This is a genomic window from Pseudomonas brassicacearum (assembly GCF_918698105.1).
In the GTDB taxonomy this organism is placed as follows: domain Bacteria; phylum Pseudomonadota; class Gammaproteobacteria; order Pseudomonadales; family Pseudomonadaceae; genus Aquipseudomonas; species Aquipseudomonas brassicacearum_F.
Genome location: NZ_CAKKMI010000041.1, coordinates 1 through 56,998 on the forward strand (window position 1 = coordinate 1; position 56,998 = coordinate 56,998).

Here is a 56,998-nt window from a genome sequence, read left to right on the forward strand (position 1 = left end):
ACCTGAAGCTGTTGGGGCCTGCGCAGCAGGCCCCAACAGCTTCAGGTAGACCGAGTTGTCCGGTTTGGCGACTGCTGCGCAGCCGAGCGGGAGCAAGCTCCCTCGCCACAGGGGGTAGTTTGAACTTGGCGGCATGGCGCTCAGGCAGAAGACGTTGCCTTGCCCTCTTTTGGTGCCTGCCCGAAATGGCTAGACTGCGCGCCTTCTCGTAAGGACCGCCATCATGTTGCTGATGCTCTATCTGATCGCCATCACCGCTGAAGCCATGACTGGCGCCTTGTCTGCCGGGCGTCGGGGCATGGACTGGTTCGGCGTGGTGCTGATCGCCTGTGTCACGGCGCTGGGTGGCGGTTCGGTGCGCGACGTGCTGCTCGGGCATTACCCGCTTACGTGGGTCAAGCACCCCGAATACCTGGTGCTGACCACCGCAGCGGCGATGCTGACGGTGTTCCTGGCGCGCTGGATGCGGCATTTGCGCTCGTTGTTCCTGGTGCTCGATGCCGCGGGGCTGGTGGCGTTCACCCTGATCGGCTGCATGACGGCCCTGGAAATGGGCCATGGCATGTTGGTGGCGTCGGTCAGCGGGGTGATCACTGGGGTGTTCGGCGGTATTCTGCGGGACATTTTCTGCAACGATATTCCGCTGATCTTCCGTCGCGAGCTCTACGCCAGCGTTTCGTTTGCCGCGGCGTGGTGTTACCTGCTGTGCGTCTTCCTGCAACTGCCGAGCGAACAGGCGATCCTTATCACGTTGTTCGGCGGTTTTCTGTTGCGGCTCCTGGCGATTCGTTTTCACTGGGAAATGCCGAAGTTCGTCTACAACGACGAGGTTTGACGCTCGGCATGTTGCCGCAACGCCCATTCCACGTGCTCGCGCACCAGCTCCGACGGGTAGTCGCGCCGCGCCTGCAGCGCTTGCAGCACGGGAATCGTTGACGGCGCATTACCCAGGCCCACCGCCAGGTTGCGCAGCCAGCGCTCGTAACCGGCACGGCGCAGGGGCGAGCCTTCGGTGCTGCTGAGAAATTTGTCCTCGTCCCACATGAACAGCTCAGCCAGCCCGGCATTGTCCAGGTTGTGCCGTGGCTTGAAGTCGCTTTCCCCGGACGGCCGGGCGAAGCGGTTCCATGGGCAGACGATCTGGCAGTCGTCGCAGCCGAACACCCGGTTGCCGATCAATGGCCGCAGCTCTTCGGGGATGGCGCTTTTCAGCTCGATGGTCAGGTAGGAAATGCAGCGGCGGGCATCGAGCACGTAGGGCCCGACGAAGGCATTTGTAGGACAGATGTCCAGGCACGCGGTGCATTTTCCGCAATGTTCGCTGGCATGGGGCGGGTCCACCGGCAGCGGCAGGTCGACAAACAGCTCGCTCAAGAAGAAATAGCTGCCGGCCTTGCGGTTCAACACCAGGGTGTTTTTACCGATCCAGCCCAGGCCGGCCTGTTCGGCGATGGCTTTTTCCAGGACCGGCGCGCTGTCGACGAAGGCGCGATAACCAAAGGGACCGATCACCGCCTGAATTTTTTCTGCCAGTTGCTGCACACGTTTACGGATCAATTTGTGGTAATCGCGGCCCAATGCATAACGCGAGACGTAGGCTTTCTCCGGTTGGCCGAGCATCTGCGCCATGTGCGTGTCGCCCGACAGGTAGTCCATGCGCAGGGAAACCACCCGTAGCGTACCCGGCACCAGTTCCTCGGGGTGCGAGCGTTTGCTGCCGTGGGCGCCCATATAGTCCATTTCGCCGTGGTAGCCGGCATCGAGCCAGCGTTGCAGGTGCTGTTCATGCTCGGCAAGGTCCAGGCCGCTGATGCCGACTTGCTGGAAGCCCAGCTCGCGGCCCCACTCCTTGATGGATTGGGCGAGGGCGGGGAGGTCTGTGGGAATGGCAGGCATGAGGCGAGAGAAACCAGAGCTGAGATGCGTATAATTCTGCCAGACATCGGAGCCCGAAGACGCATGCCGCACACTAAAGATGATTTTCCCGACGCGCTGTACAGCGCCGCGCAGGTCCGGGCCCTCGACGCACAACTGATTGCGGCCGGCACCGCCGGTTTCGAATTGATGCAGCGCGCCGCCCGCGCCACCTGGCGGGCGATCGTCCGGCGCTGGCCTGACGCCCGCGAGCTGACGGTGCTGGCCGGGCATGGCAACAACGCTGGCGATGGCTACCTGGTCGCGACCCTGGCCCGGCGCGCCGGCTGGACGGTGCGGGTGCTGACGGTGGGCGAACCCCGGCGCTTGCAGGGCGACGCCGCCAATGCCCACGCCGAGGCGGTGGCGGTGGGCGTGCCGATGGAACCGTGGTCGGATGAGGCAGAGTTGCGCGGCGTGTTGCTGGATGCGCTGCTCGGCACGGGCCTGAGTGGTGAAGTGCGCGAGCCTTATGTGCGGGCGATCGATACGATCAATGTCAGCGGCCTGCCGGTCGCGGCGGTGGATATCCCCTCGGGGTTGTGCGCCGACACCGGTCGGGTGCTGGGCACCGCGGTGGTGGCCGACCTGACCGTGACCTTTATTGGCTTGAAGCTGGGCCTGTTTACCGGCGAAGCGGCGGATCGGGTCGGTGAGCTGGTGTTCAACGATCTGCACGCCGATCCAGATATTGTTGACGCGGCACCGGCCAGTGCCCGATTGCTCTCACTCCATAATCTGCCGCGTCTGACGCCTCGCGCCGCCACGTCCCACAAAGGCAAGTTCGGTCACGTGCTGTTGATCGGTGGCGACCGGGGCTTTGGCGGTGCTATCCAGATGAGCGCTGAAAGCGCCCTGCGCTGCGGTGCGGGGATGGTTTCGATGGCGACCCGCAGCGAGCACGTATCCGCTGCGCTGACGCGTTTGCCGGAAGTGATGGTGCAAGGCACCCATTCGGCGAACCAATTGATGGGCTTGCTCCAGCAGGCCAGCGTGCTGGTGGTCGGGCCGGGCCTGGGCCAGGCCGCGTGGGGGCGCAGCCTGTTGTCGGCGGCGGCCAATGCGCCGCTGCCGCAAGTGTGGGATGCCGATGCGCTGAACCTGCTGAGCAGCGGCGAGGTTCGCCTGCCTGAGCAGTGTGTCATCACCCCGCACCCGGGCGAGGCGGCGCGGTTGTTGGCGTTATCCACTGCCCAGGTGCAGGCCGATCGCCCAGCGGCAGCCCATGCATTGAGCCAGAAATACACCGCCACGGTGATCCTCAAGGGCGCCGGCAGCCTGATTGCCAGCCCGGACGGTCGCCTGGCGGTTTGCAGCCAGGGCCATCCGGCCATGGCCACGGCAGGTCTGGGGGATGTGCTGGCCGGCGTGGTCGGCGCCTTGCTCGCCCAGGGCATGGCGGGGTTCGAGGCCGCGTGCCTGGCGGTCTGGCTGCATGCCAACGCCGGCGCCCAGGCCGGTCGGTCGGGGCGGGGGGTGGCGGCCACCGATCTGATTCCGGCCATTCGTCAGTTGTTGGAGGAGCATTCACCGTGTCTGAAGTAACCCTGTACGTGGCGGACGAACAAGCCATGACCCAATTTGGCGCCCGCATCGCGCAGATCACCGCCGGCCACGGCCTGATTTTTCTCGAAGGCGACCTCGGCGCGGGGAAAACCACCCTGTCCCGTGGCATCATTCGCGGCCTTGGGCACGTTGGCTCCGTCAAGAGCCCGACGTTCACCCTGGTCGAGCCCTACGAGATCGGCGACATTCGCGCCTTCCATTTCGACTTGTATCGACTGGTGGATCCTGAAGAACTGGAGTTCCTCGGCATCCGCGATTATTTCGAAGATGACGCGTTGTGCCTGATCGAATGGCCCCAGAAGGGTGCAGGCTTTTTGCCAAAGCCCGACCTGACCATTACCATTGGCGCGCAGAACGGCGGGCGTTCGCTGAAACTGACGCCGCAAGGCTCGCGTGGCGAGTCGTGGTGTGCCGCTTTGGCATTGGAAAACTAATTGATGATGGGGTTTGGTATGCGCTTTCGCGCGGTGGTTGCTGTCGTAGGACTGTTGCTTACGGCACTGGCCGTCGATGCTGTGGCCGAGACAAAGGTCAACAGCGTTCGCCTTTGGCGGGCGCCGGATAACACACGGCTGGTGTTCGACCTGACGGGCCCGGTGCAGCACAGCGTATTCACCCTGACCGCCCCGGATCGCCTGGTGATCGACATCAACGGTGCGTCCCTGGGCGCGCCATTGAACGTAGCGACCGCCAACACGCCGATTACCGCGATGCGCTCGGCCCAGCGTACGCCGACCGACCTGCGGGTGGTCATCGACCTGAAAAAGGCCGTGACCCCGAAAAGCTTCACCCTGGCCCCCAACGCCCAATACGGCAACCGGCTGGTGGTGGACCTGTTCGACAACCCGGCCGATGCGGCGCCCCCTCCACCGCCGCCGACCAATGTCGCCACGGTACCGGCGGTGCCGGTGACCCCGACCGAACCTGCGCTCAAGCTGCCACCGGCCCCGGCCGGCAAGCGCGACATCATTGTGGTGATCGACGCCGGTCACGGCGGCGAAGACCCAGGCGCCTCGGGCTCGCGCGGGCAGCGGGAAAAAGACGTGGTGCTGTCCATTGCCCGCGAATTGCAGCGCCAGGTCAACGGCATGAAGGGCTTCCGCGCTGAACTGACCCGTACCGGCGACTACTTCATTCCCTTGCGTGGGCGTACCGAAATCGCCCGCAAGAAAGGCGCCGACCTGTTCGTTTCCATCCACGCCGACGCCGCGCCTTCGGCGGCTGCGTTCGGGGCCTCGGTGTTTGCCCTGTCCGACCGCGGTGCCACATCCGAGACCGCCCGTTGGCTGGCCGACAGCGAAAACCGTTCCGACCTGATCGGCGGTGCAGGTAACGTCAGCCTCGACGACAAGGACCGGATGCTCGCCGGTGTATTGCTCGATTTGTCGATGACGGCCTCGTTGACCTCCAGCCTGAACGTCGGCCAGAAAGTCCTGAGCAACATCGGTCGTGTCACGCCGCTGCACAAGCAGCGCGTCGAGCAGGCCGGGTTCATGGTGCTCAAGTCGCCGGATATCCCGTCGATCCTGGTGGAAACCGGCTTCATCTCCAACGCCAACGAAGCGTCCAAGCTGTCGTCTTCCAACCACCAGCAGGCGCTGGCCCGTTCCATCAGCAGCGGCGTGCGGCAGTTCTTCCAGCAAAACCCACCGCCAGGCACCTACATTGCCTGGCTGCGCGACTCCGGCAAGATCGTCCAGGGCCCGCGGGATCATCGGGTCAGCCCCGGCGAAACCCTGGCGATGATCGCCGTGCGCTACCAGGTGTCGCCCGCGACCTTGCGCAGCGCCAACAACCTCAAGAGCGACGAGCTCAAGATCGGCCAGACCTTGACCATTCCGGGCAATGAAGTGGCGGTCCAGCAATGAGCGATGAAGTGATCGGCAGCACCGCCCGCATCGAGCTGCTCAGCCCCCGGCTGGCGAACCAGATCGCCGCCGGTGAAGTGGTCGAGCGCCCGGCGTCGGTCATCAAGGAACTGCTGGAAAACAGCCTTGACTCGGGGGCCAAGCGCATCGACGTGGACGTCGAGCAGGGCGGCGTCAAGCTGCTGCGGGTTCGCGATGACGGTGGCGGTATTTCTTCCGACGACCTGCCGCTGGCCCTGGCGCGTCACGCCACCAGCAAGATCCGCGACCTGGAAGACCTTGAGCGGGTCATGAGCCTGGGGTTTCGGGGCGAGGCGCTGGCGTCCATCAGTTCGGTGTCGCGCCTGACCCTCACCTCCCGCACCCGCGACGCCGAGCAGGCCTGGCAGGTCGAGACCGAGGGCCGGGACATGGCCTCCCGCGTGCAGCCTGCGGCCCATCCGGTGGGCACCTCGGTGGAAGTGCGCGACCTGTTCTTCAACACCCCGGCCCGGCGCAAGTTCCTCAAGGCCGAGAAGACCGAATTCGATCATCTGCAAGAAGTCATCAAGCGCCTGGCCCTGGCGCGTTTTGACGTGGCCTTCCATTTGCGCCACAACGGCAAGACCATCCTCAGCCTGCACGAGGCCCACGATGATGCGGCCCGCGCCCGCCGTGTCGGCGCAGTGTGTGGCGCAGGTTTCCTGGAGCAGGCATTGCCCATCGAGGTGGAGCGCAATGGCCTGCACCTGTGGGGTTGGGTCGGGTTGCCGACCTTTTCCCGCAGCCAGGCGGACTTGCAGTATTTCTACGTGAACGGTCGGGCGGTACGCGACAAGCTGGTGGCCCACGCGGTGCGCCAGGCGTATCGCGACGTGCTGTTCAATGGCCGGCATCCGACCTTCGTGCTGTTTTTCGAAGTCGACCCGGCCGTGGTGGACGTCAACGTGCACCCGACCAAGCATGAGGTGCGTTTCCGTGACGGCCGCATGGTCCACGATTTCCTCTACGGCACCTTGCACCGCGCCTTGGGCGATGTGCGCCCGGAAGATCAACTGGCGGCGCCGGCGGCAGTGGGCGCCATGGTCCGGCCAACGGGATTGGACGCTGGCGAATTCGGGCCCCAGGGCGAGATGCGCCTGGCGGCCAACGCACTGCTGGAACAGCCCCAGCCCCAGCCGAGCTACAACACCGCCGGAAGCGGTGCCGGCAGCGGCTATCAGTATCAATACACCCCGCGCCCGCAATCCAACGTACCGGCAGCCGAGGCGCAGGCGGCCTATCGCGAGTTCTTCAAGCCCTTGCCGGAAGCCGGGGCGGCGGCGATGCCCGACGGCCAAGGCGATATCCCGCCGCTGGGCTATGCCCTGGCGCAACTCAAAGGCATTTATATCCTCTCGGAAAATGCCCAGGGCCTGGTCCTGGTGGACATGCACGCCGCCCATGAGCGAATCATGTACGAGCGGCTGAAAATCGCCATGGCCAGCGAAGGCTTGAGCGGCCAGCCACTGTTGGTGCCCGAATCCCTGGCCGTCAGCCAGCGTGAAGCCGATTGCGCCGAAGAGCATGTGGCCTGGTTCCAGCGCCTGGGCTTCGAATTGCAGCGCCTGGGCCCGGAAACCCTGGCGATCCGTCAGATCCCGGCCTTGTTGAAACAGGCCGAGGCCAATCGCCTGGTCAGCGACGTGCTGGCGGACTTGATGGAATACGGCACCAGCGACCGCATCCAGGCGCACCTGAACGAACTGCTGGGCACCATGGCCTGCCACGGCGCGATCCGCGCCAACCGGCGCCTGGCCCTGCCGGAAATGAACGGCCTGCTGCGGGACATGGAAAACACCGAGCGCAGCGGTCAATGCAACCATGGCCGGCCGACCTGGACCCAATTGGGCCTGGACGACCTGGACAAACTGTTCCTGCGCGGTCGTTGATGAGCCAGTTGCCACCCGCGATTTTCCTGATGGGCCCGACCGCCGCCGGCAAGACCGACCTGGCCATCGAATTGACCAAGGTCCTGCCCTGCGAGTTGATCAGCGTCGATTCGGCCCTGGTCTACCGTGGCATGGACATCGGCACTGCCAAGCCGTCGAAAGAACTGCTGGCCGAATTTCCCCATCGCTTGATCGACATCCTCGACCCGGCCGAGGCGTATTCGGCGGCCGATTTCCGCCGTGACGCACTCCAGGCCATGGCCGAGATCACCGCGCGGGGCAAGATTCCGCTGCTGGTGGGCGGCACGATGCTGTATTACAAGGCCTTGGTCGAGGGGCTGGCGGACATGCCGGCAGCCGATCCAGAGGTGCGTGCGCAGATCGAAGAAGAGGCTGCGCGCCTCGGCTGGCAAGCCCTGCACGAGCAATTGGCGATCATCGACCCGGAATCGGCGGCGCGTATTCACCCCAATGACCCGCAGCGGCTCAGTCGGGCCCTTGAGGTTTATCGGGTCAGCGGCCAGAGCATGACGGCCCTGCGCCAGCGACAATCTGCGCAAAGTACTGAAGCAGCCGCTTCGGGACTGCAACAATTGCCCTATACTGTCGCGAATCTGGCCATCGCTCCGGCGAACCGGCAAGTGCTGCATCGGCGAATTGAACAAAGATTCACATTAATGTTGGAACAGGGGTTCATAGACGAGGTCGTAGCCCTGCGTGAGCGAAGTGACCTGCACGCCGGGTTGCCGTCTATACGTGCGGTAGGTTATCGACAAGTCTGGGATTACCTGGACGGCAAGCTGACGTCAGCCGAGATGCAGGAGCGTGGGATCATTGCCACGCGCCAATTGGCGAAACGCCAGTTCACCTGGCTGCGCAGCTGGACTGACCTGCATTGGCTCGACAGTCTCGATTGCGACAATCTGCCACGCGCCTTGAAATACCTCGGGACCATCTCCATATTGAGCTGAGTCCTTGCAATTGCCGTCTATCCTTGGGGGTGTGACGGCCCAAGCCATCTGATTCCGATTTTTATTATTGATCCTTAAAGGAGTGCGGCACATGTCAAAAGGGCATTCGCTACAAGACCCTTACTTGAACACTTTACGTAAAGAGAAAGTTGGGGTGTCCATCTATCTGGTCAACGGGATCAAACTGCAAGGCACGATCGAGTCTTTCGACCAGTTCGTCATCCTTCTGAAAAACACCGTCAGCCAAATGGTCTACAAGCACGCGATCTCGACAGTCGTGCCTGTTCGTCCAATTCGTCTGCCTAGCGCAACCGAATCCGAAGGCGGTGACGCTGAACCAGGTAACGCCTGATAGGAGCCTCCTTTGTTCTTTGAGCGCCACGGTGGTGGTGAACGGGCCATTCTCGTTCACTTGGATGGACAGGACCCTGAGGCGCGCGAAGATCCGCAGGAGTTTCAGGAATTGGCACTTTCGGCCGGCGCCGAGACCGTCGCGTTTTTCAACGTGCCGCGTCATCGGCCAACCGCCAAGTTCCTGATCGGCAGTGGCAAGGTCGAGGAGTTGCGCGACCTGGTCAAGGCCGAACAGGTCGATCTGGTGATTTTCAATCACATCCTCACGCCCAGTCAGGAGCGCAACCTCGAACGTGTCTTCGAGTGTCGCGTGATCGACCGTACGGGGCTGATTCTCGATATTTTCGCCCAACGCGCCCGCACCCATGAAGGCAAGCTCCAGGTCGAACTGGCCCAGCTTGAGCACATGAGTACGCGGCTGGTTCGCGGCTGGACTCACCTTGAGCGGCAGAAGGGCGGTATCGGCCTGCGCGGCCCGGGTGAAACCCAGCTGGAAACCGACCGGCGCCTGTTGCGGGTGCGCCTGCGCCAGATCAAGGGGCGTCTGGAAAAGGTCCGCAGCCAGCGCGAGCAGTCACGACGCGGCCGCAAGCGCGCGGATATCCCGACGGTTTCACTGGTGGGCTATACCAACGCCGGCAAATCGACCCTGTTCAATAACGTCACCCAATCCGACGTCTACGCCGCCGACCAATTGTTCGCCACGCTCGACCCGACCCTGCGCCGGCTCGACCTGGACGACCTCGGGCCGATCGTGCTGGCCGACACCGTGGGCTTCATCCGTCACCTGCCGCATAAGCTGGTCGAGGCTTTCCGGGCTACGCTCGAAGAGTCGAGCAACTCCGACCTGCTGCTGCACGTGATCGATGCCGCTGAACCGGACCGGATGCTGCAGATCGAGCAGGTGATGGTGGTACTGGGCGAGATCGGGGCCCAGGACTTGCCGATCCTTGAGGTATACAACAAACTCGATTTGCTCGAAGGCGTGGAGCCGCAGATCCAGCGCGATGCCGATGGCAAGCCGCAACGGGTCTGGCTATCGGCTCGTGATGGCACCGGCCTGGACCTGCTCAAGCAGGCGGTGGCCGAGTTGCTGGGCAACGATCTGTTTGTCGGCACCTTGAAGTTGCCGCAACGTTTCGCCCGGCTGCGAGCCCAGTTCTTTGAGCTGGGGGCCGTGCAAAAAGAAGAACACGACGACGAAGGCGTCTGCCTGCTGGCTGTTCGCCTGCCTCGGGCGGAGCTCAACCGGCTGGTCAGCCGCGAAGGGCTGCAACCGATGGAATTCATCGAGCAACACACTTTGCAATAAAAGCCTGAGAAAGCTGTGTCAGGCATTCTGTAGCATTGGTCGGCGCGCCGTGGGTGCGTCTTTGCTTTATCAGATGGAGAGCGCTATGGCTTGGAATGAGCCGGGTGGCAACTCGAATAATCAGGATCCTTGGGGTGGCAAACGTCGTAACAACGGCGACCGCAAGGGGCCGCCGGATCTCGACGAGGCCTTCCGAAAGCTGCAGGAAAGCCTGAACGGTTTGTTCGGTGGTGGTAAAAAACGCGGTGACGATGGCGGCGGTCGTTCGGGCAAGGGCGGCGGTTTCGGCCTGCTCGGCATCGGTCTGGTCGTGCTCGCGGCTGTCTGGCTGTACAGCGCGGTCTATGTCGTGGACGAGCAGGAGCAGGCCGTGGTGCTGCGCTTCGGCAAGTACTACGAGACGGTTGGGCCGGGCCTGAATATCTATTTCCCGCCGATCGACCAGAAGTACCTGGAAAACGTCACGCGTGAGCGGGCGTACACCAAGCAAGGCCAGATGCTGACCGAAGACGAGAACATCGTCGAAGTGCCGCTGACCGTGCAGTACAAGATCACCAACCTGCAGGACTTCGTGCTGAACGTCGATCAGCCTGAAACCAGCCTGCAGCACGCGACCGAAAGTGCCTTGCGCCATGTGGTGGGTTCCACCGCCATGGACCAGGTGCTGACCGAAGGCCGTGAGCTGATGGCCAGCGAAATCAAGGAGCGCCTGCAACGGTTCCTCGATACCTATCGCACCGGCATCACCGTTACCCAGGTCAACGTCCAGAGCGCGGCAGCCCCGCGTGAGGTCCAGGAAGCCTTCGACGACGTGATCCGCGCCCGTGAAGACGAGCAGCGTTCGCGCAACCAGGCCGAAACCTATGCCAACGGCGTCGTGCCGGAAGCCCGTGGTCAGGCCCAGCGCATCATCGAGGATGCCAACGGTTACCGTGACGAAGTGGTCTCCCGTGCCAAGGGTGAGGCTGATCGTTTCACCAAGCTGGTGGCCGAGTATCGCAAGGCTCCAGAAGTCACCCGCGAGCGTCTGTACCTGGACACCATGCAGGAAGTCTTCAGCAACACCAGCAAGGTCCTCGTGACCGGCAACAAGAACGGCCAGAGCAATCTGCTGTACCTGCCGCTGGACAAGATGGTCGAGAGCGGGCGTAACACCAGCACGCCAGCGACCAGTTCGGCGGCCGCCAGCAATGAAGCCAACGCTCGTGCGGCGGCGGACCTGCAGCAACAGCAAGCACGTACCAGGGAGAGTCGCTGATGAGCAATAAATCGCTGATCGCCCTTATTGTCGGTGTCGTCGTGGCGATCGCTGCCTGGAACTGCTTCTACATCGTGGCTCAGACCGAGCGCGCGGTGTTGCTGCAATTCGGTCGCGTGGTCCAGGCTGATGTCCAGCCGGGGCTGCATGTGAAGGTGCCGTACGTCAACAAGGTGCGCAAGTTCGACGGCCGCCTGATGACGCTGGATGCGCCGACCCAGCGCTTCCTGACGCTGGAAAAGAAAGCCGTGATGGTGGATGCCTATGCCAAGTGGCGCGTGAAGGATGCCGAGCGCTTCTACACCGCGACCTCGGGCCTGAAGCAGATCGCCGACGAGCGCCTGTCCCGTCGTCTGGAATCGGGCCTGCGTGACCAGTTCGGTAAGCGCACATTGCATGAAGTGGTGTCCGGTGAGCGTGATGCGCTCATGGCCGACATCACCCGTTCGCTGAACACGATGGCGGAAAAAGAGCTGGGTATCGAAGTGGTCGATGTCCGGGTCAAGGCCATCGACCTGCCGAAGGAAGTGAACCGCAGCGTGTTCGAGCGGATGAGCACCGAGCGTGAGCGTGAAGCCCGTGAGCACCGCGCCAAGGGTAACGAGCTGGCCGAGGGCATCCGTGCCGACGCCGATCGTCAACGCCGTGTACTGCTGGCCGAAGCCTATCGTGAATCGGAAGAGGTGCGTGGTGATGGTGATGCCCAGGCCGCTGCGATCTACTCTAAGGCTTATGGCCAGGACCAGGAGTTCTACGGGTTCTACCGTAGCCTGCGTGCTTACCGCGAAAGCTTTGCGAACAAATCCGACGTCATGGTCCTGGACCCAAGCAGCGACTTCTTCCGCTACCTGGAAAAGGCCAAGCCTTGATGCGGCGTTGACCTGAGGCACTCCGCCCGGCGGCTAAAGCGTCGGGCGGGGTGATCCTTTGGGAAAACGTGTGTATGATGCGGCAGCCGGGAAATTCCCGGCTTTTTTGCGTCTGCACGTTTGATTGCTGTGTATGAGGTGCAGGCGTCGGGTTGAACGACCCGACAGGTTTTTCGAGGGAAGTGCTGGGCGAGGCCGATTGCGGGCCATTCGTCACGTCGCTCTTGCGCGTTTTTTGTCCATGACGCGCGCCTGGCGCAGGCATTTTCTGCTTCACTCAAGGCCAGCCCGAAAGCTGGCCGCCCGGACCATAGGGGAATGGCGTAATGGCAACGGTAGACCGCTGGCTGCTGCCAGATGGCATCGAAGAAGTACTGCCACCGGAAGCTGCGCGTATCGAAGTAGCGCGTCGGCAGGTGTTGGATCTGTTCCAGAGTTGGGGTTACGAGTTCGTCGTCACCCCGCATATCGAGTACCTGGAATCCCTGCTCACCGGCGCGGGCCAGGACCTGGACCTGCGCACCTTCAAGGTTATCGACCCGCAGTCGGGCCGGCAGATGGGCTTTCGTGCCGACATCACGCCGCAAGTGGCGCGCATCGACGCCCACACCCTGCGCCGTGAAGGTCCGAGCCGCCTGTGCTACGCCGGCAGTGTGCTGCATGCCCAGCCGCGGGCCTTGTCGTCTTCGCGCAGCCCGATCCAGTTGGGCGCCGAGTTATATGGCGACGCCAGCCCGAGCAGCGACGTAGAAGTCATCAGCCTGATGTTGGCCATGCTGCAACTGGCTGACGTGCCGGATGTCCACATGGATCTGGGGCATGTCGGCATCTATCGCGGCCTGGCCCGTGCGGCCGGTTTGTCCGGCGAAGTGGAGCAACAGCTGTTCGATGCCCTGCAGCGCAAGGCCATCGACGAAGTCATCAGCCTGACCGAGGGCCTGCCGGCCGATCTGTCGGACATGCTGCGGGCGCTGGTGGGCCTGTGTGGCGGACGTGAAGTATTGGCCGCTGCCCGTGAACGCCTGGCCCACGCGCCGGCGCCTGTGTTGGCGGCGCTGGACGACTTGCTGGCGATTGCCGAGCGTCTGTCGGTGCGTTTCCCCGAGTTGCCGCTGTATTTCGACCTGGGTGAATTGCGCGGTTATCACTACCACACAGGTGTCGTGTTTGCCGTGTTCGTCCCGGGCGTGGGCCAGTCCATCGCCCAGGGCGGCCGTTACGACGACATCGGTGCCGACTTTGGTCGTGCCCGTCCGGCGACCGGTTTCTCTACCGATTTGAAAACCCTGGTGACCCTGGGGCGTGCTGAAGTCGAGCTACCGTCTGGCGGTATCTGGATGCCTGACAGTACGGATGCGGCACTCTGGCAAGCAGTCTGCCAGTTGCGCAGTGAGGGTCAGCGTGTCGTCCAGGCTTTGCCTGGGCAACCTTTGGCCGCCGCCCGTGAAGCGGACTGCGACCGGCAATTGATTCAGCAGAACGGGCTTTGGCAAGTATTGCCGCTGGCTTCTTGAGTTTTCCTGCCGGCTGCGGCCGGCACCAAGTTTGCGCGAATGAGGACAAGTGTTATGGGTAAGAATGTCGTAGTCCTGGGCACCCAGTGGGGTGATGAGGGCAAAGGCAAGATCGTTGATCTGCTGACCGAACATGCTGCCGCCGTAGTGCGCTACCAGGGTGGCCACAACGCAGGTCACACCTTGGTGATCGACGGTGAAAAAACCGTCCTGCACCTGATTCCGTCGGGCGTGCTGCGCGAAGGCGTCCAGTGCCTGATCGGCAACGGTGTGGTGGTTGCCCCCGACGCTTTGCTGCGGGAAATCATCAAGCTGGAAGAAAAAGGCGTACCGGTGCGCGAGCGCCTGCGTATCAGCCCGTCCTGCCCGCTGATCCTGTCCTATCACGTCGCGCTGGACCAGGCCCGTGAAAAGGCCCGTGGCGAGCTGAAGATCGGCACCACCGGTCGCGGCATCGGCCCGGCCTATGAAGATAAAGTAGCCCGTCGTGGCCTGCGCATTGGCGACCTGTTCCACCGTGAGCGTTTCGCCGCCAAGCTGGGCGAGTTGCTGGACTACCACAACTTTGTCCTGGTCAATTACTACAAAGAACCGGCCATCGACTTCCAGAAAACCCTGGACGAGTGCATGGAGTACGCCGAGCTGCTCAAGCCGATGATGCTCGACGTCACTGCCGAGCTGCACGAGCTGCGTCGCGCCGGCAAGGACATCATGTTCGAAGGTGCCCAGGGTTCGCTGCTGGACATCGACCACGGTACCTACCCGTACGTCACCAGCTCCAACACCACCGCCGGCGGCATCGCCACCGGTTCGGGGTTCGGTCCGATGTACCTGGACTACATCCTGGGTATCACCAAGGCCTACACCACTCGCGTGGGTTCGGGTCCGTTCCCGACTGAGCTGTTCGACGACGTCGGCGCTTTCCTGGCCAAGCGTGGCCACGAGTTCGGTGCTACCACCGGTCGTGCCCGTCGTTGCGGCTGGTTCGATGCCGTCATCCTGCGTCGCGCCATCGACGTCAACAGCATCTCGGGCCTGTGCCTGACCAAGCTGGACGTGCTGGACGGCCTGGAAACCATCAACATCTGCGTGGGCTACAAGAACCAGGACGGCGCCGTCATCGACGCACCGACCGACGCCGACAGCTACATCGGCCTGGAGCCGGTGTACGAGCAGATGCCAGGCTGGACCGAATCGACCGTGGGCGCCAAGACCCTGGAAGAGCTGCCAGTGGCGGCCCGCAACTACATCAAGCGCGTCGAAGAGTTGGTCGGTGCGCCGATCGACATTATTTCGACGGGGCCGGACCGCAACGAAACCATCGTTCTGCGTCACCCGTTCGCCTGATAAGTCGTTGAAGTAAAACGCAAAGGCCCCTCGTTTGGGGCCTTTGTCGTATCTGCCTGCCGAACGGCACGACCTTTGCTATGCATCGTTAACAATAAGTACTTCTTTGAAGTGCCATCAATTTAATGGCGTTTAGTAGAGGGATTCCCCTGTGTCGGCCGTTCTCTCACTGTTACAAAGCCGTCTATTGCGGCCTGTGTTCGTTACCCTGGGTATCGCCCTTTTGGTGCAAGTGCTCGTGGCCGTCGCGCTGACTAGAAGCACAGTCACCGCGCTGGAGGCCGAGCTAGGGGCCCGGCTGGGTGTGGATAGTCAGAAATTGTCTGGCGAACTGGAGCAGGCCGGACGCGAGGTCACCTCAAGCCTGGACAGTTTGTCTGCCAGCACCCGTCAGCGCCTTACCGTCGGTTTGTCGACGCGCCTGAAGGACGAACAGGCGCAGTTGCGCACGACACTTGAGAAATCGCTCAAGGATTCCGCCAATGATATGGCGCAGCTCCTGGCCTCGGTCGCGCCACGCGCCATGTGGGACAGCGACATACCGACCCTCTCCGAATTCGCCCGCCGGGCCCAGCGCAATCCCAATGTGCTGTTCGTCATTTATGACGACGCCAGTGGTGAGCACCTGACCCGCTACCTGAACCGGGAAAACCCGATCAACAAGGCGCTGCTGGATAAAGGCAAGGGCGAGCGGGCGTTGGACAAAGTTCTGGATGCGGCGAAGAGCGACCCGTCGGTGTATTACCTCGAAGCCTCGATCAGCCCCAACGGCGTGGAGATTGGCAAGGTATTGATGGGCGTCTCCACGGCTTCCGTTGAAGCCGACCTGAAGGCATTGGACCAGCGCTTCTCCGCCTTGATTGCCAGCAGCGACCAGTTGGTCGGTGACAGCCTCAAGGGGGCGGCGGCCGACAGTGCCACCGCCATGCGTGGTCGCCTGGAGTCGGCCCAGGCCACCGCCACGCAGATGCAGACCAATACCGCCAGCACCGTGCAGGAAGCTGCGGGCACTTTGCGCTGGCGCATCGGCCTGGGCCTGGCGCTGGTGGGCTTCGGCGTGCTGGTGCTGCTGGCCGTGGTGCTGGGGCGTCGGGTGGTCAATCGCTTGAAGTTGCTGATCGCGGCCATGAACGACCTGGCGGCGGGCGAGGGTGACCTGACCAAGCGTGTGCAAATCAACAGCAAGGATGAAATCGGCGACATGGCCTCAGCGGTCAATCGCTTTGTGGATAAGTTGCAGCCCATCGTGCGCGAGGCGGGCGATGTGGCCCAGCGTACCGGTGTGGAAATCGGTGCGATGACCTTGCGCAACTCCGGTGCCGATGCGGCGGCCGGGATGCAGCGTGATGAGGTGGCCGAGAGTCTGCGAGCATTGTCGCAAATGGCGGACGAGGCTCAATCGGAAAGCCAGGCGATGCAGGCGGCTTTGCAGCAGGTGGTGGAGATCCGCCAGGCCACCGATGAAAACACTCGCACTTCGGCCAAGGTCAGTAGCTTGATCGAGGCGTTGGCCGGGCAGGTGGACACCGGGGCGAAAGTGATCGAGCGGCTGGCGCAGCAGAGCGAACAGATCGAAGTGGTGCTGACGGTGATTCACGGCATCGCCGAGCAGACCAACTTGTTGGCCTTGAACGCGGCCATCGAGGCGGCGCGGGCCGGGGAAACCGGGCGCGGGTTTGCCGTGGTGGCGGATGAGGTGCGTGCACTGGCGAGCAAGACCCAAAGCTCAACGGGCGATATCCAGGCGCATATCGTGGCCTTGCAGCAAGGGGCTCGCGAAGCGGTGGCCGCTATCGGCCAGGCTGGGCGCCAGGCCAGCGAAGGCTTGTTGGTGCTGCGAGACAGCGCGCGGTTGCAGCAGTCGGTGCAGGCGTCCGTAGAACAGGTGCATGCCGCCATCGGTCTGGCGACCCAGGCGGCGGCCCATCAGGCCCAGGGTGCGCAAGCGGTGCGCGGGCGGGTGGAAACCATTCACGCCCAGGCCGAGAAAGCGGCCCAGGCCGTGGTCGAGACCACCGCCAGTGGCAAAGTGCTGGACAGCCTGGCAGCGCAGTTGAAGGCAAGTTTGGGGCAGTTCAGGGCCTGATCGGTCGGCTGGGCTGGCCCCATCGCGAGCAAGCTCGCTCCCACAGGTGATCTTCAGTGGATACAGATGTTGTGTCCGACATGAATCCCTTGTGGGAGCGAGCTTGCTCGCGATAGCGATTTCAGCGGGGCAGATATATTTCCAGAACCCAGAAACGCAAAAACCCGCTTTCGCGGGTTTCTGTGAGTTTCAAGGTCGTAACCTTGAAGCTTGAATTGGTGCCCAGAAGAAGACTCGAACTTCCACGACCTTGCGGTCACCAGCACCTGAAGCTGGCGTGTCTACCAATTTCACCATCTGGGCAGCATCTTCAGCGTTGCCGCTGTTGATGTGGCGCACTATACGGAGCGCATTTTAATCTGTAAACCCCTGTTTTTGTTTTAGTAATTGCCAAACGCAATTGCAGGGGGCAAAAATGCAAAAACCCGCTTTCGCGGGTTTTTGTTGAGCCAGCAGGCCATTGACCTGTTGCTCGAAATTGGTGCCCAGAAGAAGACTCGAACTTCCACGACCTTGCGGTCACCAGCACCTGAAGCTGGCGTGTCTACCAATTTCACCATCTGGGCAATATCGACATCGTGTGTACGTCGTCGATGGCGCGCACTATACGGAGCGTCTTTTTAACTGTAAACCCCTCCTGAGAAAAAAACCGCTAAATTTCACGAGCGGTGCTTTTCCGGGCTTCCAAGGCAGGCCAAATCACTTTAGAAAAGCGATCGGATGCTTGAAATTTCCCGTTTCATTAAGCCTATGCCAAACTAACCCGCATATAGACAAGGTGAAAACTCTCTAATGGCCGATTGGCAGTCCCTCGATCCCGAGGCCGCTCGTGAAGCGGAAAAATATGAAAACCCTATTCCTAGCCGTGAACTGATCCTGGCGCATCTCGCCGATCGGGGTTCGCCTGCTAGCCGCGAGCAGTTGGTCGAAGAGTTCGGTCTGACCACCGAGGACCAACTCGAAGCCCTGCGCCGCCGTCTGCGCGCCATGGAGCGCGACGCTCAACTGATCTACACCCGACGCGGCACCTATGCGCCGGTGGACAAGCTCGACCTGATCCTGGGCCGCATTGCCGGTCACCGTGACGGCTTCGGTTTCCTGATCCCGGACGACGGCAGCGACGACCTGTTCATGAGCCCGGCGCAAATGCGCCTGGTGTTCGACGGCGACCGCGCCCTGGCCCGCGTTTCCGGCCTGGACCGTCGTGGTCGTCGTGAAGGCGTGATCGTCGAAGTGGTGTCCCGTGCCCACGAGACCATCGTCGGCCGGTACTTCGAAGAAGGCGGTATCGGTTTTGTTGTGCCGGATAACCCGAAGGTCCAGCAGGAAGTGCTGATTACCCCGGGCCGTAATGGCGCCGCCAAGGTGGGTCAGTTCGTCGAGGTGAAAATCACCCACTGGCCAACCGCGCGCTTCCAGCCACAGGGCGATATCGTTGAAGTGGTCGGCAACTACATGGCGCCGGGCATGGAGATCGACGTCGCGCTGCGCACCTACGATATTCCTCACGTCTGGCCCGAGGCTGTGCTCAAGGAAGCCGCCAAGCTCAAGCCGGAAGTTGAAGAGAAAGATAAAGAAAAACGCATCGACCTGCGCCACCTGCCGTTCGTTACCATCGACGGTGAAGACGCCCGCGACTTCGACGATGCGGTCTATTGCGAAGCCAAGCCTGGCAAACTGCGCCTGTTCTCCGGCGGCTGGAAGTTGTTCGTCGCGATTGCCGACGTGTCCAGCTACGTGAAGATCGGTTCGGCCCTGGATAACGAAGCCCAGGTGCGCGGCAACTCCGTGTATTTCCCTGAGCGCGTGATCCCGATGCTGCCTGAGCAGCTGTCCAACGGGCTGTGCTCGCTGAATCCGAAAGTCGACCGTTTGGCCATGGTGTGCGAGATGACCATCTCCAAGACCGGCGAAATGACTGACTACCAGTTCTACGAAGCGGTGATCCACTCCCAGGCGCGCCTGACCTACAACAAGGTCAGCACCATCCTGGAAACGCCGAAGACCAGTGAAGCCAAGGCCCTGCGTACCGAATACGCTGGCGTGGTGCCGCACCTCAAGCAGCTTTACGCGCTGTACAAGGTGTTGCTGGGGGCCCGCCACGTGCGTGGCGCGATCGATTTCGAGACCCAGGAAACCCGGATTGTCTTCGGTTCCGAGCGCAAGATCGCCGCGATCACCCCGACGACTCGTAACGATGCGCACAAGCTGATCGAAGAGTGCATGTTGGCGGCCAACGTGGCTACCGCGGAATTCCTCAAGAAGCACGAGATTCCTGCGTTGTACCGCGTGCACGACGGCCCGCCGCCGGAGCGTCTGGAAAAACTGCGCGCCTTCCTTGGCGAACTCGGCCTGTCCTTGCACAAAGGCAAGGACGGCCCGACGCCGAAGGATTACCAGGCACTGCTGGCCAGCATCAAGGACCGTCCGGATTACCATGTGATCCAGACCGTGATGCTGCGCTCCCTGAGCCAGGCGGTGTACAGCGCCGACAACCAGGGCCACTTTGGTCTGAATTACGAGGCGTACACCCACTTCACCTCGCCGATTCGCCGTTACCCGGACCTGCTCACGCACCGCGCGATCCGCAGCGTGATCCATTCCAAGCAGAACACCCCGCACGTCAAGCGCGCCGGTGCCATGACCATTCCGAAGGCACGGATCTATCCGTACGACGAAGCGGGCCTGGAACAGTTGGGCGAGCAGTGCTCCATGAGCGAGCGTCGCGCCGACGAAGCCACCCGCGACGTGGTGAACTGGCTCAAGTGCGAGTTCATGAAAGACCGCGTGGGCGAGTCGTTCCCGGGCGTGATCACTGCGGTGACCGGCTTTGGTTTGTTTGTCGAGCTGACCGACATCTACGTCGAGGGCTTGGTGCACGTCACCGCCTTGCCGGGTGATTACTACCACTTCGATCCAGTGCACCACCGCCTGGCGGGTGAGCGCACCGGTCGCAGCTTCCGTCTGGGCGACACCGTGGAAGTGCAGGTCATGCGCGTCGACCTCGATGAGCGCAAGATCGACTTCGGGATGTCTGACAAACCTGCCCAAGCCCCGACTGGCCGTAAAAAGCGTGGCAGCGAGACCGCAGCGCCTGCGACCAAGGGCAAAAGCGCTCCTGCAAAAACGTCAGAGCCTGAGCCCGCCAGGGCCGGTCGCCGGTCGTCTGCCAAGGACAAGGCTCCCGAAGCCTACCGCCCCAGCGACGCAGCGGCGAAAAACGCCGAACTGCGCAAGAGCCGCGAGTTGAAGCAGCAGTTGCTCAACGAAGCCAAAAGCGGTGGTAAAGCGGCGTCTGGGGGAAAGTCCCACGGGGCGGAAAAGCCGTCGAGCAAGCCAAGCAAACACCGTAAAGGCCCGCCAAAAGCGGGTTCGGCCCCCGCGAAAAGCGGCGGGTCGCGCAAACCTAAGGCCAAGTCATGAGTCTGGAAAAAATCTACGGCGTGCACGCCGTAGAAGCACTGCTGCGTCACCACCCTAAGCGGGTCAAGCAAGTGTGGTTGGCCGAAGGTCGCAGCGAGCCGCGTGTGCAGGCGCTGGTCGAACTGGCCAGCCAAAACAAGGTTGCCATCGGCCAGGCCGAGCGTCGTGAAATGGACGTGTGGGTCGAAGGCGTTCACCAGGGTGTGGTTGCGGACGTAAGCCCGAGCCAGGTCTGGGGCGAGGCGATGCTCGACGAACTGCTCGATCGCACCGAAGGCGCGCCCCTGCTGCTGGTGCTGGACGGCGTGACCGACCCGCATAACCTCGGCGCTTGCCTGCGTTCGGCGGATGCGGCCGGTGCGCTGGCGGTGATCGTGCCTAAAGACAAGTCGGCAACCTTGACGCCGGTAGTGCGCAAGGTGGCCTGTGGCGCGGCGGAAGTGATTCCGCTGGTGGCGGTGACCAACCTGGCGCGCACCCTGGAAAAACTCCAGCAGCGCGGCTTGTGGGTAGTCGGCACGGCGGGCGAGGCCGAGGTCAGTATTTACGACCAGGACCTGACGGGCCCGACGATCCTGATCATGGGGGCCGAAGGCAAGGGCATGCGCCGCCTGACCCGCGAGCACTGCGATTACCTGGTCAAGCTGCCGATGGCCGGTAGCGTCAGCAGCCTCAACGTTTCGGTGGCGACCGGTGTGTGCCTGTTCGAAGCGCTGCGCCAGCGCAGCGTCAAGGCTGTCGCCAAAAAGCCCTGAGCCAGACGCGTATCAAATGTGGGAGCGAGCTTGCTCGCGATGACGGTGTATCAGTGCCAGAAATGTCGACTGGCACGCCGCTATCGCGAGCAAGCTCGCTCCCACAATGTTTTGTGCGGGGCAAGGATCGGCGGTTGTTCAAATAATCGCCAATTGCCTTGCGCCGCCCTCGGCCCTTCTCTACAATTGCGCCCCTTGCTGTGATGGCAGGCACTTATGTGTCTAGCGTCCACAAGTCCATAAGTGTCATTCACTCCTTGTCTGACCGTTTTTGAGCGGCAGGCTACAACCCGTAAGGAGCATTCATGCGTCATTACGAAATCATCTTTTTGGTCCACCCGGATCAAAGCGAGCAAGTCGGCGGCATGGTTGAGCGTTACACCAAGCTGATCGAAGAAGACGGCGGCAAAATCCACCGTCTGGAAGATTGGGGCCGTCGTCAACTGGCCTACGCAATCAACAATGTTCACAAGGCTCACTACGTGATGCTGAACGTTGAGTGCACTGGCAAGGCCCTGGCCGAGCTGGAAGACAACTTCCGCTACAACGATGCAGTGATCCGTAACCTGGTCATCCGTCGCGAAGAAGCCGTCACCGGCCAATCCGAGATGCTCAAGGCTGAAGAAAACCGCAGTGAGCGCCGTGAGCGTCGCGACCGTCCTGAGCACTCTGACAGCGCCGATGGCGATGACAGCGATAGCGACAGCGACAACAGCGATAACGCTGACGAGTAATCCACGGACCTTTTAAGGAGCCAATCACATGGCACGTTTCTTCCGTCGTCGTAAATTCTGCCGCTTCACCGCTGAAGACGTGAAAGAGATCGATTACAAAGATCTCAACACTCTGAAAGCCTACGTATCCGAGACCGGCAAAATCGTTCCAAGCCGTATCACCGGTACCAAAGCTCGTTATCAGCGTCAGCTGGCCACCGCTATCAAGCGCGCCCGCTTCCTGGCCCTGCTGGCCTACACCGACAGCCACGGCCGCTGAGACCGGGCAGTCGACGAGTAGTAAGGGATTGAATGCATGCGCGCCTTAGCTGACTTCATCATGCGGGGACGTGTGCAGGCCACGTTGGTTGTGGCCGGATCCGCGGCATTGCCGCTGTTGTTCTGGTTGAGTGCCGCCGCTGGGTGCCTTGTGCTCCTGCGGCGCGGTTCGGACGCCTTGAGCGTCCTGGGTATCGGGATGTTGTCAGCGTTGGTGAGCTGGTACTTCCTGAAGGACCCGACAACACTTCTGGTGTTGCTCGGGGCTTGTGGCCTGGCGTTGGTTCTGCGCGCCGGGCATACCTGGAACCGTGTGCTGCTGTGCAGCGTGGCCGTGGGGTTGTTGTGTGCGGTGAGCCTGGGAACTGTGTTCAGTTCCTTCATCGAGTCACTGGCGCAGACGTTTGAAGACGTCCTGCCGCTGGCGATGGGTGGGGTCTACGAGACTTTCTCGGCAGACCAGAAGGCGTTTTTCATCGCCCTTAGCGCTCCGCTGATGATCATCTCGATAGCGTTGTCGTCGCAGATCTTTAGCGTGCTGTGCCTGATTCTTGGGCGCTACTGGCAGGCGTTGTTGTATAACCCCGGTGGTTTCGGTCGCGAATTTCGCGCCATCCGATTCCCCAAGAGCGTGGCGCTGTCACTGCTGGCCATCATGTGTGTTGCTCCGTTTTTCGGGCTGCATGCACTGATCCTGTTGCCGTTGTGCAGTGTACCGCTGGTCTTCGCCGGCCTGGCCCTGATTCACGGGCTGGTGGCGCAGAAACGACTGGCCACTTTCTGGCTGGTGGGGCTGTACGTGACGTTGTTGCCTTTCATGCACTTGCTCGGTCCGTTGCTCGTGGTTATTGCCATCGTTGACAGCCTGATTGATTTTCGCGGTCGTATGGCGCCGAAAGACGCCGACAACGCGAACGGTGAAGGTTAAAAGTTAGAGGATTTTCACATGCAACTGATCCTTCTGGAAAAAGTCACCAACCTGGGCAACCTGGGTGACAAAGTAAACGTTAAGGCCGGTTACGGTCGTAACTACCTGCTGCCTTACGGCAAAGCCACCGCTGCGACCGCTGCCAACCTGGCTGCGTTCGAAGAGCGTCGTGCTGAGCTGGAAAAAGCTGCCGCAGACCGTAAAACCTCGGCTGAAAGCCGTGCTGCCCAACTGGCCGAGCTGGAAGTGACCATCACTGCCACCGCTGGCGACGAAGGCAAGCTGTTCGGTTCGATCGGTACTCACGACATCGCTGACGCACTGACCGCCTCCGGCGTTGAAGTGGCGAAAAGCGAAGTTCGTCTGCCGAACGGCACCATCCGCAACGTAGGCGAATTCGACGTAGCCGTGCACCTGCACGCCGAAGTTGAAGCCACCGTACGCGTTGTCGTGGTAGCAGCCTAAGCAACACCTGTCGGCTGGCACCCTCGGGTGCTTGCCGGTAACATCGGGCACGATCCTGTTTACAGGTCGTGCCCTTTGTCTTTCTGCAATTCCTGATTTTCATAACCAGAAGTGGCCATGAACGAAATCACCGCTCCCGAGCAATACGATCTGCAAACCGCTGCCCTGAAGGTGCCTCCGCATTCCATCGAGGCCGAACAGGCCGTGCTGGGCGGCCTGATGCTGGACAACAACGCCTGGGAACGCGTGCTCGATCAAGTCTCCGACGGCGATTTCTACCGGCATGACCACCGTCTGATTTTCCGTGCGATCGCCCGCCTGGCCGATCAGAACATGCCGATCGACGTCGTGACCCTGGCCGAGCAATTGGACAAGGAAGGGCAGACGTCCCAGGTTGGCGGCCTCGGTTACCTGGGCGAACTGGCGAAAAACACGCCGTCGGTCGCCAACATCAAGGCCTATGCCCAGATCGTCCGCGAGCGGGCGACCTTGCGCCAGTTGATCGGCATCAGCACCGAGATCGCCGACAGCGCGTTCAACCCGGAAGGCCGCACCGCCGCCGAGATCCTTGATGAAGCCGAACGGCAGATCTTCCAGATCGCCGAGGCCCGGCCGAAAACCGGGGGGCCGGTCAGCGTCAATGACCTGCTGACCAAGGCCATCGACCGCATCGACACCTTGTTCAATACCGACAACGCCATCACCGGCCTGTCCACCGGTTACACCGACCTCGACGAGAAGACCAGCGGCTTGCAACCGTCCGACCTGATTATCGTCGCTGGCCGTCCGTCCATGGGTAAGACTACCTTTGCGATGAACCTGGTGGAAAACGCCGTGCTGCGCAGCGACAAGGCAGTGCTGGTGTACTCCCTCGAGATGCCAGGCGAATCGCTGATCATGCGTATGCTCTCGTCCCTGGGGCGTATCGACCAGACCAAGGTCCGTTCCGGCCAGTTGGAAGACGACGATTGGCCGCGCCTGACCTCGGCGGTCAACCTGCTCAACGATCGCAAGCTGTTCATCGACGATACAGCCGGTATCAGTCCGTCGGAAATGCGCGCCCGGACCCGTCGCCTGGTGCGTGAGCACGGTGACATCGCGCTGATCATGATCGACTACCTGCAGTTGATGCAGATCCCCGGTTCCAGCGGCGACAACCGGACCAACGAGATTTCCGAAATTTCCCGTTCCCTCAAGGCCCTGGCCAAGGAATTCAACTGCCCGGTGGTGGCACTTTCCCAGTTGAACCGTTCCCTGGAACAGCGCCCCAACAAGCGTCCGGTGAACTCCGACTTGCGCGAATCCGGAGCGATCGAGCAGGACGCCGACGTCATCATGTTCGTGTACCGCGACGAGGTGTATCACCCCGAGACGGAGCACAAGGGCATCGCCGAAATCATCATCGGCAAGCAGCGGAACGGCCCGATCGGCTTCATCCGCCTGGCGTTCATCGGTAAATACACCCGGTTCGAGAACCTGGCGCCGGGTAGCTACAATTTTGACGACGACGAGTAACCTGTTAGGCATCTCTTGAGGCAAACCACTTTTCCAGAAGGTTGTGCTTCTCCTGTGGGAGCGAGCTTGCTCGCGATAGCGGTGTAACTGCCAGCACATGCATTGAATGGGCTGGCCCCATCGCGAGCAAGCTCGCTCCCACATTGGGTTTACAGTGCGCGACCAATTTCCGACCATAGCCGTCGGAATTGGTTATTTTTTGTGCTATATTCCGCGCCCGCGATTTTTCATCTTTTATACCGGTTATCGACATGCAAGCAGCCAAGCCGTTATTTGACTATCCCAAGTACTGGGCCGAATGTTTCGGCCCGGCGCCGTTCCTGCCCATGAGCAGGGAGGAGATGGATCAGCTCGGCTGGGATTCGTGCGACATCATCATCGTGACCGGTGATGCCTACGTCGATCACCCGTCGTTCGGCATGGCGATCATTGGCCGTTTGCTGGAAGCCCAGGGTTTTCGTGTCGGGATCATTGCCCAGCCGAACTGGCAGTCCAAAGACGACTTCATGAAGCTTGGCGAGCCCAACCTGTTTTTCGGTGTCGCGGCCGGCAACATGGACTCGATGATCAACCGCTACACCGCCGACAAGAAAATCCGCTCCGATGACGCCTACACCCCAGGCGGCATGGCGGGCAAACGGCCGGACCGTGCGAGCCTGGTCTACAGCCAGCGCTGCAAGGAAGCCTACAAGCATGTGCCTATCGTGCTCGGTGGTATCGAAGCTTCGCTGCGGCGTATCGCTCACTACGATTACTGGCAGGACCGGGTCCGCAACTCGATCCTGATCGACGCCTGCGCCGACATCCTGCTCTACGGCAACGCCGAGCGGGCGATTGTAGAAGTCGCCCAGCGCTTGTCCTACGGCCACAAGATCGAAGATATCACCGACGTGCGCGGCACCGCGTTCATCCGTCGTGACACGCCGCAAGGCTGGTACGAAGTCGATTCCACGCGCATCGACCGTCCGGGCAAGATCGACAAGATCATCAACCCGTATGTGAACACCCAGGACACCGCTGCCTGCGCCATCGAGCAGGAGAAGGGCCCGGTCGAGGATCCGAGCGAAGCCAAGGTCGTGCAGATCCTGGCGAGCCCGAAAATGACCCGCGACAAAACCGTGATCCGTCTGCCATCGGTGGAAAAGGTCCGTGGCGACGCGGTGCTCTACGCCCACGCCAACCGCGTGCTTCACCTGGAAACCAACCCAGGCAATGCCCGCGCCCTGGTGCAGAAGCACGGCGAAGTCGACGTCTGGTTCAACCCGCCGCCCATTCCGATGACCACCGAGGAAATGGACTACGTCTTTGGCATGCCTTACGCACGTGTTCCCCATCCGGCGTACGGCAAGGAGAAGATCCCGGCCTACGAGATGATCCGTTTCTCGGTGAACATCATGCGTGGCTGCTTCGGCGGCTGCACGTTCTGCTCGATCACCGAGCACGAAGGCCGGATCATCCAGAACCGTTCCGAAGAGTCGATCATTCGCGAGATCGAAGAGATCCGCGACAAGGTCCCGGGCTTCACCGGAGTCATTTCCGACCTCGGCGGCCCGACCGCGAACATGTACCGCATTGCCTGCAAGAGCCCGGAAATCGAATCCGCGTGCCGCAAGCCGTCGTGCGTGTTCCCTGGCATCTGCCCGAACCTGAACACCGACCATTCTTCGCTGATCCAGCTGTACCGCAGCGCCCGGGCCTTGCCTGGGGTGAAGAAGATCCTGATTGCCTCCGGCCTGCGTTACGACCTGGCGGTCGAGTCGCCGGAATACGTCAAGGAGCTGGTGACCCACCACGTCGGCGGTTACCTGAAGATCGCTCCGGAGCATACCGAGGAAGGCCCGCTCAACCAGATGATGAAGCCGGGCATCGGCAGCTATGACAAATTCAAGCGGATGTTCGAGAAGTACACCAAGGAAGCCGGGAAAGAGCAGTACCTGATTCCGTACTTCATCGCCGCCCACCCGGGCACCACCGACGAAGACATGATGAACCTGGCGCTGTGGCTCAAGGGCAACGGTTTCCGGGCCGACCAGGTGCAGGCGTTCTATCCGTCGCCGATGGCCACGGCCACGGCCATGTACCACTCGGGCAAGAACCCGCTGCGCAAGGTCACCTACAAGAGCGACGCGGTGACCATCGTCAAGAGCGAGGAGCAGCGCCGCCTGCACAAGGCCTTCCTGCGCTATCACGACCCCAAGGGCTGGCCGATGCTGCGCGAAGCGCTGACCCGCATGGGCCGCGCCGACCTGATCGGGCCGGGCAAGAAACAATTGATTCCGTTGCACCAGCCGGCCACCGACAGCTACCAGAGCGCCCGTCGCAAGAACTCGACGCCAGCCGGCAGCCATAAGGTAGGTAAGGAAACCACCAAGATCCTGACCCAACACACCGGCCTGCCACCGCGCGCCAGCGACGGCGGCAATCCGTGGGACAAGCGCGAGCAAGCCAAGGCCGCGGCATTCGCCCGCAACCAGCAGGCCGCCAAGGAACGCAAGGACGCCGCCAAGGGCAAAGGACCGAAGCCGGCGCGCAAGCCTGTCGTGCCGCGCTGATCGCCTAGCCATATCGTAAAACGCCAGCCTAAGTGCTGGCGTTTTGCTTTCTAGCGGCGGTGCTGGCCGTTTGTTATCGTGGCGCCCGCCTTACGGCGTGACGACGGATGCATCGCCTTTGTGGCGAGGGAGCTTGCTCCCGCTGGGCTGCGAAGCGGCCCCAAACAATCCCATGCAATGTTCCCAGGCAGACCGTGCTGGCCGGTTTACGACGGCTTCGCCGCCGAGCGGGAGCAAGCTCCCTCGCCACAATATTGTGTGGATAAAGATTCACTTCCGATTCTCAAGGACGATTCATATGAGCAGCGCTACAACGGGCATCGGCATGGACCTGAGCTTCTCCCAGTTCATGGCCCGCAAACGCATCGAAAGCCAGATCAACCTGCCGCGTCTGTTCGCTGCCATCGATGCCGATCCCAACATCGCCGGTGCGGGGGTGGTGTACATCGATTCCGAGTACAACGTGGTGACGCTGCGCGAATTCAAGCCGATTTGCAGCATCGCGCCCAAGCGAGTCATCTTGCGCGAGGCGAAGAAATACATCGCCCCACAGCAATTCATTGACCAGGTAAAAAGTAGTCCGCGTGAGTCAAAGCTCGGGACTGAGTCGATGAATGCCGGTTTGTCCTGTGTCGCCGCGGTCATCGGTTGGGTGGTGGTATTCAGTGGGAGCGTCGCTGTGCCCTTTACGGCCGGAGCCAGTGCCTTTGTCGTTGCCTTGGGCACCGCTGCCGCGACGGCCAGTACCGCGCAGTGCTTTATTGGTGGGATGCGGGTGGCGAATGAGCTGACCAATCCTACTGGCAACGATGAAATGAACGACGCCGATTGGTACAACATCGTAAGCCCCATTCTTGACGGTGTTTCCCTTGTGGGCGTCGGTGGCTCGGCTCTCACGACTGTTCGGCTGCTGAAGGCCAGCAAAGCAGCGGGCACCGGGAAGAGCTGGTATCAGTTGCTCAAGGGCCTGAGTCGTCAGGAGCGCAGCAAACTGACCAAGGAATTGTTGACCCTGAAAGATCCGAGTCTTACCGCGAAGTTGCTTAAACTGCAGCAACGAGCGGGCGCGTTGCCCAAACGTTATTCTTCCGCTGAAATCAGGCATGCCACGCTGACTCAGATAAAGGATTCTCTCGGTGGTGCTTTGGGGATCATTGGCAGTTATACCGGCGATGGCGCCGTGAAGACTGTTGCCGTCGGGCTGTATGAGGAGTTCACCGAATGATTGGCGGCGGATCAATGAAACGGTTCCTCGCCCATTATTTTCCGGTGTTCATGGGCACGATTTTTCTGGGCTGCTTTTCCGGGTCTGCGCTGCTCGTTTTGTCCGCAGGCACTTATTGGCGAGCCTTGGAGCCTTCCGTCAGGAGCAACTATGTTGGACTCGGCACCTTGGCTCTGGTGAGTGTCCTGGTCCTGGGCAATCTCATGATCGCACGCGGACGCGCCTGGGCGATCGGGTGGGTGGCGGGTTATTTCCTCGCCTGTCTGGCGGCGGTGCTGCCGACGTTCGCTTATGGGCCGCATCAAGGTGTGTACGTGTTTGCGGTGCTGTTGCCGCTGCTGGGACTCCTGCTGCTCAACAGCAAACGCCACCGCGAAATGCGCAGCAAGCTCATCGAAATCCGCCACCAACGCGAACGCATCCTCCAGTCTGCCAAGGCCTCACGCCGGCGTCGCTGAGTCGATTCGCGCCAGCCGCGCCGCATTTATGTGCATTGCTTTGCAGATGAATTCGGGCAGCGCGCGTTTTTAGTGCTCTACTGCCTTGAGTAGACAAAGAAAGTGTCCGGCCTGCCTGCATGGCATAAGTCTTGCGCCGCTTTCGATAACGCCCAGGCTCGCAGGAGGCACGTCGTGTCGATTCATGTCGCATTGCATCACGTCACGCATTACCGCTACGACCGCGCCGTCGAGCTCGGCCCGCAGATCGTTCGCCTGCGCCCGGCGGCCCACAGCCGCACGCGGATTCTTTCCTATGCGCTGAAGGTTTCGCCCGAGCAGCATTTCATCAACTGGCAGCAAGACCCCCAGGGCAATTACCTGGCGCGGCTGGTGTTTCCCGAGAAAACCCGGGAGCTGCGCATCGAAGTCGATCTGCTGGCGGAAATGGCGGTGTTCAATCCGTTCGACTTCTTCCTCGAGCCCTACGCCGAAAAGATCCCGTTCGCCTACGCGGCCGACGAGCGCAAGGAGTTGGCGCCTTACCTGGAAACCCTGCCGCTGACGCCGAAATTCCAGGCGTATCTGGACGGCATCGACCGCACGCCGTTGCCGGCGGTGGATTTTTTGGTGGCGCTCAACCAGCGCCTGAGCGAAGACATCAACTACCTGATTCGCATGGAGCCGGGCGTGCAGAGCCCGGAGCACACCCTTGAGCACGCGTCCGGCTCTTGCCGCGACTCGGCCTGGCTGTTGGTGCAGCTGTTGCGCAACCTTGGCTTGGCCGCGCGTTTCGTTTCCGGTTACCTGATCCAGCTGACCGCCGATGTGAAAAGCCTCGATGGCCCGTCCGGCACCGATGTGGACTTCACTGACTTGCATGCCTGGTGCGAGGTCTACTTGCCCGGTGCCGGCTGGATCGGCCTGGATGCGACGTCCGGGTTGTTCGCCGGTGAAGGCCACATTCCGTTGGCCTGTAGTCCCGATCCGTCCTCGGCGGCGCCGATCAGTGGTTTGGTGGAGCCTTGCGAGTGTGAGTTCAGCCACGAAATGTCCGTCGAGCGGGTCTGGGAAGCGCCGCGGGTGACCAAGCCTTACACCGACGCACAGTGGCTGGCGATCCAGGCGCTGGGACGGCAGATCGATGCCGACCTGTTGGAGGGCGACGTACGTCTGACCATGGGCGGCGAACCGACCTTTGTCTCCATCGATGACCCGGATGGCGCCGAGTGGAACACCGCGGCACTCGGGCCGGACAAACGTCGGCTCTCCGCCGAGCTGTTCCAGCGCATGCGCAAGCACTATGCGCCCCAAGGACTGGTGCATTTCGGCCAGGGCAAGTGGTACCCCGGTGAGCAATTGCCGCGCTGGTCGCTCAACTGCTATTGGCGGCGCGACGGGGTGCCGATCTGGCACAACAGCGCGTTGATCGCCGATGAACAGGAGGACTACGGCGCCGATGGCGAACTGGCCGGACGCTTCCTGGCAAGCGTCGCCGAGCGTTTGAACATTCCTGCGCGGTTCGTGTTTCCGGCCTACGAAGACAACTTCTATTACCTCTGGCGCGAAGGCGCATTGCCGTCGAATGTCACGGCCGAGGACCCACGCCTGGAAGATGCCCTGGAGCGGGCGCGGCTGCGCAAGGTCTTCAGCCAGGGCCTGGACAAGGTCATCGGCCAGGTCCTGCCGTTGGCCCGCACCGCCAAGGGCGATCAATGGCAAAGCGGTCGCTGGTACCTACGCGACAGTCACTGCCGCCTGGTGCCCGGGGATTCGCCCCTGGGTTATCGCTTGCCACTGGCGTCCCAGCCTTGGGTGACGGCGGCCGAGTACCCGTTCATCCACCCCACCGACCCGAACCAGGACTTGCCCGAGCTGCCCGGCACCGAGCAACTGGCGCGTCACGGCGAGCCGGCGGCCGAGCAGGAGCGTGTCCCGGAGATCGACAAATCCGCTGACTGGCTGACCCGCACCGCCTTCTGTGCCGAGGCCCGCGAAGGTCGGCTGTACCTGTTCATGCCGCCACTGGAGCGGGTCGAGGATTACCTGGAACTGGTCAGCGCCATCGAGGCGACGGCTGAGGAGCTGCACTGCCCGGTGCTGTTGGAGGGCTACGAGCCACCGAGCGACCCGCGCCTGGGCAATTTCCGCATCACCCCCGACCCGGGTGTGATCGAGGTCAACGTGCAACCCTCGGCGACTTGGGATGAGTTGGTCGAGCGCACTGAGTTTTTATACGAAGAGGCGCGACAGACCCGACTGACCACCGAGAAATTCATGATCGATGGCCGGCACACCGGCACCGGCGGCGGTAACCATTTCGTACTGGGTGGCGCGACACCGGCTGACTCACCGTTCCTGCGGCGTCCCGACCTGCTGCGTAGCCTGATCAGTTACTGGCATAACCACCCGTCGTTGTCCTACCTGTTCTCCGGATTGTTCATCGGCCCGACCTCCCAGGCGCCTCGCGTGGACGAGGCGCGCAACGATGCGTTGTACGAACTGGAAATCGCTTTCGCGCAAATGCCACAGCCCGGCGAGGAATGCCCGCCGTGGTTGGTCGATCGCCTGCTGCGCAACCTGTTGATCGACGTGACCGGCAATACCCATCGTGCCGAATTCTGCATCGACAAGCTCTATTCGCCGGACGGCGCCACCGGGCGTCTCGGCTTGTTGGAGTTGCGTGCGTTCGAGATGCCACCCCACGCCCGCATGAGCCTGGCCCAGCAGTTATTGCTGCGGGCGCTGGTGGCGCGGTTCTGGCGCGAGCCTTATGCGCCAGCGAAACTGGCGCGCTGGGGCACCGAGCTGCATGACCGATTCCTGTTGCCGCACTTTATCGAGCAGGATTTTGCCGACGTCATCCATGAGCTCAACGGTGCCGGCTACCCGCTGCGGGCCGAGTGGTTCGCCGCGCACCTGGAGTTCCGCTTCCCCAAGGTGGGCGATTACGCGGTCAGCGGTATCGAGCTGCAATTGCGCCAAGCCCTCGAGCCTTGGCATGTGCTGGGGGAAGAGGGCGCGGTGGGCGGCACCGTGCGTTATGTGGATTCGTCCCTGGAGCGCTTGCAGGTCAAGCTCAGCGGCCTGGCGCCGCAACGCTACCTGCTGACCTGCAATGGCGTGCCCGTGCCCTTGCAACCCACCGGTCGGGTCGGCGAGTTCGTCGCCGGGGTGCGTTTCCGCGCCTGGCAACCGGCCAACTGCCTGCAACCGACCATCCCGGTGCATGCGCCGCTGGTTTTCGATTTGCTCGACACCTGGATGCAACGTTCCGTGGGCGGCTGCCAGTATCACGTGGCCCATCCGGGCGGGCGCAACTACGACAGCCTGCCGGTGAATGCCAACGAGGCCGAAAGCCGGCGGATGGCGCGTTTCTTCCGTATCGGACACACGCCTGGGAAACTTCCGATACCCAGCCTGGCTATGGATGACGAGTTTCCGCTCACACTCGATCTGCGACGGTTCTGAGTCTTACGCGACGCCCGGATATTTCAACTATCCGGGCGTCATGCGCTTGCGCTAGTCTCACCTTTCATTGCCGTCTGCCGAGCTTTCCATGCCTGACCTGCTTGACCGTTACCCGCTGACGACGGGCACCTATCACGAATTGCTGGACGACAGCGGCGCCGTGCGGACGCATTGGCGGCGGCTGGTCGACCAGTTGCAGCGCAGCACGCCGGCCCAGTTGCTCCAGCGCCAGGCCCTGCTGGCCCGGCAGATCCAGGAAAACGGTGTCACCTATAACGTCTACGCCGATCCCAAGGGCGCCGACCGGCCGTGGGAGCTGGACCTGCTGCCCCATGTGATCGACCCGCAGGAATGGAAACATCTGTCGGCCGGGATCGCCCAGCGTGCGCGGCTGCTCAATGCGGTGCTGGCCGACCTGTATGGGCCGCAGCGGCTGATCAGCGAGGGGCTGCTGCCGGCAGAGCTGGTATTCGGGCACAACAACTTCCTTTGGCCCTGCCAGGGCATCGCGCCGCCGGACGGCAGTTTCCTGCATTTGTATGCGGTGGATCTGGCGCGCACGCCCGATGGCCGTTGGTGGGTCACGGCGGATCGGACCCAGGCGCCTTCGGGGGCCGGTTATGCGCTGGAAAATCGCATGATCGTTTCCCGCGCGTTCCCCGAGTTGTATCGCGACCTGAAGGTGCGACACCTGTCCGGGTTCTTCCGCACCTTGCAGGAAACCCTGGCGCGACAGGCACCCAGCGACGGTGAGTCACCACTGGTGGTGCTGTTGACGCCGGGGCGGTTCAACGAAAGTTATTTCGAGCATCTTTATCTGGCACGCCAGCTGGGCTATCCCCTGGTAGAGGGGGGCGACCTGACCGTGCGGGACGCCACGGTCTACCTCAAGACCCTCAGCGGGCTGCGCCGGGTCCACGCCATCATGCGCCGGCTCGACGACGATTTCTGCGACCCCCTGGAGTTGCGCACCGACTCAGCCCTCGGCGTGCCGGGACTGCTGGAAGCGGTGCGCCAGGGCAGGGTGCTGGTGGCCAATGCCCTGGGCAGCGGCGTGCTGGAGTCACCGGGCCTGTTGGGGTTCCTGCCGAAGATCAACCAGTACCTGTTCGGCGAGGAATTGATACTGCCGTCCATCGCCACCTGGTGGTGCGGCGAGCCACCGGTGCTGGCCCAGGCCCTGGAAAAACTGCCGCAGCTGTTGATCAAGCCGGCGTTTCCTTCCCAAAGCTTCTCCCCGGTGTTCGGCCGTGACCTGAACGAGGCGCAGCGCGGCCAACTGGCGGCACGCATGCAGGCTCGGCCCTATGCCTATGTCGCCCAGGAGTTGGCGCAACTGTCCCAGGCCCCGGTCTGGCAGGCCGAAGACGGGCACATCCAGCCTCGGGCGATTGGCATGCGCGTGTATGCCGTGTCCGGCAAGGATGATTATCGGGTGCTGTCGGGTGGCCTGACCCGCGTGGCCGCCGAGGCCAACGCCGAAGTGGTGTCGATGCAGCGCGGCGGCGCCAGCAAGGACACTTGGGTGTTGGGCGAGCAGGCACCCGGCGGTGAACAATGGACGGCCCAGCGAACCGTAGGCGTCCACGACCTGGTTCGACGCGATCCGTACCTGCCTTCGCGAGTAGTGGAAAACCTGTTCTGGTTCGGCCGTTATTGCGAACGCTGCGACGACAGCGCGCGGCTGCTGCGGATCATGTTGGGGCGTTATGTCGATGGCGATGACCCGCAGGCCCTGCAGTCGGCGGTGGCCCTGGGCGAAAGCCTGATGCTGCTGCCTGAAGAGGGCGAGCTGCACGAGCGCTTGCTGGCGGCGCTGTTGGGGGACGACTGGTCGTTCAGCCTGCGCTCCAACCTGCAGCGCTTGCAGTGGGCGGCCTCGCAGGTTCGCGGCAAGCTGTCCCGGGAGAACTGGCAGGCGCTGGTGGAGTTGCAGCGCGAAGCGATGGAGCTGGAAACCGAGGAGCCGGATTTCGGTGAGTTGCTGGATTTCCTCAATCGGCTGGTGATGTCCCTGGCGGCGTTGTCCGGATTTGCCTTGGACGACATGACCCGCGACGAGGGTTGGCGCTTCTTGATGATTGGCCGGCGCCTGGAACGCCTGCAGTTCCTCAGCAGCAGCCTGGCGGCGTTTTTGCGCAGCGATGCAGTGTTCGACCAGGCTGGGCTGGAGTGGTTGCTGGAACTGGGCAACAGCAGCATCACCTACCGTTCGCGCTACCTGGCGGTGGCGCAACTGATCCCGGTGCTGGACCTGTTGCTGCTGGATGAACAGAACCCCCACGCGGTGCTCTTCCAGTTGAAGCTGGTGAATCGCACCCTCAAGCGCTTGAACGACGATTTTTCCGCGCCCAGGGAAACGGCATTGCCTGACTTGGTCGCACGTCTGTCGCGCTTTGACCTGCGCTGCCTGGAGAACCCATTGTTCGGTGAAGCCAGCCTGCGCGCAGCACTCGATGGGCTGGCCGACCTGTTGCAGGAAGTAGCCGATGTCGGTGGCCAGGTATCCGATCGCCTGGCCTTGCGCCATTTCGCCCACGTCGATGACGTCAGCCAACGCACGGTGTCCGTCTGATGAGTGCTCGTTACCAGATCCTCCACGACACCCATTATCACTATGACAGCCCGGTGTCCCTGGCCCAGCAGCTTGCCCATCTGTGGCCGCGCGCCTGTGACTGGCAGCGTTGCACCGAACAGCAGTTGCTGATCAGCCCGGAGCCGACGACCCGTCGCGATGAGCAGGACGTGTTCGGCAACCCGCTGACCCGCCTGGCCTTCGAACGCCCCCACGACGAGCTGCTGGTCAATGCTCGCCTGAGCGTCGAGGTGCTGTCTCGCCCCGCGCTGGACTTCAACCTGTCCCCGGCCTGGGAGTCGACCTGCAATGCGCTGACCTACAGCGGCCGGCCACTGGCGGCGCCATTGTTGGAGGCGTGCCGTTTTCGTTTCGAGTCACCGTATGTGCACCTCAAGCGCAGCTTCGTCGAGTTTTCCGAAAGCTGCTTCCCGCCAGGGCAACCGTTGATGGTCGGCGTGCGGGCGCTGATGGAAAAGATTTTCGAGGAGTTCACCTTCGATGCCGAAGCCACCCAAGTGGCCACGCCGCTGGTGGAGGTGCTGGAGCGGCGGCGGGGCGTGTGCCAGGATTTTGCCCACTTGATGCTGGCCTGCGTGCGCTCTCGCGGGCTGGCGGCGCGTTACGTCAGCGGCTACCTGCTGACCCAGCCACCACCTGGCCAACCCCGGCTGATTGGCGCCGATGCGTCCCATGCCTGGGTCTCGGTGTATTGCCCGGTATTGGGGTGGGTGGACTTTGACCCGACCAACAACGTCCAGCCGGCCCTGGAACACATCACCCTGGCCTGGGGCCGGGACTTTTCCGATGTGTCGCCGTTGCGGGGGGTGATCCTGGGCGGCGGCAATCATGATCCCGAGGTGCGGGTGACGGTGATGCCGCTGGAATCATGAGCGCTGTGGGGAAAATGTGGTAGCGAGCCTGTGGGAGCCGAGCTTGCTCGCGATGAGGGCGACACGGTTCAACTGCAAAACCGCGTCATCGTTCATCGCGAGCAAGCTCGGCTCCCACAGGTTGTGTGTCCTATGGATGATGAGGTTTCTCCATGTTCCCGGTTTCCATCAAAGGCGTACTGCAATCCCCCGAAGGCCTGGTCGTGCTGATGCTCAACGAACGGGACGAATGGGAACTTCCCGGTGGGCGGATCGAGCTGGGCGAAACGGCGCCGCAGTGCCTGGCACGGGAGATCGATGAGGAGCTGGCGGTTGAGGTAAGTGTGGGGGAACCGCTGGATTCGTACCTGTTCGAGGTCATTCCCGGCAAGCACGTCTTCATCTCCACATACCGCTGCCAATTGCTGGGCGGTTTCGTGCCGATGATCAGCCATGAACACAAGCAGATCGGCTTGTTCGAGCCTGGCCAATTGCCGGCCAATCTACCTGCAGGCTATCGCCTGTCGATTATCAAGGCGCTGGGATTGTGAGGGTCGGCAGTGGGACTGCCGGCCCTGGACACAAACCGGGGGGCCGGATCGAATCATCGGGCCCTGGGGGTATCAGGCGTCGGGTGCCTGATCTTTCGGTGCATCAACATCATCTTCTGCCGCCACTTCGCCTTCGGTATCCGGGGTCAGTGCGGCCTCTTCTTCAGCTGTGGCTTTCTTGCGCTGCAGCTTTTCCTCTTTCTTCTGCTCCTTGGCCAAGTCTCTTTGACGTTTGGCGAAGGAATAATTGGGTTTGGCCATGGGCGATCCTCTGGGGTCGAAGGTGAGGTTGAGCGGCGCATATTCTGCCCTGTATCGGGGCCGAGCCGTTAGCTGGGTTTTTGTTCGGCCCACTTTGGCTGCACTGACGGTTGCCATTCGTCCAGCGCATCGAGCAGGTTCTGCGCTGATGCGCTCACTTGCAGCATGTCACGATGGGGCGCGCGGACGAAGCCTTCACCGACGATATGATCGAGAAAGCCAGTGAGCTTGCTGTAGAAACCATTCACTTCCAGCAGCCCCAGCGGTTTGCCGTGGTAGCCGAGCTGGCCCCAGGTCCAGACTTCGAACAACTCCTCCAGCGTGCCGAGGCCGCCGGGCAGGGCGATGAAGGCATCGCTGAGTTCGGCCATGCGAGCCTTGCGGGCGTGCATGCCGTCCACCACTTCCAGGCGGGTGAGGCCGCTGTGGCCGATTTCCTTGTCCTTGAGGCTTTGCGGGATGATGCCAATGACCTCGCCGCCGGCCGCCAGGGCCGCGTCGGCGACGATCCCCATCAGGCCGACGGCACCGCCGCCGTAGACCAGGGTCAATTTTCGTTCCGCCAATGCCTGGCCCAAAGCCTGCGCCGCTTCACGATACGCTGGATTGGTGCCGGTGCTGGCGCCGCAAAATACACAAACAGACGCGATGGACATGCTTTACTCCATGATCAGTAACGACCCAGAGTAAAGCCTGGCCTTGGTCGCGCAAAGCGATTAAATCTCGCGGCTGGGTTTTTCGTAGGTACCACTGGCGCCGCAGGCGTAGGCGGCGAGCAAGCTGCATAACAGGCTGTTGACGTTCATGATGGGCGCTCCCGAGAAGTGGTGAGGCCGATCATAGAGCGGCGTCCTCCCTCTGGCTGGTTGATTGTGTCCATCAGGCTGATAGCCTTAAGTTGTATACAATCTTTGATTCAGGTCATAGGAACTTGTCTGAAATTCAGGCAGTCTTCCTCTTTGCCGGATTTTTGTTAACCATGCCTTGGAGATTCACGATGTTTGCCAAACTTGTAGCAGTATCCCTGTTGACGCTGGCCAGCAGCCAACTGATGGCAGCGGAGTGCAAGACCACCATCGACTCGACCGACCAGATGTCCTTCAACACCAAGGCCATCGAGATCGACAAGAGCTGCAAGACGTTCACCGTTGAATTGACGCATTCGGGCAGCTTGCCGAAAAACGTCATGGGCCATAACTGGGTGCTGAGCAAAGAGGCTGACATGCAGCCGATTGCCACCGATGGCCTGGGCGCTGGCATCGACAAGAATTACCTGAAGGAAGGGGATGCTCGCATCATCGCCCACACCAAGGTCATTGGTGCCGGGGAGAAGGATTCGGTGACCTTCGACGTGTCTAAACTGGATGCGGCTGAAAAATACGGTTTCTTCTGTTCGTTCCCGGGCCACATCTCGATGATGAAAGGCACCGTTACCCTGAAGTAATCAGCTTCAGGCACAACAAAAAACGGCGCTTCTTTCAGAAATGGGAAGCGCCGTTTTTTTGGCTTTTTAGAAAGCTCGGTGTTTAGTTGCTTTGGTGTGTATATCCATTTCTGCGGTGACGGCCGCTTATGGTTCCGCTCTTACAGCGGGTCACTTTTGAAAAGCGCAAAAGTAACCAAAACGCTTTTGCCCCACCACTCGGTGCCTCGCCTAGGCTCGGCATGCCTGAACGAAGGCATCGCTCCGTGGGCCGCCGCGAAGGGCCATCCATGGCCCAGCGCGGCTAACCCGGCATCCATGCCGGGTTGCCCACTGCGCAATACCTTCGTTCAGCCATCGTGGTTAACGGGGCGCCCGAGATCAACGTCCACCGCGAGGCGGCCTAGTAGCCGACCTGGTTCTTGGTGGGACCGCGTTTCCCCTGTGGTAGCGAGCCTGCTCGGGATGGCGGTGGTTCAGTCACATGCATGTTGGGCTTGCTGGCCTCATCGCGAGCAAGCTCGCTCCCACAGGGGGGCTGGGTGCACATGAATTTTGTATTTCGCTGAAGATCCAATGTGGGAGCGAGCTTGCTCGCGATAGCGATGGCTCAGCCACATGGATGCCGGCATGTGCCCGCTCTTGCTCTGCTCTGCTCTGCTCTGCTCTTGCTCTTGCTTTGGATCTTGATCTTGATCTGGACGCCCCGTCAAACCACGCTGGCCGAACGCAGGCATTGTGCAGTGGGCATCCCGGCATGGATGCCGGGATAGCCGCGCTGGGCCATGGATGGCCCTTCGCGGCGGGCCCACGGAGCAATGCCGGAGTGAGGGCATGCCGAGCCTAGGCGAGGCACCGAGTGGTGGGGCAGAGCGCTTTTGGTTACTTTTGGCGCTCTTCCAAAAGTGACCCGCTGTAAGAGCGGAACCATAAGCAGCCGTTACGCAAAAAACGGATATACACACCAACCCAGGCCTCTCAGCCATCGCGAGCAATCTCGCTCCCACAGTGATTACCCGTTACGGAGCGTAAGGCATCACCCGCTTGTGCTCAGTCTTGCGATAGGTCTCGCAAATGATCCTGGCCGCCTCTTCACGAACCGGTTGCCCATGCAGGAACGCATCGATCTCGGCATAGGTCACGCCGTGGGAGGCTTCGTCCGGTTTGCCTGGCGACAGGTCCTCAAGGTCGGCCGTAGGGACTTTTTCCACCAGCGATTCCGGCGCGCCAAAATCACGGGCAATGGCCCGGACCTGGTTTTTCACCAAGCCACTCAACGGCGCCAGGTCGCAGGCGCCATCACCGAACTTGGTAAAGAAACCCATCACCGCCTCGGCGGCATGGTCGGTGCCGATCACCAGGCCTTGCTCGGTGCCCGCGATGGTGTATTGCGCCACCATGCGCATCCGCGCCTTGGTATTGCCCAGCACGAAATCCCGCGAGACCGCTGCCTTGCCTTCGAACGCCGCGACTTGTTCGGCCAGGGCCTTGACCGCCGGACCGATGTTGACGGTGTGGCGCTCGTCCGGGTCGATGAAGTCCACGCAGGCTTGGGCTTCGTGCTCGTCGAACTGGGTTTCGTACGGCAGGCGCACGGCGATGAACTTGTAGGCGGCGTTACCGGTTTTCTCCCGCAGTTCGCGCATGGCACGTTGGGCCAGCAGCCCGGCGGTCAACGAGTCAACGCCACCGCTGATGCCCAGCACGAGGGACTTGAGCCCGGAGTTGACCAGGCAATCCTGAATAAAGCTCACCCGACGGGCGATTTCGGCCTTGAGGGCCGCGTCATCGGCGAACGGCGGCTGGACCTTGAGCTGTTCAGCAATCTCACGCTGTACGGCTTGCATGAATTCACTCCTTGCTTGATGTATCTGAAAGGGTGGCAGGTACTTGGAAAACATGTCGCATGTAGGCGACGAAATTCGGGTCTTTGCAGTGGGTCTTGCCGGGCTCGTCTGAAATCTTGGCCACAGGTTGCCCGTCACAGCTGATCATTTTAAGCACGATGCTCATCGGCTCTACACCTGGAATGTCACACGTCAGGTTGGTGCCAATACCGAAGCTGACATTAATGCGACCACGCAATGCCCGAAAAATCTCCAGGCATTTGGGCAATGTCAGGCTATCGGAGAACACCAGGGTCTTGCTCATGGGGTCGATGCCGAGCTTGTGATAGTGCGCAATGGCTTTTTCCGCCCAAATCACCGGGTCGCCCGAATCATGGCGCAACCCGTCGAACAGCTTGGCGAAGAACAGATCGAAATCCTTGAGGAAGGCGTCCATGGTGATGCAATCGGTCAGGGCGATCCCCAGCAGGCCTCGGTACTCGCGCACCCAGCAATCGAGGGCGGCGATCTGGCTGTCGATCAGCCGTGGGCCCAATTGCTGGTGGGCCATGATCCACTCATGGGCCATGGTGCCCAGGGGTTTCATGTCCAATTCCCGGGACAGGTGCACGTTACTGGTGCCGACGAAACGCCCGGGGAAGTCGTGCTTGAGCACGTTGACCACTTCTTCCTGGACGCGGAAGGAAAACCGACGACGGGTGCCGAAGTCCGCGACTTGCAGTTCGGACAGTTCCTCGGCGCTGGCGTTGGCGCTCAGCCAGTCGAACTTGCGATAAAGCTGTTCCCGCGCCTGCTCCAGGACGATTTCCCGATAGCGATAACGATTGCGTACCTCGCTGACGATGGCCAGCAGCGGCACTTCGAACAGAATGACGTGCAGCCACGGCCCGCGCAGGCGGATGAACAACTCACCGTTTTCGATGCCGGTGTGCACGTAGCGCAGGTTGAAGCGAAACAGGCCCAGGAAACGCAGGAAGTCCGGCTTGAGGAAGCTGATGCGCTCCAGGAAACCCAACTGATCGGCGCTCAGGCTCAACTCGGCCAGGCGCTCGATTTGAAAACGGATCTCCGCCAGGTACGGGCGCAGGTCTTCGCTGTTGCGGCAGCGAAACTCCCATTCGACTTCGACGTTGGGGTAGTTGTGCAATACCGCCTGCATCATCGTCAGTTTGTAGAAGTCGGTGTCGAGCAGGTTCTGCACGATACGATCGGCAAATACACTCTCGCTCATAACGGGAATCTCCAGGCAAGCCGCAGCGGTGGGCAGCGGGGTGCAGCGGTTTGTAGTGAAAGGGCTAGTGGCGCATAACCGTGGTGGGTATTGCCAGTGTTTTGTGTCGGCTGCCGCTATTGCGGTGCATCCGGGTTCTCGATCTGCTCCAGCATCCACTCCACGAAAAGTCGTACCTTGGGCACTTCCGCCGAGTGCTCGGGGTAGGCCAGGTAATAGGCATTGGTGCTGGGCATCGCGTGTTGCCAGGCGATGACCAGTTTGCCGTCGGCCAGTTCTTCTTCCACCAGAAACCGCGGCAGCAGGGCGACGCCGCAGCCGACCTGGGCCGCGCGAATGCACATGTAGAAGGTTTCGAAACGCGGCCCGTGATAGCTGTGTTCGGTGTGGAAGCCCTGGTGGTCGAACCAGTCGTGCCAGGCCTGGGGCCGCGAGGCGTTTTGCAGCAGCACCAGCTCGGCCAGTTGGGTCGGGTCGGTGAAGGGTTGGTCAGGCAGGCTGCCGGGCGCGCAGACCGGTACCAGTTCTTCGCCGAAAAGCTTCAGGGATTCGGTGCCAGGTCGCGAGCCTTGGCCGAAATAGAACGCCAGGTCGCTGCGCCCTTGCAGCAAGTCGTCGGCCTCCTGCTCGCTGCACAGGTCCAGATGAATCTTCGGATGCCGCAATCGCCAGCCCTTCAAGCGTGGGACCAACCAGCGGGCGCCGAAGGTCGGGGGCGTGGAAACGCGCAGGACTTCGGTGTCGCCACCGTAGGAGCGCAGGTAATGGGTAGACATCTCCACCTGCGTGAGGATTTTTCGCACTTCCCCAAGGTACAAATCACCGGCAGGCGTCAGTTGCAGGCGTCGGCGTACGCGCCGGAACAGCAAGTGCTGCAGCAACTCTTCCAATTGCGCGACCTGCTTGCTGACGGCGCTCTGGGTCAGGTTCAGCTCTTCGGCGGCACGGGTGAAGCTCAGGTGACGGGTCACCGCTTCGAAACATTGCAGCGCCGTGATCGACGGCAAATATCGTTTATTGAGCATGATGAGGCCTTATTTCTTGTGGCTCTGCTTATCCGGGTCATGGCCAGCATGAATAAACGGAATGATATCTCGCTTAAAGGTCGTTTGTTGGCAAGTCTTGGGCCAGCTACAACTACAGGTCTGATCAGCCGCATTCGTCCGGCTGCCAATCCTTTGTCTTTCGTGTGAGGAAATTTTCCATGGTTGCTGCATTGCTTGATCGCTTGGGCGTCGACTCGGCCCTGTACCAGAACGGCGCACAACCGGTGCATTCGCCCATTGATGGCAGCCGTATCGGCGCCGTGAACTGGGAAGGCGCGGCTGAAGTCGAGCAGCAAGTCAGCCGTGCCGAACACGCCTTCGACCTGTGGCGCCAGGTGCCGGCGCCGCGTCGCGGCGAGCTGGTGCGTCAATTTGGCGATCTGTTGCGTGAATACAAGGCCGACCTTGGCGAGCTGGTGTCGTGGGAAGCCGGCAAGATCACCCAGGAAGGCCTGGGTGAAGTGCAAGAGATGATCGACATCTGCGACTTCGCCGTCGGCCTGTCCCGCCAGCTGTACGGCCTGACCATCGCCTCCGAGCGTCCGGGCCACCACATGCGTGAGTCCTGGCATCCGTTGGGCGTGGTCGGGGTGATCAGTGCCTTCAACTTCCCCGTGGCGGTCTGGGCCTGGAACACCACGCTGGCCCTGGTGTGCGGCAACGCGGTGATCTGGAAACCCTCGGAAAAGACCCCGCTCACCGCCCTGGCGTGCCAGGCGCTGTTCGAGCGCGTGCTGAAGAATTTCAGCGACGCTCCCCCATACCTGAGCCAGGTGATCATCGGCGGTCGTGATGCCGGTGAGGCGCTGGTGGATGATCCGCGCGTGGCCTTGATCAGCGCCACGGGCAGCACCCGCATGGGCCGTGAAGTGGCACCGAAAGTCGCCGCGCGTTTCGCCCGCAGCATCCTGGAACTGGGCGGCAACAACGCCATGATCCTGGCCCCGAGCGCCGACCTGGACATGGCCGTGCGCGCCATCCTCTTCAGCGCCGTCGGCACCGCTGGCCAGCGTTGCACCACCCTGCGCCGGCTGATTGCCCATGAATCGGTGAAGGAAGAAATCGTCACGCGCCTCAAGGCCGCCTATTCGAAAGTGCGCATCGGCCATCCGCTGGAAGGCAACCTGGTCGGGCCGCTGATCGACAAGCACAGCTTCGACAACATGCAGGATGCGCTGGAGCAGGCCTTGAGCGAAGGCGGGCGAGTCTTTGGTGGCAAGCGCCAGCTGGAAGACCAATTCCCGAATGCTTATTACGTCTCGCCGGCCATCGTCGAAATGCCTGAGCAGAGCGACGTGGTGCGCCACGAAACCTTCGCGCCGATCCTGTACGTGGTTGGCTACAAGGACTTTGCCGAGGCCTTGGACCTGAACAATTCCGTGCCTCAGGGCCTGTCGTCCTGCATCTTCACCACCGACGTGCGTGAAGCCGAGCAATTCATGTCGGCCGTGGGCAGCGACTGCGGCATCGCCAACGTCAACATCGGTCCGAGCGGCGCGGAGATCGGCGGCGCATTCGGTGGCGAAAAAGAAACCGGCGGCGGTCGCGAATCCGGCTCCGACGCCTGGCGCGGCTACATGCGCCGCCAGACCAACACCGTGAACTACTCGCTGGAGTTGCCGTTGGCGCAGGGGATTACCTTCGACTGAGGTCGAGTCAACGGAAATCCCCTGTGGGAGCGAGCTTGCTCGCGATAGCGGTCTGTCAGTCACATAGTTATTGAATGTGCCGCCGTCATCGCGAGCAAGCTCGCTCCCACAAATGAAATGGTGTGGTGGTTAGGTTTCTTTTTCGGAGTCTGGCAATGCCGTTACGCGAAGAATGTCTGTGGGAAAAACTGACGCCGCAAAGGCCCGAAAACAGTGCGCTCACCGGTGAAGTCACGGCCGATGTCTGCGTGATCGGCGCGGGTTTTACCGGGCTGTCGGCGGCGGTGCATTTGCTCGAACAAGGCAAGCGCGTGGTTGTACTGGAAGCCCATCGAGCCGGGCATGGTGGATCGGGGCGTAACGTCGGGTTGGTCAACGCCGGCCTGTGGATCCCGCCGGACGACATCGAGGCCGGGTTCGGCGAGGCGGTGGGCAGCCAGCTCAACCGCATGCTGGGGGCCGCACCGGCCCTGGTATTCAGCCTCATCGATAAATACAACATCGATTGCCAACTGCGTCGCGAAGGCACCCTGCACATGGCCCATAACGCCCGGGGCGAGGCCGACCTGCGCAGTCGCGAAGCGCAATGGAAGCGCCGTGGAGCCCCGGTAGAGTTGCTCACCGGCCAGGCTTGTGTCGAGGCCACCGGCACGTCGAAAATCGCCGCGGCACTGCTCGACCGTCGCGCCGGCACGCTCAACCCGATGGCCTACACCAGCGGGTTGGCCAAGGCGGCCACGGACCTTGGCGGCCAATTGTTCGATCATTCACCGGTGACGCGCCTGGAACGCCAGGGCCAGCGCTGGTCGGTGCAGACTGCCCAGGGGTCGGTGCTGGCCGAGCAGGTGGTGATCGCCTCCAACGCCTACACCGAGGGCGACTGGACCGAACTGCGGCGCAATTTCTTCCCCGGTTATTACTATCAGGTCGCCTCGGTGCCGCTGACCGACGAGGCCGCCCGACGCATTCTGCCGGGCGGGCAGGGCTCGTGGGATACCCGCCAGGTGTTGAGCAGCATCCGCCGGGACAAGGACGGCCGTTTGCTGTTGGGCAGCCTGGGCAACGGCAACCGCAAGCCGACCTGGTTCCTCAAGGCCTGGGCCGACCGTGTGCAGCAGCACTATTTCCCCTACCTCAAGCCAGTGGAGTGGGAATGCACCTGGACCGGTTGCATTGCCTTTACCCCCGATCACTTGATGCGTCTGTTCGAACCGGCCCCCGGGGTGGTGGCAGTGACCGGCTACAACGGCCGGGGCGTGACCACCGGCACCGTGGTCGGCAAAGCGTTCGCCGATTACCTGTGCCACGGCGATGCCCAGGCCCTGCCGATCCCGTTCGCACCCATGCAGCCAGTGGCCGGGGTGGGGTTGCGCAGTTGCCTGTATGAGGCGGGCTTTTCGCTGTATCACGCGGGCCAGTGCCTGCGGATCGTCATTTGAGTGTTGAAAATTGTTGCTGGACCCCGCGTTTTCCGGCGTAGCGTCTAGCCTGTTATGGTGCGGGTTGTAGCAATCGCGCACCGACAGTGTGCAGTTCGGTGACGTGGGTTGTTACACAGTGGTTGCACGCCGTTTCGTGTGATGGTTGCAATGATGGCTCACGGAGGGTTTCACCCATTTAAATAAAAGGTTGCACCTCGTGCGGTTTAGACGGTTGCACGCCCTATGAAAAAGGGCTCGAAACAGTCGAAATAACAATAAAGCAGCGACTTTTTTCAGAATAAAAAACCGATGGCACGGCCCTTGCTCTGAGCTTTTCAGTGAAATGAAGTCGCAGTGCCAACTAAAAAAAACCTTGGAGCACCACCTCATGTCCCAGACGTTTTACAAGAAAGGTTTCCTGGCCCTCGCAGTGGCAACTGCGTTGGGTGTTTCTGCGTTTGCTCAGGCCGACATCAAGATCGGCGTAGCGGGTCCCATGACAGGCGCCAACGCGGCATTTGGCGAGCAGTACATGAAAGGTGCCCAGGCGGCAGCCGATGCCGTTAACGCGGCAGGTGGCGTCAACGGCGAGAAGATCGTGCTGGTCAAGGGCGATGACGCCTGTGAACCGAAACAGGCTGTTACGGTGGCCAAGGACCTGACCAACCAGAAAGTGGCGGGCGTGGTCGGTCACTTCTGCTCCTCGTCGACCATCCCGGCCTCCGAGATCTACGACGAAGCAGGCATCATTGCAATCACCCCGGGTTCTACCAACCCACAGGTGACCGAGCGCGGCCTGAGCGCCATGTTCCGTATGTGCGGTCGTGACGACCAGCAAGGTATCGTCGCTGGCGACTACATCGTTGACGTGCTCAAGGGTAAAAAAGTCGTTGTGCTGCATGACAAGGACACCTACGGTCAGGGCCTGGCGGATGCGACCAAGGCTCAACTGGCCAAGCGCGGCGTTACGCCAGTGCTGTACGAAGGCCTGACCCGTGGCGAAAAAGACTTCAGCACCATTGTTACCAAGATCCGTGGCGCCGGCGCCGACGTCGTGTACTTCGGTGGTCTGCACCCGGAAGCCGGTCCACTGGTTCGTCAACTGCGTGAGCAAGGCCTCAAAGACGTCAAGTTCATGTCCGACGACGGCATCGTGACCGACGAACTGGTCACCACCGCTGGCGGCCCGCAATTCGTCGATGGCGTGTTGATGACCTTCGGTGCCGACCCGCGCCTGCTGCCCGACAGCAAGACTGTCGTGGATGCGTTCCGTAAGGCAGGCACTGAGCCGGAAGGCTACACCCTGTACGCCTACGCTTCGGTGCAAACGCTGGCTGCGGCTTTCAACGGCGCCAAGTCCAACAAGGGCGAAGAAGCCGCTGCCTGGCTGAAGAAAAACCCGGTCAAGACTGTCATGGGCGAGAAGACCTGGGACAGCAAGGGCGACCTGAAAGTCTCCGACTACGTGGTCTACGAGTGGGACAAGGACGGCAAATACCACCAGCTGGAAAAACAGAAGTAAACGCGATCGGCTAGATCCCCGCGATTCAGGTGGAGCGAGCCTGCTCGCGATGGCGGACTGACAGGCGACATCTTTGTTGAATGTCCGTCCGCTATCGCTGGCAGGCCTGCTCCCACAAGGGGATGTAGTGTTCTGACTGACATTGCTCCGACGTAAATCTGTATTTTCCTTAGAAGAACCGCACACTCAAGGGTGTGCAGGTTCTCACTGCGTGAGATTGCGTTATGGATGGTATTTTCCTGCAGCAACTGGTCAACGGCCTGACCCTCGGGTCGGTTTACGGCCTGATCGCCATCGGCTACACAATGGTCTATGGCATCATCGGCATGATCAACTTCGCCCATGGCGAGGTTTACATGATCTCTGCGTACCTCGCGGCGATCAGTCTGGCTCTGCTGGCATACTTCGGTATTGAATCCTTTCCCCTGCTGATGCTCGGTACGCTGATCTTCACCATCATCGTCACGGCGGTATATGGCTGGGTCATCGAGCGTGTCGCCTACAAACCCCTGCGCAACTCCACCCGACTGGCACCGCTGATCAGCGCCATCGGTATTTCGCTGATCCTGCAGAACTACGCACAGATCGCCCAGGGCGCGAAGCAACAAGGCGTTCCAACCTTGCTGACGGGAGCCTGGCGCGTCGAAATCGGCACAGGATTCGTGCAGCTGACCTACACCAAGGTTTTCATTCTGATCGCAGCGTTTGCGGGGATGGCCCTGCTGACCTACATCATCAAGTACACCAAGCTCGGCCGCATGTGCCGCGCGACCCAGCAAGACCGCAAGATGGCCTCGATCCTGGGGATCAACACCGACCGGGTGATTTCCTATGTGTTCATCATCGGCGCGGCAATGGCGGCCCTGGCCGGCGTGCTGATCACCATGAACTACGGCACGTTCGACTTCTATGCCGGTTTCATCATCGGCATCAAGGCATTTACGGCGGCAGTACTCGGCGGTATTGGCTCGCTGCCTGGCGCGATGCTCGGCGGGATCATTCTCGGGATCTCCGAGTCGCTGTTCTCCGGCCTGGTCAATTCGGACTACAAAGACGTCTTCAGCTTCTCGCTGCTCGTTCTCGTTCTGGTCTTTCGGCCCCAAGGCCTGCTTGGCCGTCCTCTTGTGTCGAAGGTGTAAGCGATGTCCTCAACCACTAAAAAAACCATTGATATCAAAAGAAGCCTGGTTGACGCGATTCTCGCCGGCCTTGTCGCCCTGATTGTGTTCGGTCCGATTGTCGGCGTGGTCCTGGACGGCTACGGCTTCAACCTGCAACCGACCCGTGTGGCATGGATTGTCGCCATCGTCATGGCTGGCCGCTTTGCCCTGGGCCTGTTCCTGCAAACGCCCAAGGGCCTGAAAATTCTTGAGGGCTTCGAAAGCACTGGCTCCGGGGTTCACGTACTGCCGCCTGATTACAAAACCCGGTTGCGCTGGATCATCCCGCTGGTGGTCGTCATCGCCGTGGTGTTCCCGTTTTTCTCCAATTCATACCTGCTGGGCGTGGTCATCCTTGGGTTGATCTATGTGCTGCTGGGCTTGGGCTTGAACATCGTGGTCGGCCTGGCTGGCCTGCTCGACCTGGGCTACGTGGCGTTCTATGCCATCGGTGCCTATGGACTGGCGCTCGGTTATCAGTACCTGGGGCTGGGTTTCTGGACAGTGCTGCCATTAGCTGCGATCACCGCGGGGTTGGCCGGTTGCATCCTCGGTTTCCCGGTGTTGCGTCTGCACGGTGACTACCTGGCGATCGTGACCCTGGGCTTCGGTGAAATCATCCGCTTGGTCCTCAATAACTGGCTGAGCCTGACCGGCGGCCCGAACGGCATGCCGGCGCCGCTGCCAACCTTCTTCGGTCTCGAATTCGGTAAAAGAGCCAAGGACGGTGGCGTCCCGTTCCATGAGTTTTTCGGCATCGCCTACAACCCTGATGTGAAGTACTACTTCATCTACGCGGTGTTGTTCCTCGTCGTTTTGGCTGTGTTGTACATCAAGCATCGCCTGACCCGCATGCCGGTCGGTCGCGCTTGGGAAGCCTTGCGTGAAGATGAAATCGCCTGCCGCTCAATGGGCCTGAATCACGTACTGGTCAAGCTCTCGGCATTCACCATCGGCGCCTCGACGGCTGGCTTGGCCGGGGTGTTCTTCGCTACTTACCAAGGCTTCGTCAACCCGACATCGTTCACCTTCTTCGAATCGGCGTTGATCCTCGCCATCGTGGTACTGGGTGGCATGGGCTCGACCATTGGCGTGGTGATTGCGGCCTTCGTGCTGACCGTGGCCCCGGAACTGCTGCGCGGGTTCGCAGAATACCGCGTGCTGCTGTTCGGCATATTGATGGTGTTGATGATGATCTGGCGTCCTCGCGGCCTGATCCGCATCAGCCGTACCGGGGTGACGCCGCGCAAGGGGGTAGCGCCATGAGCGAAGTCGTACTCAAAGTTGAAAACCTGATGATGCAGTTCGGCGGCATCAAGGCCCTCAGCGACGTCAGCCTGCAGGTCAAGCGCAACTCGATCTTCGCCCTGATCGGCCCCAATGGTGCGGGCAAGACCACGGTGTTCAACTGCCTGACCGGTTTCTACAAGGCTTCGGGCGGCAAGATCGAGCTCAACGTGCGTGGCGAGCAAACCAACGTCATCAAGCTGTTGGGCGAGGCGTTTCGCCCGACTGATTTCGTGTCGCCGAGGTCCTTCGCCAGCCGGCTGTACTACAAGATGTTCGGCGGCACCCACCTGGTGAACCGCGCCGGCCTGGCGCGCACCTTCCAGAACATTCGCCTGTTCAAGGAAATGTCGGTGCTGGAAAACCTGTTGGTGGCCCAGCACATGTGGGTCAACCGCAGCATGGTGGCGGGCATCCTCAACACCAAGGGCTACCGCAAGGCCGAAAGCGACGCCTTGGACCATGCCTTCTATTGGCTGGAAGTGGTGGACCTGGTGGATTGCGCCAACCGCCTCGCCGGGGAGCTTTCCTACGGCCAGCAACGGCGCCTGGAAATCGCCCGGGCCATGTGCACGCGCCCGCAGATCATCTGCCTCGACGAGCCGGCCGCCGGCCTCAACCCTCAGGAAACCGAAGCGCTGAGCGCGATGATCCGGCTGCTGCGCGACGAGCATGATCTGACCGTGGTGCTGATCGAACACGACATGGGCATGGTAATGAGCATTTCCGACCACATCGTGGTGTTGGACCACGGCAACGTGATCGCCGAGGGCGGTCCCGAGGCGATTCGCAACGATCCGAAGGTGATCGCGGCCTACCTGGGTGCCGATGAAGAGGAGCTGGTATGAGTGGACCTATCCTCGAGCTCAAGGAGCTGGACGTGTTCTACGGGCCGATCCAGGCCCTGAAGAAAGTCTCGATGCACATCGGTGAAGGTGAAACCGTGAGCCTGATCGGCTCCAACGGTGCCGGCAAGTCCACGTTGCTGATGTCGATCTTCGGCCAGCCGCGTGCGGCGGGCGGGCAGATCATCTACCAGGGCGTGGACATCACCCACAAGTCGTCGCACTACATTGCGTCCCACGGCATCGCGCAGTCGCCGGAAGGGCGGCGGGTATTCCCGGACATGACCGTCGAGGAAAACCTGCTGATGGGCACCATTCCCATCGGTGACAAGCACGCCAGCGAAGACATGCAGCGCATGTTCGAGCTGTTCCCGAGGCTCAAGGAGCGGCGCAACCAGCGGGCCATGACCATGTCCGGCGGCGAGCAGCAAATGCTCGCCATCGCCCGGGCATTGATGAGCCGGCCAAAGTTGTTGCTGCTCGACGAGCCTAGCCTGGGGCTGGCGCCGATCGTGGTGAAGCAGATCTTCGCCACCCTGCGCGAGCTGGCGTCCACCGGGATGACCATCTTCCTGGTGGAACAGAACGCCAACCACGCCCTCAGGCTGTCGGACCGGGCCTATGTGATGGTCAACGGCGAGATCCGCCTGACCGGCACGGGCAAGGAGCTGCTTGCCAACGAAGAGGTGCGCAACGCGTACTTGGGCGGGCATTGAGGCGGTTGTTGCAATGAAAATAACCGGCGAGTGATCGCCGGTTTTTTTATATCCCCAGAACACCACCAACCCCTGTGGGAGCGAGCTTGCTCGCGATAGCGGCGGAATCAGTCGACATCCATGTATCTGAGACTCCGCCTTCGCGAGCAGGCTCGCTCCCACAGGGTTTTTATGCGTTTTTGCAATTGTGGACAACAATCCTGAGCCCCTGCGAAACCGCGACATAAAGTCGCCGCAAACAGTTGTTTTGTCACGGTTTTGACTTGTCCCCGTTTGCTGTGGAACTGGCTGTGGGTAACGTGGGAGTAGCTGGCTGAAAGCCTTTGAATACGTGGCTTGCAGGCTTGTGATTGTTTTTTGATCAGGCGTTTTCAGTCAAGCGGGAGTGGCTGTTGTCAACACTTTTATGAGCGCTGCAATGGGCCCGAAAGTCGGTGGGCAAGCCTGTGGATAAGTCTGTGATTAAACTCTGGAAAGACCGCGCTGAGCAGCGTCGTTACTGGCTTGGAGCCATCGCCCATCGCGCGTTGGCTTATAGCAGATAACTTGCGCTGCACAACCTGACTTGCAGGGTCAAGCGAAAAAATTTTCCAAATACCCCGCAAAGCCTTATACACAGCGGCTTGCGGGTTTTGCACTTGCCCCCGATTACTGTGGACGTGCCTGTGGATAAGGTGCGGGCAACCGGCTGCGGCCCTTGTTTGGCAAGGCTTGGCGTTGATTGGTTGTTTTATGAGCAGTCGAGGGGCAAAAGCCGTGTGCAAGCCTTGCCCCTACCGTGCCGGGGCGGGCATGCTGTGGGCCGATTTCCCTTTCAATGGCTTTTGCAGTTCAAACAAGGAGAACACGATGTCTGACACCCTGTTTATCACCGGCGCGACATCCGGTTTTGGTGAAGCCTGTGCCCGTCGTTTTGCCGAGGCCGGCTGGAAACTGGTGCTGACCGGTCGTCGTGAAGAACGCCTCAATGCCCTCTGTACCGAGCTGTCGAAGCAGACTGAAGTCCATGGCTTGGTATTGGATGTGCGGGATCGCAAGGCCATGGAAGAGGCAATCGCCAACCTGCCGCCATCCTTCGCCAAATTGCGCGGGTTGATCAACAACGCCGGCCTGGCCCTGGGCGTCGACCCGGCACCCAAGTGCGACCTCGATGACTGGGACACCATGGTCGACACCAATGTCAAAGGGCTGATCTACAGCACTCGCCTGCTGTTGCCGCGCCTGATCGCCCACGGCCGTGGGGCCGGGATCGTCAACCTGGGCTCCATCGCCGGCAACTACCCCTACCCGGGCAGCCACGTGTATGGCGCGAGCAAGGCGTTCGTCAAGCAGTTCTCCCTGAACCTGCGTTGCGACCTGCAAGGCACGGGCGTGCGGGTGAGCAATATTGAGCCGGGCCTGTGCGAGAGCGAGTTCTCCCTGGTGCGCTTTGGTGGCGACCAGGAGCGCTACAACGCGACCTACGCCGGTGCCGAGCCGATCCAGCCACAGGACATCGCCGATACGATTTTCTGGGTGCTCAATGCGCCGGCGCACATCAACATCAACAGCCTGGAACTGATGCCGGTGAGCCAGACCTGGGCCGGGTTTGCCATTGAGCGCAACAAGGCGTAGGGAATGGTGTGTGGATGAGCTTTTGTGGCGAGGGAGCTTGCTCCCGCTGGGCCGCGCAGCGGCCCCAAAAGCTAACGACTGCTGCGCAGCCGAGCGGGAGCAAGCTCCCTCGCCACAGGGGTGTGTCAAGCCAGATAATCAGCCAGCCCGCGATAGCAGGTCAGCAGGTGATACGGCGTGGTCGATGGCATGTCCCGACGGCTGACGATGCCGTCGGCATCCAGGCATTCGTTCCAGCCCTTGGCATGCAGGAAATGCTGCTGCAGCGCCTGCAATTGACGCAACAACAACCCTTGGCTGCCCGGGCGCAAGGTGAGTGCCCGCAAGTATTCCGCCTGGGCCCAGATGCGTTGGGTGGCATCGCGCGGGGCTGCCTGTGATCCCAAGGCCAGCATTGCACATACCGCGCCGGAGTCCGGAGCGACACCGCGTTGTTCGGTATGGCCGAAGCTGTGCTCCAGGGCTGTGTGCAACTTGCCGTTGCGCAACAGGGGCGATGAGGCCAGCAAGTAATACCATTCGAACTGGTGCCCCGGTTCGAACCAGTTATCCACAGCCTTGAGCGGCTTCTCCATCATCACCCGTTGTTGCGGCTCGATGAACTGCTTGGCCATTGCGTCGCACAGGCTCAGCAACGCCTGGCGGACGTTGGGGTCTTCGCGGACCGACAAGGTCGCGAGGAACGCTTCGGCCAGGTGCATCAAGGGGTTTTGCAACGGGCCGGATCCGGTCGTCGACCAATCGCGCTTGAGGCTGGCTTCGTAGAGACCGTCTGCACTGGCGAAGCGCCGGGCAATGACCTCCAGGCTCGCGTTGAGTACCGATTCCACCAGCGGTTCGCGGACCTTGCCCCAGTAATGGGCGCAGGCGAACAGGATGAAGGCGTGGGTGTAGAGGTCTTTGCCGGTGTCCAGTGGCGCGCCTTGCGGGTCGATGCTGTAGAACCAGCCGCCATGCTCGGCGTCGTGGAAATGACGCTGCAGCGAGCGAAACAGTGCGCTGGCCCGTTCCTCGGCCTGGGGCACTTCGCCGATCAGGCTGGCGAACACATACAACTGCCGCGCACAGGCCATGGCGCGGTAGCGCTGGGGTGGCAGCGGCACATGCTCGGCATCCAGGGATTCGTAGGGCAACGCCAGTTCGGCATTCCAGCCCGGGCCTTGCCACATCGGCACGATCACGTCGTGAAAATGCTGACGCACCGTTGCGAACAGGGCGGTCAATTCAGGCTGGGGAGCGGGGCGGGAAGCATCAGGCATGGGCGGACGTCGTCACGGCTGGGGGCGATTGCGCGACATGGTAGCAGAGTGACCGACTTCAGAGAGATGGCGCCTGCAAGTCCGTCATCGCGAGCAAGCTCGCTCCCACAGGGGCCGGCATTCTGTCTGAAAGAATGCGGTCAAACTGTGGGAGCGAGCTTGCTCGCGATAGCGGCCCGGCAGGCGCTAAAGAATCAACCCGCCAGCAACCAAACCCCAGCCGCCGCCGAAGCTGCCCCGGCCAACCGAACCAATGGCGCCGCCGCGCGCGGCAACACCCGCACCAGGGCAAACCCGGCGCCATGCAACGCCGCTGTCGCCGCGACGAACCCTGCCGCATAGGCCCACGGGCTCGACATGTCTGGCAGTTCCAAGCCATGGGCCACGCCGTGGAACAGCGCAAACAGTGCCGTTGCACCGACCGCCAGGCTCAACGGTGGACGCACCGCCAGTGCCACCGCCAGGCCCAGGGCGAGCACCGAGGCGGCGATCCCGCTTTCCAGCGCCGGCAGGTCCAGGCCTTCAAAGCCCAGCAGGCCGCCGAGCAGCATCGTGCCGACGAAGGTGCATGGCAGTGCCCAGCGCGCGGCGCCTTGTTGTTGTGCGGCCCACAAACCGACCGCCAGCATGGCCAGCAAGTGGTCGAGCCCGCCGATGGGGTGGCCGAGGCCGGCGATCAGGCCATTGTCGCCATGGCCGGGGTGGGCGAAGGCCAGGGCCGGGGTCAGCAGCAGGGCGAGGGTGCCGAGGATGCGTTTGAAGGTCATGGATAAGCTTCCTTGTTGTCAGTCGAAAAGATCAGGCGGCGCTCAGCAGGCCCTGGCGCTCGATGAAGGCGATGATGTCGTCCAGGCCCTGGCCGGTCTTCTGGTTGCTGAACACGAAGGGCTTGCCGTTGCGCATCCGCCGGGTGTCGCTGTCCATCATTTCCAGGGACGCACCCACCAGCGGTGCCAGGTCGATTTTATTGATCACCAGCAGGTCGGATTTGCAGATGCCCGGTCCGCCCTTGCGCGGCAGCTTGTCACCGGCCGAGACGTCGATCACATAGATGGTCAGGTCCGACAGCTCCGGGCTGAAGGTCGCCGACAGGTTGTCGCCGCCCGATTCCACCAGAATCAGGTCCAGGCCCGGGAAGCGCCGGTTCAACTGGTCCACCGCCTCCAGGTTGATCGACGCATCTTCGCGAATCGCCGTGTGCGGGCAGCCGCCGGTTTCCACGCCGATGATCCGCTCCGGCGCCAGGGCCTCGTTGCGCACCAGGAAGTCGGCGTCTTCGCGGGTGTAGATGTCGTTGGTGACCACCGCCAGGTTGTAGCGTTCACGTAGAGCCAGGCACAGGGCCAGGGTCAGGGCGGTCTTGCCGGAACCTACCGGGCCGCCGATGCCGACGCGCAGGGGTTGTGTATTCATGAGTGTCTCCTAGGAACGGAACAGACGGCTGTACTGGCGTTCATGGGCCATGCACGCCAGGGACAGGCCAAATGCGGCGCTGCCGTAATGGTCGGGGTCGATGTTCGAGGCGTCGTGCTGGGTTTGTTGCAGCAGCGGCAGCAGTTCGCTGGTCAGGCGCTGGGCGGCTTGCTGGCCCAGGGGCAGGGTTTTCATCAGCACCGCCAGTTGGTTTTCCAGCCAGCTCCACAGCCAGGCGGCGAGGGCGTCCTGGGGGGCGATATTCCAGGCGCGGGCTGCCAGGGCCCAGCACAGCGCCAGGTGCGGTTCGCTGCGCTGTTGGAGACTGAGCTGTTCAAGAAAGTCGCGCGCGGCACCGTCGAGTTCCGGCAGGCCGGTAAGCAGTTGCTGCAACGAGTAGCCCATCTGTCGGCTCTCTTGATGCAGCTCACGGGTTTCCCGGCTGGCGCGGTGTTCTTGGCAATGCAGCAGCAGCGCATCCCAATCGTCAGCAGCGGCAGCGCTGCAGTGCGCGAGCAGCAAGGGCGCTTCGAAACGCGCCAGATTCAGCAGCAGTTGATCACTGATCCAGCGACGGGCGTCGTCGGGATTCTTCACCTGGCCATTGTCCACCGCCATCTCCAGCCCCTGGGAATAGCTGTAGCCGCCAATCGGCAACTGCGGGCTGGCCAGACGCAGTAGCGCCCAAGCCGGGTTCATGTGCGCACGCCAAACTGATGCAGGCGCGGCGCGTAGTTGAAAGCTTCGTCGCCGTGCCGGGAGTGATGGTGACCGCCGCCATAGGCGCCATGTTCCGGCTGGAACGGGGCTTCGATGGGTTCGGCGCGGGCGCCCAGTTGTTCGAGCATCGCCTTGAGCACGTAATCGTCGAGCAGGCGCAACCAGCCGTCGCCCACTTGCAGGGCAACATGGCGATTGCCCAGGTGATAGGCGGCACGGGTCAGTTCGAACGCGTTGGCGCAGGTGACGTGCAGCAATTGTTCGGCGCGGGCGCAAACGCGCACGATGCGCCCGTCTTCAGCTTGCAGGCATTCGCCGTCGTACAGCGGCGGTTGGCCTCGTTCCAGGAACAGCCCCACGTCTTCACCTTCGGCACTGAAACAGCGCAGGCGGCTTTTGCTACGGGCGTCAAAGGTCAGGTGCAGCTCGGCGTCCCAGCGCGATTGAGTGTCGATTCTGCGATGAATCACCAGCATCGGAGTGCTTCCAGCAATGAACAGTGCTGTGTTTAGAGCAAGGGGCTTGCCAACCGAAAGAGATGTAGGAAATAGCTGGGATGGGGTTTCAGGATGGGGCGGATTGCGTGCCATGTTGGTGCGCGACGGGCTGTCGCGCACCATTTTGCGTCTTGCACAAAAAGAACCTGTGGGAGCGAGCTTGCTCGCGATGGCGTCGGTTCAGTTGGCATTGATAGGGACTGATGCACCGCTATCGCGAGCAAGCTCGCTCCCACAGTGGGGGACATCCGGGGCTTATTCGGTACTGCCCAGCCCTTGCCAATGCTTGAGGCCAATGAAGATGAACCGCAGTTGCTGGGTAATCTTCGCCTGGGGCGTGAGGTGTTCGGGGAGGGC

The 56,998-nt window shown here is 61.7% G+C and carries 47 protein-coding genes, 2 tRNA genes and 1 pseudogene; 36 read left to right on the forward strand and 14 right to left on the reverse strand.

Going from position 1 to position 56,998, the window contains the following annotated elements; genetic code table 11:
- Nucleotides 1-220 precede the first annotated feature (220 nt).
- Nucleotides 221-835: a trimeric intracellular cation channel family protein gene (locus LQ215_RS16930; RefSeq protein ID WP_177343157.1), complete on the forward strand. Its 615-nt coding sequence runs from the start codon at nt 221-223 to the stop codon at nt 833-835.
- Here the strand turns inward: LQ215_RS16930 and queG are convergent.
- Nucleotides 817-1,896, reverse strand: coding sequence for a tRNA epoxyqueuosine(34) reductase QueG (gene queG / locus LQ215_RS16935; protein WP_230151597.1), 1,080 nt, complete (start codon nt 1,894-1,896; stop codon nt 817-819). The genes LQ215_RS16930 and queG overlap by 19 nt on opposite strands.
- 63 nt (nt 1,897-1,959) lie before the next feature.
- Between queG and LQ215_RS16940 the strand changes: the two genes are divergently transcribed.
- From LQ215_RS16940 to LQ215_RS16995, 12 genes are all read left to right on the forward strand, one after another.
- A complete protein-coding gene (locus LQ215_RS16940; protein ID WP_230151598.1) occupies nt 1,960-3,459 on the forward strand; it encodes an NAD(P)H-hydrate dehydratase in 1,500 nt (499 codons plus the stop codon).
- Nucleotides 3,447-3,914, forward strand: a complete 468-nt coding sequence (tsaE, locus tag LQ215_RS16945; RefSeq protein ID WP_003197219.1) for a tRNA (adenosine(37)-N6)-threonylcarbamoyltransferase complex ATPase subunit type 1 TsaE — start codon at nt 3,447-3,449, stop codon at nt 3,912-3,914. The genes LQ215_RS16940 and tsaE overlap by 13 nt, the downstream gene beginning before the upstream one ends.
- A 3-nt stretch (nt 3,915-3,917) precedes the next feature.
- Nucleotides 3,918-5,348 carry an N-acetylmuramoyl-L-alanine amidase gene (locus tag LQ215_RS16950; RefSeq protein WP_290369134.1) on the forward strand — a complete coding sequence of 477 codons (1,431 nt, stop codon included), beginning with the start codon at nt 3,918-3,920 and terminating at the stop codon, nt 5,346-5,348.
- Nucleotides 5,345-7,258, forward strand: coding sequence for a DNA mismatch repair endonuclease MutL (gene mutL / locus LQ215_RS16955; RefSeq protein ID WP_230151599.1), 1,914 nt, complete (start codon nt 5,345-5,347; stop codon nt 7,256-7,258). The genes LQ215_RS16950 and mutL overlap by 4 nt, the downstream gene beginning before the upstream one ends.
- Nucleotides 7,258-8,229 (forward strand): tRNA (adenosine(37)-N6)-dimethylallyltransferase MiaA, encoded by a 972-nt coding sequence (gene miaA, locus LQ215_RS16960; RefSeq protein WP_024618856.1) that lies wholly within the window; start codon nt 7,258-7,260, stop codon nt 8,227-8,229. Before mutL ends, miaA begins: the two co-directional genes overlap by 1 nt.
- A 91-nt stretch (nt 8,230-8,320) precedes the next feature.
- Entirely contained in the window at nt 8,321-8,581 is a 261-nt protein-coding gene (gene hfq, locus LQ215_RS16965; RefSeq protein WP_003186419.1) for an RNA chaperone Hfq, read from the forward strand.
- 12 nt (nt 8,582-8,593) lie between these two features.
- Entirely contained in the window at nt 8,594-9,895 is a 1,302-nt protein-coding gene (hflX, locus tag LQ215_RS16970; protein WP_003197227.1) for a ribosome rescue GTPase HflX, read from the forward strand.
- 85 nt (nt 9,896-9,980) lie between these two features.
- Entirely contained in the window at nt 9,981-11,153 is a 1,173-nt protein-coding gene (gene hflK / locus LQ215_RS16975; protein ID WP_230151600.1) for an FtsH protease activity modulator HflK, read from the forward strand.
- Complete coding sequence (gene hflC / locus LQ215_RS16980) at nt 11,153-12,022, forward strand: protease modulator HflC (RefSeq protein WP_003197230.1); 870 nt, start codon at nt 11,153-11,155, stop codon at nt 12,020-12,022. The genes hflK and hflC overlap by 1 nt, the downstream gene beginning before the upstream one ends.
- Nucleotides 12,023-12,348: 326 nt before the next feature.
- Nucleotides 12,349-13,536 carry an ATP phosphoribosyltransferase regulatory subunit gene (locus LQ215_RS16985; protein ID WP_003197238.1) on the forward strand — a complete coding sequence of 396 codons (1,188 nt, stop codon included), beginning with the start codon at nt 12,349-12,351 and terminating at the stop codon, nt 13,534-13,536.
- Nucleotides 13,537-13,590: 54 nt separating this feature from the next.
- Complete coding sequence (locus LQ215_RS16990) at nt 13,591-14,883, forward strand: adenylosuccinate synthase (RefSeq protein ID WP_003186407.1); 1,293 nt, start codon at nt 13,591-13,593, stop codon at nt 14,881-14,883.
- Between the two features lie 151 nt (nt 14,884-15,034).
- A complete protein-coding gene (locus LQ215_RS16995; protein WP_230151602.1) occupies nt 15,035-16,969 on the forward strand; it encodes a methyl-accepting chemotaxis protein in 1,935 nt (644 codons plus the stop codon).
- A 216-nt stretch (nt 16,970-17,185) separates the two neighbouring features.
- Here the strand turns inward: LQ215_RS16995 and LQ215_RS17000 are convergent.
- Nucleotides 17,186-17,272, reverse strand: a tRNA-Leu gene (locus LQ215_RS17000).
- Nucleotides 17,273-17,448: 176 nt separating this feature from the next.
- Nucleotides 17,449-17,535: transfer RNA gene (locus tag LQ215_RS17005), tRNA-Leu, on the reverse strand.
- A 226-nt stretch (nt 17,536-17,761) separates the two neighbouring features.
- On the opposite strand from LQ215_RS17005, the gene rnr reads away from it, so the two are divergent.
- The 14 genes from rnr to LQ215_RS17075 all read left to right on the forward strand — a co-directional run bounded on the left by rnr (nt 17,762) and on the right by LQ215_RS17075 (nt 36,730).
- Complete coding sequence (rnr, locus tag LQ215_RS17010; RefSeq protein WP_230151604.1) at nt 17,762-20,392, forward strand: ribonuclease R; 2,631 nt, start codon at nt 17,762-17,764, stop codon at nt 20,390-20,392.
- Entirely contained in the window at nt 20,389-21,147 is a 759-nt protein-coding gene (rlmB, locus tag LQ215_RS17015) for a 23S rRNA (guanosine(2251)-2'-O)-methyltransferase RlmB (protein ID WP_230151606.1), read from the forward strand. Before rnr ends, rlmB begins: the two co-directional genes overlap by 4 nt.
- A gap of 305 nt (nt 21,148-21,452) precedes the next feature.
- On the forward strand, nt 21,453-21,881 hold the full coding sequence (rpsF, locus tag LQ215_RS17020; RefSeq protein ID WP_003186395.1) for a 30S ribosomal protein S6: 429 nt from the start codon (nt 21,453-21,455) through the stop codon (nt 21,879-21,881).
- Between the two features lie 28 nt (nt 21,882-21,909).
- A complete protein-coding gene (rpsR, locus tag LQ215_RS17025; protein WP_002551829.1) occupies nt 21,910-22,140 on the forward strand; it encodes a 30S ribosomal protein S18 in 231 nt (76 codons plus the stop codon).
- A 36-nt stretch (nt 22,141-22,176) separates the two neighbouring features.
- A complete protein-coding gene (locus LQ215_RS17030) occupies nt 22,177-23,067 on the forward strand; it encodes a hypothetical protein (protein ID WP_230151607.1) in 891 nt (296 codons plus the stop codon).
- 18 nt (nt 23,068-23,085) lie between these two features.
- A complete protein-coding gene (rplI, locus tag LQ215_RS17035; protein ID WP_003197251.1) occupies nt 23,086-23,532 on the forward strand; it encodes a 50S ribosomal protein L9 in 447 nt (148 codons plus the stop codon).
- A 117-nt stretch (nt 23,533-23,649) separates the two neighbouring features.
- On the forward strand, nt 23,650-25,047 hold the full coding sequence (gene dnaB, locus LQ215_RS17040) for a replicative DNA helicase (protein WP_027911801.1): 1,398 nt from the start codon (nt 23,650-23,652) through the stop codon (nt 25,045-25,047).
- A gap of 251 nt (nt 25,048-25,298) precedes the next feature.
- Entirely contained in the window at nt 25,299-27,599 is a 2,301-nt protein-coding gene (locus tag LQ215_RS17045; RefSeq protein WP_230151608.1) for a YgiQ family radical SAM protein, read from the forward strand.
- A 298-nt stretch (nt 27,600-27,897) separates the two neighbouring features.
- Nucleotides 27,898-28,824: an NAD synthetase gene (locus LQ215_RS17050; RefSeq protein WP_230151609.1), complete on the forward strand. Its 927-nt coding sequence runs from the start codon at nt 27,898-27,900 to the stop codon at nt 28,822-28,824.
- Nucleotides 28,821-29,282, forward strand: coding sequence for a hypothetical protein (locus tag LQ215_RS17055; RefSeq protein ID WP_230151611.1), 462 nt, complete (start codon nt 28,821-28,823; stop codon nt 29,280-29,282). The genes LQ215_RS17050 and LQ215_RS17055 overlap by 4 nt, the downstream gene beginning before the upstream one ends.
- Nucleotides 29,283-29,456: 174 nt before the next feature.
- Nucleotides 29,457-32,732: a DUF2126 domain-containing protein gene (locus LQ215_RS17060; RefSeq protein WP_230151613.1), complete on the forward strand. Its 3,276-nt coding sequence runs from the start codon at nt 29,457-29,459 to the stop codon at nt 32,730-32,732.
- 88 nt (nt 32,733-32,820) lie between these two features.
- Complete coding sequence (locus LQ215_RS17065; RefSeq protein WP_230151614.1) at nt 32,821-35,307, forward strand: circularly permuted type 2 ATP-grasp protein; 2,487 nt, start codon at nt 32,821-32,823, stop codon at nt 35,305-35,307.
- A complete protein-coding gene (locus LQ215_RS17070) occupies nt 35,307-36,200 on the forward strand; it encodes a transglutaminase family protein (protein WP_230151616.1) in 894 nt (297 codons plus the stop codon). Before LQ215_RS17065 ends, LQ215_RS17070 begins: the two co-directional genes overlap by 1 nt.
- A gap of 152 nt (nt 36,201-36,352) precedes the next feature.
- Entirely contained in the window at nt 36,353-36,730 is a 378-nt protein-coding gene (locus LQ215_RS17075) for an NUDIX hydrolase (RefSeq protein ID WP_003197272.1), read from the forward strand.
- A gap of 72 nt (nt 36,731-36,802) precedes the next feature.
- Here the strand turns inward: LQ215_RS17075 and LQ215_RS17080 are convergent, their stop codons facing one another.
- Entirely contained in the window at nt 36,803-36,991 is a 189-nt protein-coding gene (locus tag LQ215_RS17080) for a hypothetical protein (protein ID WP_057448273.1), read from the reverse strand.
- A gap of 68 nt (nt 36,992-37,059) precedes the next feature.
- Nucleotides 37,060-37,647, reverse strand: coding sequence for a TIGR00730 family Rossman fold protein (locus tag LQ215_RS17085; RefSeq protein WP_230151619.1), 588 nt, complete (start codon nt 37,645-37,647; stop codon nt 37,060-37,062).
- A gap of 341 nt (nt 37,648-37,988) precedes the next feature.
- Between LQ215_RS17085 and azu the strand changes: the two genes are divergently transcribed.
- Nucleotides 37,989-38,435 (forward strand): azurin, encoded by a 447-nt coding sequence (azu, locus tag LQ215_RS17090; protein WP_230151621.1) that lies wholly within the window; start codon nt 37,989-37,991, stop codon nt 38,433-38,435.
- A 998-nt stretch (nt 38,436-39,433) separates the two neighbouring features.
- On the opposite strand, the gene nadE is transcribed toward azu, so the two are convergent.
- From nadE to LQ215_RS17105, 3 genes are all read right to left on the reverse strand, one after another.
- Entirely contained in the window at nt 39,434-40,261 is an 828-nt protein-coding gene (nadE, locus tag LQ215_RS17095) for an ammonia-dependent NAD(+) synthetase (protein ID WP_230151624.1), read from the reverse strand.
- Nucleotides 40,262-40,265: 4 nt separating this feature from the next.
- Nucleotides 40,266-41,492, reverse strand: coding sequence for a nicotinate phosphoribosyltransferase (gene pncB, locus LQ215_RS17100; RefSeq protein ID WP_230151626.1), 1,227 nt, complete (start codon nt 41,490-41,492; stop codon nt 40,266-40,268).
- Between the two features lie 116 nt (nt 41,493-41,608).
- A complete protein-coding gene (locus tag LQ215_RS17105) occupies nt 41,609-42,517 on the reverse strand; it encodes a LysR family transcriptional regulator (RefSeq protein ID WP_230151628.1) in 909 nt (302 codons plus the stop codon).
- 179 nt (nt 42,518-42,696) lie between these two features.
- On the opposite strand from LQ215_RS17105, the gene amaB reads away from it, so the two are divergent.
- From amaB to LQ215_RS17145, 8 genes are all read left to right on the forward strand, one after another.
- Nucleotides 42,697-44,187 carry an L-piperidine-6-carboxylate dehydrogenase gene (gene amaB, locus LQ215_RS17110; protein WP_230151629.1) on the forward strand — a complete coding sequence of 497 codons (1,491 nt, stop codon included), beginning with the start codon at nt 42,697-42,699 and terminating at the stop codon, nt 44,185-44,187.
- A 155-nt stretch (nt 44,188-44,342) separates the two neighbouring features.
- Nucleotides 44,343-45,626: an L-pipecolate oxidase gene (gene amaA, locus LQ215_RS17115; protein WP_230151630.1), complete on the forward strand. Its 1,284-nt coding sequence runs from the start codon at nt 44,343-44,345 to the stop codon at nt 45,624-45,626.
- 370 nt (nt 45,627-45,996) lie between these two features.
- Nucleotides 45,997-47,130: an ABC transporter substrate-binding protein gene (locus tag LQ215_RS17120; protein WP_230151631.1), complete on the forward strand. Its 1,134-nt coding sequence runs from the start codon at nt 45,997-45,999 to the stop codon at nt 47,128-47,130.
- Nucleotides 47,131-47,354: 224 nt separating this feature from the next.
- Nucleotides 47,355-48,269: an ABC transporter permease subunit gene (locus LQ215_RS17125; protein WP_230151632.1), complete on the forward strand. Its 915-nt coding sequence runs from the start codon at nt 47,355-47,357 to the stop codon at nt 48,267-48,269.
- A 3-nt stretch (nt 48,270-48,272) separates the two neighbouring features.
- On the forward strand, nt 48,273-49,556 hold the full coding sequence (gene livM / locus LQ215_RS17130) for a high-affinity branched-chain amino acid ABC transporter permease LivM (protein ID WP_230151633.1): 1,284 nt from the start codon (nt 48,273-48,275) through the stop codon (nt 49,554-49,556).
- Nucleotides 49,553-50,425: an ABC transporter ATP-binding protein gene (locus LQ215_RS17135; RefSeq protein ID WP_230151635.1), complete on the forward strand. Its 873-nt coding sequence runs from the start codon at nt 49,553-49,555 to the stop codon at nt 50,423-50,425. The genes livM and LQ215_RS17135 overlap by 4 nt, the downstream gene beginning before the upstream one ends.
- Complete coding sequence (locus LQ215_RS17140) at nt 50,422-51,138, forward strand: ABC transporter ATP-binding protein (protein ID WP_230151638.1); 717 nt, start codon at nt 50,422-50,424, stop codon at nt 51,136-51,138. Before LQ215_RS17135 ends, LQ215_RS17140 begins: the two co-directional genes overlap by 4 nt.
- An 849-nt stretch (nt 51,139-51,987) precedes the next feature.
- The gene (locus LQ215_RS17145) at nt 51,988-52,752 is read left to right on the forward strand and encodes an SDR family oxidoreductase (protein ID WP_230151640.1); all 765 of its coding nucleotides are present in this window, start codon (nt 51,988-51,990) and stop codon (nt 52,750-52,752) included.
- 125 nt (nt 52,753-52,877) lie between these two features.
- Here LQ215_RS17145 and LQ215_RS17150 read toward each other — a convergent pair whose 3' ends face one another.
- The 6 genes and pseudogenes from LQ215_RS17150 to LQ215_RS17175 all read right to left on the reverse strand — a co-directional run.
- Nucleotides 52,878-54,011 carry an AGE family epimerase/isomerase gene (locus LQ215_RS17150; RefSeq protein WP_230151642.1) on the reverse strand — a complete coding sequence of 378 codons (1,134 nt, stop codon included), beginning with the start codon at nt 54,009-54,011 and terminating at the stop codon, nt 52,878-52,880.
- A 194-nt stretch (nt 54,012-54,205) separates the two neighbouring features.
- Nucleotides 54,206-54,778, reverse strand: a complete 573-nt coding sequence (locus tag LQ215_RS17155) for a HupE/UreJ family protein (protein ID WP_230151644.1) — start codon at nt 54,776-54,778, stop codon at nt 54,206-54,208.
- A gap of 31 nt (nt 54,779-54,809) precedes the next feature.
- Complete coding sequence (gene ureG / locus LQ215_RS17160; protein WP_060739393.1) at nt 54,810-55,424, reverse strand: urease accessory protein UreG; 615 nt, start codon at nt 55,422-55,424, stop codon at nt 54,810-54,812.
- A gap of 9 nt (nt 55,425-55,433) precedes the next feature.
- Nucleotides 55,434-56,123: an urease accessory protein UreF gene (locus tag LQ215_RS17165; RefSeq protein ID WP_230151646.1), complete on the reverse strand. Its 690-nt coding sequence runs from the start codon at nt 56,121-56,123 to the stop codon at nt 55,434-55,436.
- Complete coding sequence (ureE, locus tag LQ215_RS17170; RefSeq protein ID WP_230151648.1) at nt 56,120-56,620, reverse strand: urease accessory protein UreE; 501 nt, start codon at nt 56,618-56,620, stop codon at nt 56,120-56,122. Before ureE ends, LQ215_RS17165 begins: the two co-directional genes overlap by 4 nt.
- Nucleotides 56,621-56,896: 276 nt before the next feature.
- Nucleotides 56,897-56,998, reverse strand: a pseudogene (locus LQ215_RS17175) (TetR family transcriptional regulator); the annotation flags it as partial.

Coding starts and splice junctions, on each gene's coding strand:
- queG (WP_230151597.1), bottom strand. CDS start 1,896: ATGCCTGCCATTCCCACAGACCTCCCCGCCCTCGCCCAATCCATCAAG.
- LQ215_RS16940 (WP_230151598.1), top strand. CDS start 1,960: ATGCCGCACACTAAAGATGATTTTCCCGACGCGCTGTACAGCGCCGCG.
- LQ215_RS16950 (WP_290369134.1), top strand. CDS start 3,918: ATGATGGGGTTTGGTATGCGCTTTCGCGCGGTGGTTGCTGTCGTAGGA.
- mutL (WP_230151599.1), top strand. CDS start 5,345: ATGAGCGATGAAGTGATCGGCAGCACCGCCCGCATCGAGCTGCTCAGC.
- miaA (WP_024618856.1), top strand. CDS start 7,258: ATGAGCCAGTTGCCACCCGCGATTTTCCTGATGGGCCCGACCGCCGCC.
- hfq (WP_003186419.1), top strand. CDS start 8,321: ATGTCAAAAGGGCATTCGCTACAAGACCCTTACTTGAACACTTTACGT.
- hflK (WP_230151600.1), top strand. CDS start 9,981: ATGGCTTGGAATGAGCCGGGTGGCAACTCGAATAATCAGGATCCTTGG.
- hflC (WP_003197230.1), top strand. CDS start 11,153: ATGAGCAATAAATCGCTGATCGCCCTTATTGTCGGTGTCGTCGTGGCG.
- LQ215_RS16985 (WP_003197238.1), top strand. CDS start 12,349: ATGGCAACGGTAGACCGCTGGCTGCTGCCAGATGGCATCGAAGAAGTA.
- LQ215_RS16990 (WP_003186407.1), top strand. CDS start 13,591: ATGGGTAAGAATGTCGTAGTCCTGGGCACCCAGTGGGGTGATGAGGGC.
- rnr (WP_230151604.1), top strand. CDS start 17,762: ATGGCCGATTGGCAGTCCCTCGATCCCGAGGCCGCTCGTGAAGCGGAA.
- rlmB (WP_230151606.1), top strand. CDS start 20,389: ATGAGTCTGGAAAAAATCTACGGCGTGCACGCCGTAGAAGCACTGCTG.
- rpsF (WP_003186395.1), top strand. CDS start 21,453: ATGCGTCATTACGAAATCATCTTTTTGGTCCACCCGGATCAAAGCGAG.
- rpsR (WP_002551829.1), top strand. CDS start 21,910: ATGGCACGTTTCTTCCGTCGTCGTAAATTCTGCCGCTTCACCGCTGAA.
- LQ215_RS17030 (WP_230151607.1), top strand. CDS start 22,177: ATGCGCGCCTTAGCTGACTTCATCATGCGGGGACGTGTGCAGGCCACG.
- rplI (WP_003197251.1), top strand. CDS start 23,086: ATGCAACTGATCCTTCTGGAAAAAGTCACCAACCTGGGCAACCTGGGT.
- dnaB (WP_027911801.1), top strand. CDS start 23,650: ATGAACGAAATCACCGCTCCCGAGCAATACGATCTGCAAACCGCTGCC.
- LQ215_RS17045 (WP_230151608.1), top strand. CDS start 25,299: ATGCAAGCAGCCAAGCCGTTATTTGACTATCCCAAGTACTGGGCCGAA.
- LQ215_RS17050 (WP_230151609.1), top strand. CDS start 27,898: ATGAGCAGCGCTACAACGGGCATCGGCATGGACCTGAGCTTCTCCCAG.
- LQ215_RS17055 (WP_230151611.1), top strand. CDS start 28,821: ATGATTGGCGGCGGATCAATGAAACGGTTCCTCGCCCATTATTTTCCG.
- LQ215_RS17065 (WP_230151614.1), top strand. CDS start 32,821: ATGCCTGACCTGCTTGACCGTTACCCGCTGACGACGGGCACCTATCAC.
- LQ215_RS17070 (WP_230151616.1), top strand. CDS start 35,307: ATGAGTGCTCGTTACCAGATCCTCCACGACACCCATTATCACTATGAC.
- LQ215_RS17075 (WP_003197272.1), top strand. CDS start 36,353: ATGTTCCCGGTTTCCATCAAAGGCGTACTGCAATCCCCCGAAGGCCTG.
- LQ215_RS17080 (WP_057448273.1), bottom strand. CDS start 36,991: ATGGCCAAACCCAATTATTCCTTCGCCAAACGTCAAAGAGACTTGGCC.
- LQ215_RS17085 (WP_230151619.1), bottom strand. CDS start 37,647: ATGTCCATCGCGTCTGTTTGTGTATTTTGCGGCGCCAGCACCGGCACC.
- azu (WP_230151621.1), top strand. CDS start 37,989: ATGTTTGCCAAACTTGTAGCAGTATCCCTGTTGACGCTGGCCAGCAGC.
- nadE (WP_230151624.1), bottom strand. CDS start 40,261: ATGCAAGCCGTACAGCGTGAGATTGCTGAACAGCTCAAGGTCCAGCCG.
- pncB (WP_230151626.1), bottom strand. CDS start 41,492: ATGAGCGAGAGTGTATTTGCCGATCGTATCGTGCAGAACCTGCTCGAC.
- LQ215_RS17105 (WP_230151628.1), bottom strand. CDS start 42,517: ATGCTCAATAAACGATATTTGCCGTCGATCACGGCGCTGCAATGTTTC.
- amaB (WP_230151629.1), top strand. CDS start 42,697: ATGGTTGCTGCATTGCTTGATCGCTTGGGCGTCGACTCGGCCCTGTAC.
- amaA (WP_230151630.1), top strand. CDS start 44,343: ATGCCGTTACGCGAAGAATGTCTGTGGGAAAAACTGACGCCGCAAAGG.
- LQ215_RS17120 (WP_230151631.1), top strand. CDS start 45,997: ATGTCCCAGACGTTTTACAAGAAAGGTTTCCTGGCCCTCGCAGTGGCA.
- LQ215_RS17125 (WP_230151632.1), top strand. CDS start 47,355: ATGGATGGTATTTTCCTGCAGCAACTGGTCAACGGCCTGACCCTCGGG.
- livM (WP_230151633.1), top strand. CDS start 48,273: ATGTCCTCAACCACTAAAAAAACCATTGATATCAAAAGAAGCCTGGTT.
- LQ215_RS17135 (WP_230151635.1), top strand. CDS start 49,553: ATGAGCGAAGTCGTACTCAAAGTTGAAAACCTGATGATGCAGTTCGGC.
- LQ215_RS17140 (WP_230151638.1), top strand. CDS start 50,422: ATGAGTGGACCTATCCTCGAGCTCAAGGAGCTGGACGTGTTCTACGGG.
- LQ215_RS17145 (WP_230151640.1), top strand. CDS start 51,988: ATGTCTGACACCCTGTTTATCACCGGCGCGACATCCGGTTTTGGTGAA.
- LQ215_RS17150 (WP_230151642.1), bottom strand. CDS start 54,011: ATGCCTGATGCTTCCCGCCCCGCTCCCCAGCCTGAATTGACCGCCCTG.
- LQ215_RS17155 (WP_230151644.1), bottom strand. CDS start 54,778: ATGACCTTCAAACGCATCCTCGGCACCCTCGCCCTGCTGCTGACCCCG.
- ureG (WP_060739393.1), bottom strand. CDS start 55,424: ATGAATACACAACCCCTGCGCGTCGGCATCGGCGGCCCGGTAGGTTCC.
- LQ215_RS17165 (WP_230151646.1), bottom strand. CDS start 56,123: ATGAACCCGGCTTGGGCGCTACTGCGTCTGGCCAGCCCGCAGTTGCCG.
- ureE (WP_230151648.1), bottom strand. CDS start 56,620: ATGCTGGTGATTCATCGCAGAATCGACACTCAATCGCGCTGGGACGCC.